Genomic DNA, 57,671 nt, shown 5'->3' with positions numbered 1-57,671 from the left:
AGCTGCCATTTTTTCCGATTGAATCAGTTGACTTTGAGCCGCTTGTAACTGTTGCAGTGTTTGGGATAATTCCTTGGTTCGTTCTTTGACTTGACGTTCTAAGGTTTGGTTATATTTAGCTAAAATTTGTTCGGCTTCTTTGCTGGAGGTAATATCAGTAATTGTGCCCACATATCCGGTAATTTCTCCTTGATTATTGCGTTCAGCTAGGGCTTTTCCATAGACCCAAATACTACTTCCATTCGGTCTAATAAAACGATATTCGCACTGAAAAGTCACCCCTTCTTGGAGAAATGCTAACCAACTCGAAAGGGTATGATCTCGATCTTCGGGATGAATTGTTTTTGTCCAGCCCATCCCCGTCGCTTCCTCTGGACTAAGACCGATCATTTCAAAGCTTTGGTCATTGCCATAAATACAATTTCCTTTAATATCTGTGCGAAAAATTCCTACAGGTGCCGCTTTTGCTAAACTGGCATAGCGTTGTTCACTAATTTGTAAGGATTGATTCAGTTGTTGCATTTGAGTTAAAGTGGTTTGCAATTGCTTGATCATATTATTAAAAGAGCGAGTCAGTTCTCCTAATTCATCTTGGCGATTGGTTTCTAAGGGTTGATCCCATTGTCCGGCGGCAATATTTTTTGAGGACTGATTCAGTCGAATAATGGGTAATGTCACCCATCTCGCGGTTAAAATACCAATAATAATTGCCATCATTAAAGTTAATAAACATAATAATAAAGTAGTACGATTATTGGCTTTAATTTGGTCTAAAAAATCATTTTCAGGAACAACTAAAATGATTAACCAGCCCAATTTTTTGTTGTTAGCGAAAGGAATAACATTGAGAAAATGTTTTTCTTGATTAATAGAAAAATCAAATTTTGTGGGAATAGAAATATCATTAATATTTTTAAATTTTGTTAATAAATGTTCTGTTGCGGCTTTAGTGACTTGATTGTGGCTGGCTGTTGCTAAAAACAGTTGATTTTGATCTCCAACTTTTCTAAATGATTGCTCTCCCGTGGAACTTGCTAACAAATGACCTTGAGGATCAATAATAAAAACCTGTCCGGTTTTTCCGATATTTAAGCCTTTAAGAAAAGCAATAATTTGATCTAGTCGGAGGGTTGCTAATAAGATACCTTCGATTTCTTTGTTCTGATTATAGATCGGTTCTAATGCACTAATTAATAAGCTGGGTTCTAACATAGAAATAAATACATCACTCCAACTAGATCGACCTTCTCGTAAAACCTTTAAGTAAGTGGGATGCTGACGTAAATTATAATCTTTTTTAATTAATTTACCTTGATTTCGATTTCCCTGAGCATCGAGCTTGAAAGTATAGAAATTATTGCCCACCTCATCTCCGACAACATTAACTTGAAGATCCCCATTTATGAGTTTTTGCCCCGACCGTTGTTTATTTTGATTGGTCGCAATGCCAATAAAGGTAATATCGGGATAAAGTTGAACCTGTCGCCAAAGATATTTTTCCCAAGGATATAAATTATTTGTGTTTAAAAAACCTAATTTAATTTGATTAGAATTAGTTTGGTTAATCTGTTCGGGAGTTTCTAAGAAAAACTGTAAATTTTCCTGAACCCGTGTACTGACTTGATTGATTAATTGTTGGGCTAAATTTTCAACGTCTTTTTGTCCATTTTTAAAGGAAAAATAACCGACTAATCCTACTGTAGCGGTAATTTGTATGACAAACGGTAAGATTAAAACCGTTCTTAAGGGGAGTTTACCGATGGTTTTGGTTAGTAATTGATTCGGGGGTGGAAGTAACATTATTTTTATAATAACTATTAATAATAGTCAGGGGATACCCATTGGTGTCAACTTAAGCCGAAAATCTGTGATTATAGTCAAGATTAGATCCCCCTAAATCCCCCCTTCGGCAAGCTCAGGGTACGGCATTAAAAAGGGGGAATTGGATCTCCTCCTAGAATATAGGGTTTAAATACACAACAGCTTACTTTTAGTTCAGTTTTGACGAGAAGATGGAGCCAGTTCGGGTTCGGGAGATGGCATCATTGTAGGAGAGTTTTGATAGGATTTATTAAAGCTCATGGCAACTAATGAAAATCCCAAATAAGCGGGTAAAATAATCGCAGTAATAAAAGCCAAAACCGTTAACCAAGACCCTAAATTATTCGATTTTCCATAGGTAGAACGATAGGGATCTTGCTTAATTTGATAGGGGTTTTCTTGAGTTTCTAATCCTCTTAAACGTTTAAATCTAACCCGTCGGTCATCTAATTTTTCCACTAAAATCCAACCTGTTACCGCTTCTTCCTGACATAACCGTTTAAAAACAGTGGGATTGCGAAATACATCTTGACTGGCGCGGACAATCTTGTATTCCCATTCCCTGACTAAAGGTTCAGGAGATTCGGCATTAGAATAGCCGTTAGATTGTACGGATTTTGCGCGCATTTTTTTGATATCTTCTGAGTCGTAGCGAGTCAATGTTTCTTCCTCCTCCTGTTCTAATTCTAAATTGATTTGGATGGAACAGAGCCAGTTAGCGAGTAAAACCGCATCAATCCCTAGACTACTGACCATCAGACTTAATAGGGCAATTTCGCTCATAATTAAGCTGGAGATAAATAACCTTCAATCCACAAATCACAACCCACAGAACCCCAAGTCATTCTTTCTAATAAAAGTGCCTCTGTCATTTGAGTAAAACCCAAATCTCCCACCGGAGAAGGTGCCCCACTGCCCCCGATAATTTTAGGGGCAATAAAGGCTAAAATTTTATGAATGCTGCCATCTTTGAGTGCATTGGTGGCTAGAGTTCCCCCACATTCCCACAACACTGATAAAAATTGACGTTCATAGAAATAAGTCATGACTTGGGCGGGTGTCAAGGGCGACAATTCCGCGACCTCTACCCCCTTATTCCGTAGAAAATGTTGGAAATCTGGATTAACACCCTCCTCTGTTATAACTAAAGTTTTCGCCTCTTGAGTGTCCCATAAATGGGCTTGTTTGGGTAAATCTAAGGTACGACTCATCACCACCCGCAAGGGGTTGGGTTCCCCGGCATCGTGGGTTGTAAGCAAGGGATTATCTCGTCGGACGGTATTTCCGCCAACAATTACCGCATCACAGGTGACTCGTAACTGATGAACTTTTTGTCGGGCTTCTGTTCCCGTCACCCAATAACTATGACCCGTTGTGGTGGCAATTTTTCCATCTAAGGTCATCGCATATTTCCAAATTCCTAGGGGTTGATGATGCAAAATTTGATGAGTAAATGCTTCATTTAACTGTTGACAATCGGCTGTTTCTATGCCAACAATTACCTCAATTCCCGCATCTTTTAAGCGTTGAATTCCCGTGCCTGAAACTAAGGGATTGGGGTCAACCATTCCCACTACCACTTTAGCTACTTTTGCTGCAATTAGAGCTTCTGTGCAGGGGGGAGTCCGACCAAAATGATTACAGGGTTCTAAATTAATATATACCGTTGCTCCCCTTGCTTGTTCTCCGGCATTTTTCAAGGCAAAAACTTCGGCGTGGGGTTGACCCGCCCCCGGATGAAACCCTTCTCCAATAATTTTTCCGTCCTGAACAATCACACAACCGACTAGGGGATTAGGTGCAGTTTTTCCTAATGCTTGACGGGCTAATTTCAAGCAATGCTGCATCATTTGTTGATCAAAATTTAAGGTCATAAAATAGGGAAAATAGGGAAGGGGTAATGGGTAATAGGTAATGGGTAATAGGTAATGGGTAATAAACTGAGAACTGGTACGGGCGGGTTCTTTTAGATCTAGGTTAATCACCGCGCATCTCGATGAACCCGCCCCTACAACTGGTGACTGTTTTAACTGTCCTCCATGGCTGGAAGTTGAGGTAGGGGTTGGGATTCAGGCAGTTGGGGAGTGGTGGAGGAATACCCTGGGGTGAGGGTTGTGAAAATTGACGTTCCCGACGGGGGTTGATTTTGGGCTTTGGTGAGTAAATCGACCGTATCCCCTAAAGCCATGGTTAAACTATTGCGAGTTTCCAGATGGGCTGCTTTTTCGGCTTCGAGGGCTTCAACCAGTTGATGAATGTGTTCCCGGGAGCGATCGCGTTCTAACATCACTTCAATTAATTTTGCCTTAACTTCATCCAAAGTTTTCAACGGGTCAATCTCTTGACGAACGGCGACCCGTACCTGTAACTCATTGGGTAGGGGAGACAGGCGTTGCCATCGTTCCAACTCCCCCCGCAATTCTCCCACTTGTTCTAAATACCGCCCGGCTTCTTGGCGTCGTTGTTGGGCTTCAGTATTGTAGCGTTGTCGCCATTGGTCGGAACTTTCGACCGCCGCGTTAAGATCCCGTTGGGTTTGTGCCAACTGTTGTTTTAAGCGTTTAATTTCATCAAGCCACTGCCGAACATCCTGGGTCATAGAACTGGGAAAAATAAAAAATCGGGCAATTATTGATTTTAGTATTTTATCTAAATCTTGGTAAAATCTGTTAGATCTGATGGAAATACTGTTCAATATAAACTTTTAGAGTTCCTAAATTGTGTTGAATTTTTGCCACCTGTTCTGAACAGAGTGTAATATTTTCCTGTTGTATGGCATTTTCGAGTTGTTCAGCCAATTGAGAAATAATCGTTGCCCCCACATTAGCACTAGAACCCTTGAAGCGATGGGCATATTGTTGTAGGATTGTGAAGTTTTTGGCTGTGAGCGCAGCTTGAATTTCAATAAAATCCTGTTCACTGCGTTCTATATAAACCTTTAATAGCTTTTGTTGAAACTCTTTTTTCCCTCCCGAAATTTTTTGTATTCGTTCTATATTTAAGGGAGAATTATTAGGGTTATCCCCTAATGTTTTTGGGGGGGCTAATTCGGAATCGACTGAAAGGTTGGTATTCTGATTTTTTTGATCAATAATATAAGTCCATTTCATTAAAACGGCTTCTAATTCTTCCGCTTCGACGGGTTTACTCAGATAATCGTCCATGCCAACGGCGAGACATTTTTCTCGATCAGTCGTTAAGGCATGGGCCGTGAGAGCGATAATAATAATATGGTGATCGGTTTCTTTTTGTCTGATTTGTTGAGTTGTGGCATAGCCGTCTAATTGTGGCATCTGACAATCCATAAACACGATATCATATTTTTTTTGGTTCAAAAGTTCTAGGGCCTCCAGACCATTATTCGCTAGATCGGCTTCATATCCTAAGAGGTTGAGTTGATTTAAAATCACCTCTTGATTAATCAGATGATCTTCTGCCAAAAGAATCCTTAATGGTGGATGAGATGGGGTTAAAATATTTTGATCATTGGAGATTTTGACTGAAGATTGTTGTTGGATATTTGATGCGTTCTGGATTGTCATAGCTTTTAAGATCGCATCAAATAAACGAGAAGCTCTTATGGGTTTAGTTAAATAACTATCTATTCCCTGATCTAACATTTTTTCAATCAGATCTCGTTGATTTGTCCGGGTCATTAAGACTAACTTTGTTTGGGATAAATGGCGATCGGAGTTGATGATATCAGCTAGATTAGCTGAGTTAATAGTTAATAACGGTTGATCAAAAATTGCGATCGGGTAGGGTTCTCCTCGGGTTGCAGCTTGGCGCAATAAAGTTAAGGCTGATTCTCCATCTATGGCTTCATCTAACTGTATTCCCCAGGATTGAGTTAAATAACGAATTGATTGGCGAATGGTAATATTGTTATCAGCTACTAATAGCTTTAAATTTCTTAAACTGGCAGGAGCTACTCGATTTTGTTTGGCTTCTCCCAGTAAAAATTGAGCCGTAAACCAAAATGTTGATCCTTTACCTACTGTACTTTCAACCCCAATATCACCGCTCATTAAATGAACTAATTGTTTGGAAATGACTAACCCTAATCCCGTGCCGCCATATTGACGGGTTGTAGAAGCATCAAGTTGGGAAAAACACTGGAAAAGTTTATCCTTGTCTTCTGAAGAAATCCCAATCCCCGTATCGGAAATTTCAAATCGTAATCGGGTTGTATGGGAGGTACTAGATAGTTGATTCACCCGGACTACCACTTCTCCAGCAGAGGTAAATTTAATTCCATTTCCTAATAAGTTTAATAGAATTTGACGTAAACGACCCGGATCTCCGCGTAACTGACGGGGTACATTTGTATCAACAATAATAGCCAGTTCTAATCTTTTTTCTTCCGCCTGAGTTGCCACTAAATCGACAACGGTTTCTAAACAATGTTCTAAATCAAAATCCAAGGTTTCTAGTTTAACTTCTATGGCTTCTAATTTAGAGAAGTCGAGAATATCATTAATAATAGCTAATAAATGTTCGGCACTCACGCGAATCCCGCGCACAAAATCCTGTTGTTTAGGGGTTAGTTCGGTTTTTAATAATAATCCTGCCATGCCCAAAATGCCATTCATCGGTGTGCGGATTTCATGACTCATATTTGCCAGAAATTGGGACTTAATTCGGGCATTTTCTAAAGCGGCTTCCCGAGCTTCTACTAATTCATCAATTCGATCCGCCGCAATCACCACACCCCCAATTTGTTGATTGGGTTCATACCAAGGATGAATCGCCCAGCGAATAATACTTTTTTTGCCATTGATGTCATAAAATACATCTTCAGAATTAGAAATAATTTTCCCCTTTAATCCTTGTTTAAAGGCTTTTTTCCAACTATAGGGCATTTGAGGAAAAACTTTTCTATCAGATTGCTGAAGGGAAAGCAGTTGTTGTTTTAATCGGACTAAACCAAAATCGGAAAACCATTTATCACTATAGGCAATATAACACATTTCTCGGTTAAACATTGCCATGGCAACGGGGGCATGGGTAATAATTTGTCTGAGTTGTTGACTTTCTCTTTCAATAGCATCTTCTACTTGTTTACGTTCCGTAATATTTCGACCCGTGCCATACATTAATCCAGTCTGGGCAATTCTCACGCAATTCCAAGCAATCCACTTATAGGAATTATCTTGACAACGCAGTCGAGCTTCAAAGGAAAAAATGAGAGCTTCTTGGGTATTTTCTTCACTAATGGATTGTTCAACGGAACTTAAATTATCAGGATGAACCAGGGAGATAAAGGAGGTTTTTTGCAGTTGTTCAGGAGTAAAGCCAAGAATTTTTTCTACGGAGGGACTCACCCGTTTAAATCGGAGATCTCGATCTACAATAATTAGTATATCAACGGATAATTCAAAAAAGCGATCGCGTTCTAATTCTAATTGTTTACGAGTAGTAATATCTTCAATCACAGCAATTCCATAGCGTTTTTCTTCCCTGGGACAATAGGGAAATTCATCTAACCATGATCCTAAAGAAAGCGTCAAGTTAATCCAAACAATTGCTCCATTTTTATGAATATAGCGTTTCTCAATAGAATAGCTAGGAATTTCTTGATTAATTAATTTTTGAAATAAAAATAAATCTTTGTTTTTATCATCGGGGTGGGTAAAATCCGACAACTTATATCTTAATAGTTGTTCGCGGGAATAACCGACAATCTCACAAAATTTTTGATTCACTTTTAACCATTGTTTGGAGAGAGAAACATGACCAATTCCAACAGCAGCTTGTTCAAAGGTATCTCTGAATAGACGTTCTTGGGCATGGGTTTGGGCAATTTGTAAAGCCAACTTTTGGTCTAATTTTTTCATTAAATACAGGGCTAAAATCGATCCTAAAATCCCCATCCCTGTCACCGCAAACATGGACAACCATGTCAGTTTAATTTGTTCATTTTGAATTTTTCGGCGTTGTTCGATAAGTTGTTCTTCTTCTTGAATAAATTGACTAATTTCTTGACGGTTTATCTGCATTTGTTTGCTATTTTGTAGCAGAACTTCGGATAAATTTGTAGACGGTTTAGGGGATTGAATTGTATTTAAGTAAGTTTTTAAAAGTTGGTCAGATTGATTTAGGGTGGTTTCGAGGGTTGTCAGTTTCTGAATCCGGTTAGGATGATTAATGGCTAAATGTTTAACTTGATTGAGGGAAATATATAAATTTTTAGTGGCTTTTTCGTAGGTATTTAAATGATTGGTTTGACGGGTTAACGCATAATCTTTCACCGCAATTTCTGCGGTCAAAATCTGTGTCATTAATTCCTGAGCCTGATTGCGAATCAGATAGCTATCGCGGGCTTGGTTTCTAGCTTCTTCGGCTTGGTATTGAAAAATCGCTGCGATCGCCAGACCAATGATTAAACTAGATATGGGAATTCCAGTAATCAGACTGGCTCGATGACGTTGAATAAACCTTAGCCACTCTGGTAAGGAATTTGTGAAATCCGTATTCATATCTCCACCTTAGAGCAACCCGTGAACCCAAAACACCGATATCTGAAGGTTTTAAGCCATCAATCCACCCCCAACAACCTCTACAAAAACACCGATCTGAAGCGAGATCGGTGCATTGGGGGTGTTATGGGTGTTATCTACTCCGCACCATAACAGATCGGGATTCCGCTTTGAGTGTACCCTTGTGCTAGTTCTCAAATTGTCACAAGAATCAAACTCTCTAACATTTTGATTAATCCGGTTAATATGCAATAAAAATTCTAACCAATAATTAAAAAATTTGCCGAATGTTGCCATAATAATAGATAAAATTGGCTCGGTATTGCCAGCATTTGATGAGAACATAAATTCATCTAGCGGTTAACTCCTGAATGGGTTGTCAAGCTGAATTAAAGTAGTATAATTATAGTATATTTTGAAAAAAATTGATCCGCAATAGTCCAAGTCCTGCTTTTCAGGTAATTGGGTTATCTATTGTTTAATTCTGGTTTAACCCCATGAATATTGTAATCATCTCCTCTACGTTTCCCTATCCACCCAGTCGAGGCGGAACGGAGATTAGAACCTTTAACTTGCTCAAATATCTTCATTCTCGCCATCATGTTACTCTAATCACCCAAAGACATTCGGGGGTTAGTGATCAGGATGTAGAGGAATTGCGTCAATGGGTGAGTCAACTGGTGGTTTTTCCCCTCCCTCCCGAACCTCCGACTGGGGCCGTTGCTAAGGTGGGTCGCTTTATTAATTCCCTCGTCCAAAGTACCCCTCCCAATGTCCTTTATCGATATTCCCAAGAAATGCAAACTTGGATCGATCAAGCCGTTGAACAGGGCAAAGTTGATGTAATTACTTGCGAACATAGTGTTAATGAAATTTATATTCGACCGTCCTATTTAAAGCAGGTTCATACCGTTGTTAATATTCATAGTTCTGTAGTAGGTTGGACTCGTAATCATTTAGAAATGGGGGCTTCTCCCCATCCTCAACGCGATCGGATTTATTTACAATTACTCTTAGAACGCTATGAAAAACGTTATGCGGCTAAATTTCATGATTTAGTCGTTACCACCGCAGATGATGAAAAACAATTCCGTCAATTTCAACCCCAGGGAGAAATTCATGTAGTTGCGAATGGGGTGGATTTAGAATTATTTCCCATGCGATCTTTTGATCCGAATAATCATAACTTAGTATTTGTGGGGGCAATGGACGCCTCCCATAATATCGACGCCGCCCGATTTTTCACCCTAGAGGTCTTACCCATCCTGCAAAATTCCTATCCCGATACCACCTTTACCATCATCGGAGCGCGACCCGTACCGGAGGTTCTACAATTAGCGAACTATCCAGGTGTGATCGTCACCGGAGGAGTTCCCCAGGTCGTCGATTATTTACATCAGGGGACGGTCTGTGTCACCCCCCTGCGCAGTGGCTACGGAATCAAAAATAAAACCCTCGAAGCCATGGCCGCCGGGGTGCCGGTGGTGGCCAGCGATCGCGGTTTAGAAGGATTAGCCGTTGATGGGCCGAATGACCCCCATCGGGCTCTGCGGGCAAATACCGTGGCAGAATATGTAGAAACCATTAGCCGACTGTTTGAACATCCCCATCTGAGGGAACAATTGTCGCAAAATGGGAGATTATTAATTGAAACTGAATATACTTGGGAACGAGCCGGTGAGCTTTATGAACAAGTTTTGCTGCGTCGTTAGCCTAATCCCATCCTAATCTGAATCCATGATGAATCCTTTAGGGACAGGTCATCAACCCTCTCCTCGAAAAAAGAGTCAGCCCCGAAAACCTCAGCCTCAAACGGCTAAAACCCCCGCCAAATCAGGCCAACAGCGTCGTCAAGCTCGACGTTCCCAAACGGCTGTTTTACCTGCGGGCAAAAAAACCGCCCCCCAACCTGCGAAATCTAAACCGTCCCAGCCCATTAGCCGATTTTGGAAAAAATGGATCGCCGATGGGGTTGCCTTTACTTTACTATTCGGAGGAACCACCTTAATTGGTGGCTGTGCCTGGTTTAGTTATCAATTAATTGTGAATCCTGATATTGGAGTTTGGTTAAATCAATTGTTACCCAGTTGGACACAAATTCCTCTACAACGCCGAGACTCGATTGTTACCTTAGATGAAATTAATCAGGCTCTCAAAACTGAAGGATTTATGGTGGGAAAATCCCTAACTTTACCGACGGTTGATGCAATTGCAAAAACAGCGAATGAGCAAAAATCCACAGTCCCATTTAACTCTTTATTAGTCAATTCAAATGCTGCGGTTCAACAGTCAAATGATTTATTAATTCCTATTTTAAAAACCCGTGACTCTAGTGTTGCCCATCGCTGCGAAGGGACTTGTCAAGAAATTGTGCAGGTGCGGGTTTATGAAGCCGTTCAAACCCCCTATCAACGCCAGGGTAGCACTCAGTATTATCGGTTAATGCAGCAACTCGATACCCAGGGGCCAGCCGAATCCTTTGTGATTGCTTCCCTAATTGGAACCGAATCTAATCAACAGGGTTCTAATAAGCCCTCACCCCTAACTCGACTCACACAATTTAAAGGAAAAGTTCCTCACGGGGGGGTCTGGTTTAATCTGAATAGTGAGCGAGTCGTGGGAGATAAAACCGTTCCCTATGGACAGATTCTTCATTATAATCCGAGTCGCCATTATTTAAGTATGATGTTGGAATGGAAAAGTGCCGCCGGACAACAACCCATCTGGCAGGAAGTGACCGGAGGCAAAGATCCAGAATTATTAATTGAACAAACAATTGGTTTAGAACCTCAGTTTAGTATTTATCAAGTCCAACCTTTGCAATTTATTCCTAACCCGATTCAATTGACCGCTATTTCTTTAGATGAAACCTTTTTAGATGATTATAATTATCGACAGGCTTTAAGATTAGCTCGTAGTGGGTTATGGTCGCCAGCATTGAATTTAATTAAACCGTTGAAAAAAAATATAGTCTCGGGAAATAGTCCTAATTTGAAATGGTCAACGGCTGTTCAAGCTCAGTTAGATTTAATTGAATTTCATGCTAAAATTACTAAGGCTCAAGCGGTTGCAGCCTGGGCAAGTCCGAGTCAACAAGTATTAGCCAGTTTGATTGATGGACGCTGGACTGAAGCCTTAGAAACCTTAAAAAATAGTCCAGGAAATCAACAGGAAATTGCTAATTTATTAAGATCAAATAGCGGACGGATTAAAAATCGTCTGAACGCAGCGTTATTAGAAAATCCTGAACAATTGGAATTAAAAACCTGGGGAACTTTAATGATTGCGGCGGAAAATGGGAGAAATCGAGCGATTAATTGGTTAGATGAACAACCCAAAACAGAGCAGAAAGACCGCCAAGAAATCCTAGAGTTATTATTAAAATCTATAGAATAAATTCTCTCTCCTCGGGTCATGTCTTTTAACTTATTTTATAACCTATCTAAATTTATGGGAGAGCCAATTTCATCCCCATCTCAAGTCGGTTTTTGGGAAACCCAACGAAAGAAAATAGCGTTTTATTTAGAAGATATTAACACCCCCATCGGGAAAATGGTTAATTTAAGTTTAACCGGATTAATTTTAATTTCCTTAACAAGTTTTATCGCCCAAACCTATCCTCTTTCTGATTTAGTTCATTCTCGGTTAGAATTGCTAGATTTTGTAATTTTAATTTGTTTTACAATTGAGTATTTAATTCGATTTTGGGCGGCTGATAATAAAAAAGAATTTATATTCAATCCTTTATCAATTATTGATTTATTTATTATTCTACAAGGTTATTTAAGATTTTTAAATATTAGTTATTTGAGGATTTTTCGTTGGTTTAGAATCCTACGATTAATTAGATTTATTGATGTTAAAATCTCAATTTTCAGGATTAAAAGCGAAGATGGAGTCATTTTAGCTCGAATTATTTTTACCCTATTAACTATTATTTTTATCTTTTCTGGCTTAATTTATCAAGTCGAACATCCCGTTAACCCAGAGGTTTTTAAAACCTTTTTAGACGCGGTTTATTTTTCCGTCGTTACCATGACCACCGTAGGGTTTGGGGATGTCACCCCGATATCAGATATGGGACGATTTTTAACCATTTTAATGATATTAACTGGAATTGCTTTAATTCCTTGGCAATTAGGAGATTTAATTAAACAATTACTCAAAACAACTAATCAAATAGAAACTATTTGTTCCGGGTGTGGGTGGTCAATTCATGACCAAGATGCCCGCTTTTGTAAACGCTGTGGAACCCCATTAAACCCTTAATTAATATTACCCCCGTTGTTGCGCTTCAGCGCATCTTCTAAAGCCTAAAGCCCAACAACAGATTGATAACCAAACCTGAATATTTTCCCCTGACCATCATCTTGAAAACGCTGTTCTCCCACTCCCACCACATCAATAATTATCTCACGGTCAGGGGGAGTCCAGTCTCCCTGACGGGGTTCAATTTCAATAATTAACTCCTGATTTTCTGGATATACTCGATATTTTGTGATTGAATAAACTCCCTGAAGATACTCGAAAGAATTACCATCATCTTCATATAAAATACCCTCTCCCGTCCCCGGAAAAACCTTAAACGTTAAACTATCAATCGGTTTTTCATCCACATATTGCATCACCGCTTGTAAAGGAATAATTGAACCCGCTTTCACATACAATGGCATCCGTTCTAAAGGAGCATCTGCTAAAATATATTGTGATCCAGCATAGGGTTTTCCCGTCCACCAATCATACCAAATTCCAGTCGGTAAATACACCGCCCGACATTCTATCCCTGGACGATAAATAGGAGCAGCTAAAATCGCCGAACCCAATAAAACTTGATCGGATAAAGTATAGGTTTTGGTATCATTAGGATAGTGATAAAATAGGGGACGAAGAATCGGATTTCCCGTTTGTGTCGCTTCCCAAAATGATGTATAAAGATAGGGTAAAAGACGATAGCGTAATTCTAAATACTCTCGACAAATTCGCTCAACTCGCTCTCCAAATACCCAGGGTTCATGTTGGGAAGTCGATAAAGCCGAATGACCTCGCATCAATGGATATAATATTCCCAATTGCATCCAACGGGCGAATAATTCTGGTGTAGCATTGCCCCCAAAACCCCCAATATCAGAACCTACAAATCCTACCCCAGATAACCCCATATTACATAACATCGGTAGAGACATTTCTAAATGTTCCCAAATCGAATGGTTATCCCCCATCCACACCGATGACCAGCGTTGAATCCCCGCATATCCTGACCGAGTTAAGACAAAAGATCGCTGTTTCGGTCGCAATTTTAACAACCCTTGGGCACTAGATTTTGCCATCATTAACCCATATAAATTATGGGCTTCCGCGTGGGTTGTTTGTTCTTCTATTGGCCCCTGTAAACTCTCTAAAGGAAAGGTAATTTTAGTTCCCTTATCCCCCAAGGGACGGTCATCAATAGCGGGTTCATTCATATCATTCCAAATGCCCGCAATACCAATATTTGTTAAGGTTTGATGGCATTCTCCCCACCATTGTTGCACCTGGGGATTTAAAAAATCGGGAAACACCGCTTTATCCGGCCAAACATAACCATGAAACAGTTCTCCGTTAGGTTTTCTAATAAAATAATTCTGTTTTAATCCTTGATCAAAAATAGTATAATTGGCTTCGGGTTCATATTTAACTCCTGGGTCAATAATTGTCACGGTTTTAAAGCCATTTTTAGATAGATTTTGAATCAAATTCTCTGGATTTGGAAACCGTTTTTCACTCCAGGTAAAAACTCTATATCCCTGCATATAATCAATATCTAAATGAATTACATCACAGGGAAGTTTGCGGGTTCTAAATTGTTTTGTTAGTTCTTGAACAACGGTTTCTGATTCATAACTCCAGCGACATTGATGATAGCCTAATGCCCAACGGGGAGGTAAGGGCATTCGTCCGGTTAGTTGGGTATAGGTATTTAGAATTTGCTCCGGTTTAGGGCCATAAATAATATAATAATCTAATTCTGGGGCGTGGGTTTCCATCTGCAAAATCCCAGGTTTTTTCACTCCAATATCGAAGCGACTCCAGTGGGTACTATTTAAAAAAATGCCATAACTTAATTCCGGTCGTAAGGATATAAAGACAGGAATGGCTTGATACATGGCATCAGTTAAGGCATCATACTTGCGACAATTCTCCGTCCAATTGGTTTTGATTTCTCCCGTTTTATCTAAAAATCCCGTGCGTTCTCCAAAGCCATAAAAATGTTCTTCCGGTTCAATTTTTTTCTCAACTGCTGTTAACCCTGGTTGCCATCTAAACCCTAATTCTGCATCGGTGGCAAAGGGTTGATTTTGTAGATCATAACATTGAATTCGGCAAGGGTGATGTTGCACGGATATTCTGATTTTTTCAGTAATAATTTCTGTGGTTTCTTCGGTTTGTTGGGTTTTAAAGCGAGTGGGTTGCCATTCACTATCATCTAAGTTAACCGCCCAAGATCGACGGGGAAGAAAATTACCAGAAGTAGAATAGCGAATTCTAATTAAATTATCAGCTAATATACTAATTTTAACATGGACATTGCCGCAGTTAAAGAGAAGATGGCGATCGCCTATTTCTACACTTTGCACCGCTTCAATTGTTGACCAATTAGGGTGTAAAGATTGTAATTGTCCGAAATATTGGGGCATATAAATAGGATTTTTATTTTAACTCTATATTATCATATCCAATCCAACTATTTATCCTTGTAATAAAGATTGTCCGCCATCGATCCAAACTTCTGTTCCAGTAATATGACTCGAAGCATCAGAAACTAAAAATAACACCAGTTGTGCAACTTGTTCAGAGGTTCCGGGTTGACCCTGGGTTAAGGGAATATTCCCTTGAGGAAATTCCACAAGTTCTTGAGTTTTTTCTAAGTATTGTCGTTCAGTATTCTGATTAATTTCGGTGGTAATTGCCCCCGGACAAATGACATTCACTCTAATTTTATATATTGCTAATTCTAGGGCGGTCATTTTAGCAAAAGTCACCTGGGCAGCTTTGGTACAAGCGTAGGCTGTGGCTCCAGTATTACTAAACATTCGAGTTCCATTTACAGAAGAATTAATTACCACACTTCCCCCTTGTTTCTTCAGATAGGGTAAGGCATATTTTAAGGTGTAAAAAGTTCCATCTAAATTAATAGAAATGGTCGCTTTCCATTCCTCGGGGGAAAGTTCCTCTAAAGGAGCCCACACTCCATTAATACCCGCATTAGCAAAAACAATATCAATTTTTCCCCAAGTTTCTGCTATTTTATCCATGGACTGTTGCACCTGTTCGGGGTAGGAAATATCCGCCGTGGTCATCATCGCTTCCCCACCGGTTTGTTTAATCTGATCAATCGTTTTTTGACCTTTTTCGGGTGTTCGATCAAGGGTGGCTATTTTTGCCCCTTCTTTTGCTAATAAAAACGCAGTTTCTTTCCCAATTCCCGAACCCGCTCCCGTAATTACGGCAACTTTATCTTTGAGTAACATTAACCGACTCCTATTTAATTTTATGACTATCTTAATGTTTGTAATCTTTTTGATTTTTTACGTCTATCCCAAGAAAGATTTTTGTTTTTTTATGACAGTTTTTAGTTTAGTGAAGGATGGGGGATTTTTGCATAAACCACAAAGGCACAAAGACACGAAAAAAGATGGGTAAGTTCAGCTTTAAGGTAGAATGAATGGAGTTTAAAAGAATGGGTTTATTATTTTTTATGATTTTCCTGAAATTGAAAATAATGTGCTATAATTAACAGCAACGTTGTTCTTGTTTCTCCCGTCATCTTGATCTTAATTTCTGAATTTTTTACATTTTTCTTTCTATGATGAGTTTATCTTCGGTTACAGTATTGCTCAATTCTACAAGCTCAAAATGGCAGACTGCAACCTGGGATGATTATTTAGCCTATCGAGATCATCCCAGGTTAGAGCGAGTTAAGTTATTTTATCAAGAAGGTTATTTATTAATTGAAATGGGTGCAGAAGGAATTAATCACGCTAGTATTAGCGATTTATTTACCATGGTTTTTGCATTTTGGTTTACTCGTTTTCCCGTTGTTAGTTTTAGTTCATTAGGTCGCTGTCAACTGGAAAAAGCAAACCATTGTGCTTTAGCACCGGATCAGGTTTTATATATTGGTGAAAATTCACCCCGTTGGCAACCGGGAGAACCCCGTCGGGTTGACTTAAATCGTTGGCGGGTTCCTGATTTAGTAGGGGAAGTTTCTGATACCACTTTAGCCACTGATTTAGATGAAAAAAAACAACTTTATGCAGCATTAGGGATTCCTGAATATTGGGTAACAGATGTTAAAGGAAAACAGGTGATTGCCTTTCGTTTACAAGAAAATGGCAAATATGAACAGATAGAATATTCTATAGCTCTTTCGGGTTTACCGATTATACTTTTAGAGCAAACTTTAGAACAATTAACCCAAGTAGAGAATGGTTTGGCGGCTCTCTGGTTTAATCAACAAATTGCTAATATTAATATTAAGGAATAGATATTTTGAACACTTTTCGCAGCTTTGATCCCAAACGTCAACGCAGTTTACTGGCTTTATTTATCGCAGGTTTATGTTTCTGGACAGGGATAACCACACTATTACCAACCCTACCATTATATATTGAATCTCTGGGCGGAACCACACAACAAATTGGTTGGGTCATGGGGGCTTTTGCCTTGGGTTTATTGCCGTCTCGATTTTGGTTTGGCCCCCTAGCCGATCGTAAAAGCCGCAAATTAGTCTTATTAATCGGAACCCTAGTGGGGACTATCGCACCTTTAGGATATCTGTTTGCGGAGTCTATCCCCGTACTACTGAGTTTACGGGCCTTTCATGGGGTGAGTGTCGCCGCATTTACCATCGGTTACAGTGCCTTAGTTGCCGATATTGCCCCCGTTGAACGCAGGGGAGAAGTAATTGGATATATGAGTTTAGTGGCTCCGATTGGGATGGCGATTGGCCCGGCGGTGGGGGGATCAATGCAAGCGATGGTGGGGTATGACCCGATCTTTTTATCGAGTAGCGGATTTGCGTTTTTAGCATTTTTAGGGATTTGTCAAGTTTGGGAACCCCAACACAATAAATCAACAAAAAAAGTGGTTTCTACTTCTTTATTAGAAAAGGGTTTATGGTTGTTCAAAATGTTATGGAGTCCCCCTTTAAGGGTTCCCGCTTTTGTGATGTTAATGGTAGGTTTAATCTTTGGAACTTTAGTCACATTTTTGCCTTTAGCGGTGAAGGAATCGGGGTTGAATTTTAATGCGGGATTATTTTATAGTACCGCCGCGATCGCTAGTTTTTTAATTAGAATTCCTACGGGTCGAGCTTCTGATCGTTATGGTCGAGGTTTGTTTATTACTGGGGGATTAATTTGTTATTTTTTAGCGATGTTACTCCTATCAAAAACTATGCACAGTAATATTATTTTATTGGCGGCATTACTCGAAGGAATGGGGGCGGGGGTTGTGCTTCCGATGATGATCACCTTAATTACTGATCGATGTTTACCGGAACAACGGGGTCAATTTTTCTCCTTATGTTTAACCGGATTTGACGTGGGAATTGCCGTTGCTGGCCCTATTTTTGGCATCTTTGCCGAACAATTAGGATATTCAGTTATGTTTGCCTTAGATGCGGGTTTAGCTTTAATTGCTTTAATTGCTTTCGCTACTTTTTCTAGTAAAACAATTCCCCTTTCTTTCAAATTTGCTTTGGGTCAAGCCAAGGATATTTATAGTTTAAATTAATTCTAGATCGGGTCATCATTTATGAAAAAACAAGAACTGATTGCGCCTTTATTATTAACAGCAATGGCTGGGGTTTTAATGGGTATTGCTGCGGAACCCTGGGGACTGTGGGGGTTAGCTTGGGTAGCATTAGTTCCTTTATGGGTTAATGTTTTATCAAATTTTACCCCCCCTAAACCCCTCCTGTTCATGGTGGGAAGTTTGGCGGTATTTAAAACTCCCTTAATATTAGCTTTAGTTTGGGGAATCGGCTATTACGGAACCGCCTTATTTTGGATTACCGGAATTCATCCGATGACCTGGTTAGGAGTTCCCTGGTTAGCCAGTTTAGCCATTACTATATTTTGTTGGAGTTTTCTCACCCTTTGGGGCGGTGCTTTGGTGATAATTTGGACGGGATTATTTGTGATTTTATCGGATCAATTAGCTCAAAAATTCTCTAAGATTTCCCTAGCCTTAGCCCGAGTTTTAATTGCAACGGTTTTATGGTGTGGGTTAGAATTTTTGTGGAGTTCTACGGCGTTATGGTGGTCTTCTTTATCCTATACTCAAAGTTTTGGGAATTTAATTATTTTGCACCTAGGTCAAATTTCTGGCCCCACAACTATTACCGCCACCTTATTAATTGTGAATGGGTTAATAGCAGAAAGTTTTATTTTAAATCGGGATAAATATTATTCTCAGACTCAAGATCAAAAATCCTATTTATTATTGATTTTAGCGGTATTGTTTTTGATTGCTGCTCATGGATTGGGGTTGATTCTATATAGCATTCCTTCACAAAAAAATCCAGAACAGGCGTTAAAAGTAGGAATTATTCAAGGAAATATTGCTAATGAAGTTAAATTAAATTATTCGGGATTTCTACAAGCCTTAAATGGCTATACAACCGGATATATTACCTTAGCTAATCAAGGAGTAGACTTGGTAATCACCCCAGAAACCGCCCTACCTTTTTTCTGGACTGACTCGAATCAACGACAAAATAGTTCTTTTTATCAAGCCGTTTTACAGCAAAAAGTTCCGGCTATTGTGGGAAGTTTTGCCTTGAAAAAAAATGGATATACGAATAGTTTATTTTCCATGGATGGGGAAGGAAATATTATTGGTCAATATGATAAAGTTAATTTAGTTCCTTTGGGAGAATTTATCCCCTTTAGTGAAGTTTTAGGCAGATTTATCAGAAAATTATCTCCCTTAGAAGCTACATTAATTCATGGAAAACCCACTCAACAATTCCAGACCCTTTTCGGTCAAACCACCGTCGGAATTTGTTATGATTCAGCCTTTGCAGATCATTTCCGCCGCCAAACCCTCCAGGGGGGAGAATTTTTGATTACGGCTTCTAATGATGCTTACTATTCCGTCGCAATTTTAGCTCAACATCATGCCCTCGATGTGATGCGAGCGATTGAAAATCATCGTTGGACAATTCGGGCTACAAATACAGGATATTCAGCCTTTATTGACCCCCATGGAAGGACTCAGTGGATTTCCAATCAGAATACCTATCAAGTCTATGCTGATACAATTTATCGCGATCGGACTCAAACCCTTTATGTCCGTTGGGGGGATTGGCTAATGCCTGTATTATTAATGGTAGGGACAATCCTATTTTTAGTTAAGATTGACCATTTTTGATGAATTTAATTCATACCAATAACTATAGCAACCCGCGCCGAGGTTGTAATATTTTAATACTAATATGAAACAATCAGAAATATTACTCGGTGTTCCCTGTTACCTTTTCAGCCTAACAACTCAAATAAGATTGCTATATGATTAAGTCTGATTCAATTCTAATTGTGGATGATGAACCGGATGTCTTCGATGTTTTCGAGGGAATTTTATTCCGAGAAGGATATCAACTCCATTATGCTTCCAATGGATTTGAGGTATTTAAATTTTTAGAATCCAGTTTACCGGATCTGATTTTATTAGATGTGATGATGCCCGATATTGATGGTGTGGATATCTGTCGCAAAATCAAACAAATTCCGGCATGGCAACCAATTCCTATTATTATGATCACGGCACTGAATTCTAAAGAAACCTTAGCTCAATGTTTAGAAGCTGGGGCAGAAGATTTTATTGGAAAACCGGTTAGTGCCTTAGAAGTTAGAGCTAGAGTGCGTTCCATGCTCCGACTTAAAAAACAGCATGATCAGTTAGAAAAATCCCAGCAAAAACTAGAACAATTGCTGCAATTACGCGAAGATATGACCTATACTATTATTCACGATCTGAGAAATCCCATATTTGTAATTTCATTAACTTGTGAACTCCTAAACTTAACTAATTTAACAGAAAAACAATCCCAAAAAATCAATCAAATTGCCACTTCAGGACAGCAGTTAAACAAACTAATTGATTCCTTACTACTGATGGCAAAACTCGAATCAGGGAAGGAATTACTGAATCCTAAACCGGTAAATTTATCTCTGATGGTTGAAGCCGTTGTTGATGAGTTTGAAGCTCAAGTTATTAAAAAGAAAATTAAAATTAATACTATAATTCCCCAGGTACAAAGGTTTGTGATTGCTGATTATGATTTAATTAAGCGAGTATTAGAAAATTTACTGGATAATGGGATTAAATTTTCCCCTTCCAATAGTGAAATTTTAATAGAAGTTGAATATCCAATTGATCAAAATACTGTTAAGGTTCACTTTCAAGATTCAGGAAATGGTGTAAAAGATGAACTCAAACAAAGCATTTTTAAAAAATATGAAACGGGTCAACGCTTTGAAGGTGTGGCTCAAACTGGGTTAGGACTAGCATTTTGCAAAATGGTGATTGATGCCCATCATGGCTGTCTTTCAATTACCGATAATCAACCAAAAGGATCGATTTTTACCATTGAACTAAAAGCGAAATAATCAGTTAAAAGTAATCAGTTAAAAGTAATCAGTTAACAGTTATCGGTTTACTACCTATTACCTAAAATCTTAATTTTATGTCTAATAATTCTGATAATTATTTTGTTTCTCCTTTACAGAAGGCTATCACGACCGATCCTTTGACTGTGACCCCAGAAACCATATTAATTGATGCGATCGCAATTTTTAACCAATCTCAAACCACCTGTTTATTAACTCCTAATTCCTTGGCAATCAGTCAGGGTAAAACCTGTATAATTATTACTGTAGATCATCGACCTGTGGGAATATTAACCCATCGAGATATTGTGCGTTTAATTGCTCGACGAGTTGATCTACAAAATTTGACCGTAGGCGCAGTCATGACCCAACCGGTGATTACCCTTCAAGAGACAGAATTTACCCATTTAAGTACAACTTTAAACCTATTACAACAGCATAATATTCGTCATTTACCCCTGGTAAATACCCAGGGTAAATTAGTCGGTTTACTCAGCCATCGAGATTTAAAAAATTCCCTAGAACCGACGGATTTATTGAAACTAAGAACCATTGAGGAGGTGATGAATTCAACCGTTGTACAAGCACCCGCTACAATTTCTTTATTAAAATTAGCGGAATTAATGAATTCTGCTCTGGTTAGTTGTGTCGTTTTAGTTGAGGAAAGAATTGACAATCAAGAACGATTTAAAATTCCGGTGGGTCTGATGACGGAAGGAGATATTCTCAAGTTTCAAGCCTTAGATTTAGATTGGAATTTAGAGGCTCAAACCGTCATGACTACCCCCCTATTTTGCCTCAAACCCAATGATACATTATTAGCGGCTCATCTGTTAATGCAGCAATACAATATTCATCGAATCCCGATTGTGGGCGATCGCGGGGAACTGCTTGGTATTATTACTCCAACGAGTATTTTACAAGCCATTAACCCGATTGATTTATTAGAATTAGTAGATTTATTACGACAAAAAATTAATCATTTAGAAGCAGAAAAAGTGCAATTACTTCAAATTCAAAATACCAAACTTGAAGAAAAAATTCAGGGACGCACAGAGGCTTTAAAACGCGCAAATCAACGACTACAAGCGGAGATCCAAGAACGAAGTTTGATTGAATCAAAAATAGCGTTACAGGCTTCCCTTTTAGAGCAGGTCAAAAATGCTATTATTGCGACAGATTTAGAGGGAACTATCATTTACTGGAATCACTATGCTCAAACTTTGTATCAGTGGACAGCCGAAGATGCCCTAGGTAATAATATTATTGATTTTTTTGTTCCTCTGGATCAACAAAATTTAGCCGAGGAAATTGTTTATGAAGTTATCAACACAGGATATTGGGAAGGAGAATTTACCACCTCGCGTAAAGATAGTAGCACTTTACCAATTCATGTTTTTGATACCTTAATTCGAGATCGGGAGGGAAATCCCATGGGTTTAGTGGGAATTAGTTTTGATATTAGCGAACGGAAAAAAGCCGAACAACAATTACACCAACAAGTTCAACGGGAGCGGCTATTTTACCAAACCGCCCTCCATATTCGTCAATCTTTGAATTTAACGGATATTCTGAATAATGCCGTGGTGGATATTCGAGAAATTCTCCATTGTGATCGGGTTTTAGTCTATGAATTTGATTCGACATTTAATGGAACAATTGTGGCAGAATCCGTGGGAGAGGGCTGGACTTCATGCTTAGGGATGTATTTAGAAGATACTTGTTTTAAAACCCGAGGTGCTTTTCATTGTTTAAAGGGTAAAAAAACCGCTATTAATAATATTGAAGAAGCAAATTTATCAGAATGTTATCAACAATTCTTAACTCAATTTCAGGTTAAAGCCAATTTAGTCGTTCCAATTTCAATTCAAGATCATAATCAAGAAAATGGGAATTTTATTTGGGGATTATTAATCGCCCATCAATGTTTTTCTCCTCGCAATTGGCATTCGAGTGAATTAGAATTATTAGATGAAATTGCGGTGCAACTTTCTATTGGTATTCAACAATCCCAGCTTTATCAAAAGGCTGAAACAGAAATTCAGGAACGACAAAAAATTGAGCAAGAATTAAGACTTTTGAATCAAGAATTAGAAACTAGAATTTTGGATCGAACGGCTAAATTAGAGCGTCAAGAACGCAAATCCCGTCTCTTTGCAGAAATCGCTTTAAAGATTCGTCAATCTTTAGATATTGACCAAATTTTACAAACTACTGTTACAGAAGTTCAAAATATTTTAGGGTGCGATCGCCTGTTAATTTATCGAGTTTTTGACAATGGGACAGGAAAAACGATCGCAGAAAGTGTATTACCTGGATGGGATTCGATTCTCAATTTTGACTTTCCTGAAGAAGTTTTTCCCCTAGAATATCAACAACTTTATTCTAATAGAACCGTAAAAGCCATTGCAAACATTCACCAACAATATCAAGATATTACCCCCTGTTTAGTTGAATTTTTACAAGCATGGAAGATTAAAGCAAAATTGATTGTTCCGATTATTCAAAATCATAGTTTTTGGGGATTTATGATTGCTCATCAATGTGTTTCCCCGCGAAAATGGACGGATTTTGAGATTGAACTGATGCGAGAAATTGCCGATCAAGTGGGTGTGGCTTTAGAACAAGCTCAATTAGTAGAAACCCTGCGAGAACGAGAACAATTTATTGAAAGTATTGCCGATAGTAGTCCTAATATTTTATATCTCTACGATGTAGAGCAGAATCGCAGTATTTATAATAGCCGATCCTTAACGACCATTTTAGGATATACCTCGCTAGAATTATCGATAATAGGGGATAACTTTTCAATCCTTTTTCATCCTGATGATCAAGAAACAGTCATTAAACACCTAGAAGAAACGGCTCAAATGAGTGATCGAGAGATTAGTTATGTTGAATATCGCATCCAGCATAAAAATGGAGAATGGTTATGGTTTTCGAGTCATGCTACTGTATTTAAACGAGATTCATCGGGGAACACCCAACAAATTTTAGGCGTGGCTCAAAATATTAGCGATCGCAAACAGGCTGAAGATAATCTTAAACGTCAATTGGCGGCGGTAGAGGCTTCTATTGATGGAATTTCTATTTTAAAAAATGAAGAATATATTTATGTTAATAATGCCCACTTAAAACTATTTGGTTATAGTAATCCCGAAGAATTATTAACTAAAAATTGGCGAGTTCTTTATACATTGGATGTGGTAAAATGGTTTGAAAAAGATATATTTCCCCTGTTACAACAACAAAAATTCTGGCGGGGAGAAACCATCGGTTTAAGAAAAGATGGCACAACTTTTAATCAAGAAGTTTCCTTTACCGTTACAGAAGATGGGGATTATATTTGTATTTCTCAAGATATTAGTGAACGTCAAGCTGCCTTATATGAACGCCAACAAGCTGAAATTCAACTGCGTCAAACCAATGAACAATTAGCGATCGCCAACGCCGAACTCGCCATGGCTTCCCGTCTCAAGGATGAATTTCTAGCCAATATGAGTCACGAACTTAGGACTCCCCTCAACTCAATTTTAGGAATGTCAGAAGTCCTACAGGAACAAACCTTTGGAGAACTCAATGAACAACAAAATCAAGCACTAAGGCTAATTTATAGAAATGGAAAACACCTACTCGAACTAATTAACGATATTCTCGATCTCTCCAAAATTGAAGCCGGAAAATTAAACCTAGAATGCTCTCCCGTTTCTGCTAATGAACTTTGTCAACACAGTTTAAGTTTTGTCAAACAACAGGCCTACCAAAAAAATATTCGACTCAGTTATCAAATTGAAGATGTCACCGAAGCCCTGAATGTAGATGAACGTCGAATGCGTCAGGTTTTAATTAATTTGCTCAATAATGCGGTAAAATTTACCCCCGAGGGTGGACAGGTGCGCCTGGAAGTCAGGGGAGATCCTGATGAAAAAAAAGTTCGTTTTTCTGTAATTGATAATGGCATTGGCATTGCTCTCGAAGATCAAGCGCAATTATTTCAAGTCTTTGTTCAAATTGATAGCCGTTTATCCCGACGTTATGAAGGCACAGGTTTAGGATTAGTGTTGGTAAAAAAATTGGTGGAAATGCACGGGGGGACAGTTACCCTCGATAGCCAACCCGGAAAAGGCAGTTGCTTTACCGTTGCCCTACCTTGGACTCAGGCCCCGTGGGGAGAATCTCTGAGGTTAACTCCAGCCGAACTTTTGGATAGATCAGCCCTGTCTTGGATCGCTCCGAGTGGGTCAAAACGTCCTCTAATTCTGCTGGCTGAAGATAATCCCGATAATATTCAGACCTTGCTTAACTACTTACAAGCTAAGGGGTTTGATTTGGAAGTGGCTAGAAATGGGATCGAAGCAGTTCAAAAAGCGAATAGTTTACATCCAGATTTGATTTTAATGGATATTTCCATGCCAGAAATAGATGGTTTGGAAGCCATGCGCCAGATTCGGGCTGATCCACAAATGGCCAACCTACCGATAATTGCCTTAACAGCCTTCGCGATGGCCGGGGACAGGGAACAATGTTTGGCTGCCGGGGCAAATGAATATCTGCCTAAACCCGTACAAATCCGGCAGTTAGTTCAGTTGATTCAGAATTTTCTATTTGAAAGTCAGAGGAATTTCCATGAATAATCGTACAATTTCAGCCAAAAAATCCCTGATCCATTTCTTTTCCCTGGGCATTTTAATCTGTATCAGTTTGGGAATATTAATCAGTTGTTTTGAACAACCGATAACTCCCCTGCTTGTAGGCGTTAATAATTGGCCGGGTTTCGCCCCTTTATATTTAGCCGAGCAGTTGGGTTACTATCAAAATAGTTCGATTCATATTGTTGACTATCCCTCTACAACCGAAGTTAGTAGCGGGCTGCGTAGTGGGAATTTACAAGCAGGAGGGATGAGCATTGATGAAACCTTAATCCTGGCGGAAACCTTTCCAGAGGTTCGGGCAATTATGTTGATAGATGTATCCAATGGTGCAGATGTAATCCTGGGGAAACCGGAGTTAAAAACCCTAGCAGATATTAAAGGAAAAAAAGTCGGGGTGGAAAACACCGCATTAGGGGCTTATATATTGAGTCGGGGACTCGATAAAGCGGGACTTTCTCTACAGGATATTACTGTTGTTTCCCTGGGTTACTCGGAACATGAAGCCGCGTTTAAACAGGGTGAAGTTGATGCTGTTGTTACCTTTGAACCGGTTCGGTCTAACTTACTGGCAACGGGTGCTAAAGTCTTATTTGATAGCAGCAAAATACCGGGGGAAGTAGTGGATATGTTGGTGGTACGTCAGGATATCTTAGAAACTCAATCTAAGAATTTAGAGCAGTTGGTGCGGGGCTGGTTTATGGCATTAGATTATTTCAAAAAAGAACCGGAAAATGCGGCTGAAATTATGGCAAAACGGGGAGGAATCACAGCGAAGGAATTTTTGTCTTCTCTGAAACTATTGAGTTTTTTTACACCCATAGAAAATAAAAAACTTCTCTCCCAAACCGATCCGAGTCTGGTTAATTCTGCTAAAAAATTATCTAAATTAATGCAAAACAAGGAACTACTACAGTCAAATATAGATTTTTCATCTTTGTTAGATGCTCGTTTTTTCACTCAATTGAATCAATCTAATCCATGAAACGTTTTGCTTTTAGTCTACCTCTGCGCATTACTATTCCCAGTTTACTTCTATTTTTAAGTAGTGGACTAGGTTTCTGTAGTTTTATAACAGAAGTAAACGCAACCTACAAACGTCAGGAAAATAGAGTTTTAGAACAGGCAGATTTTTATAGTGAAAAAACTGTTACCCTCTTAGAATTTGTTTTACGACGGGCTAACATGGATAGTAAAAGTTTAGATGGGGCAAAGCTGGTGATTGGTGAAATGGGAGAAGAACCTAACTTAAAATTATCAGCTTTCTTAGATGAAAATAATGTTGTTGTTTTTTCCAATTATTATCAATTACAACAAAAACCCATAATTAATACAAGTTTTTCCTATCTTTACCCCCAGATTCAAAAGGCTAAACAAACCAAAGTTAGAGAAAAAGTTTGGTCAGATAATCAGCTAATTTTAAAGGTGATTACCCCGGTCATACTTCCCCCCAAACCCAATCAATTGCGTCCTCAAGTGGGAACTCTACTCTCAATTTATGATCTGACTCAAATCAAAAAACAAGCCTATCGAGATGCTTTAAACCGTTCTTTACAAATGAATGCAGTGGTACTGATTATTTGTTTATTAGTGTGGTTATTTTTTGAATTAACTTTAACCAAAAGAGTCTCGCGGTTAGTATTAGTTAGTCAGAATTTAGCTCAGGGAAATTTAAGCGATCGCAGCCGTCTTGAAGGGTCAGATGAATTAGCTCAAATTTCTGCGGCTTTTGATCAAATGGCGGAGAAAATTGAACAGGATACCTATATTTTACAGGAATCTCAAATCGAATTACAACAAAAAGCCACCGAATTAGAAAAAGCTCTCACCCAACTCAAACAAACTCAAGCTCAATTATTACAAAGTGAAAAAATGTCTAGTTTGGGACAATTAGTAGCTGGAATTGCCCATGAAATTAATAATCCAGTGAGTTTTATCTTTGGCAATATCACCTATGCTAAAGAATACACAGATAGCTTACTGAATTTAATTTCATTGTATCAAACCTATTATTCCCACCCTGTCACAGAAATTCAAACCGAAATTGATGATTTGGATTTAGAATTTTTGGAATCTGATTTACAGAAAATTTTCCAGTCCATGCGAGTTGGAAGTCAAAGAATCGCTGATATTGTCCTATCCTTGCGTTCATTTTCCCGTTTAGATGAAGCCGATATTAAAACCGTTGATTTACATGAAAATCTGGATAATACCCTGATGATTTTAAAGCATCGTCTCAAAGCCCAAGCGTCTCGACCGGAAATTAAAGTGATCAAAAATTATGGAAAGATTCCCTTAATTCACTGCTATGTTGGTCAACTGAATCAAGTCTTTATGAATATTTTTATGAATGCTATTGATGCCCTAGAAACAGCCCAAAAAAACAGCCCGCCACAAATTTCTATTCATACAGATATCCTGACTGATTCAGACCAAAAACAATGGGTAAAAATTGAAATTTCTGACAATGGTTTGGGAATGATTGAAACCGTTCGCAGTAGAATTTTTGAACCCTTTTTCACCACTAAACCCGTCGGTCAAGGCACCGGAATGGGTTTAGCCATTAGTTATCAAATTATTGTGGAAAAACATCAAGGTCAACTCCTATGCACCTCTACACCCGGAGAGGGGAGTACCTTTGTGATCAGCTTACCCGTAATCAGTCATCAGTAATCAGTTATAGCAGGGAGCAGGGGGAGCAGGGGGAGCAGGGGAGCAGGGGGAGCAGGGGGGGCAGGGGGAGCAGGGGAGGCAGGGGGAGCAGGGGAGGCAGGGGAGGCAGGGGGAGCAGGGGGAGCAGGGGGAGCAGGGGGAGCAGGGGGAGCAGGGGGAGGCGGGGGATGTAAACTCCTTCTATTACCAATTCGTAATTCGTAATTCGTAATTCGTAATTACCTCTTAACATTGAGGAGGTAAAACACCCGCAGGCTGTGGTTTACCGTTGGGGGGATTAGTAACTAATTCGATTACCCCATCAGCCCGAACTATCCATCCTTGGGCTTCCTGAATTTTGGGTTGTAGAGACGCGCCATGGTGGGTCTCCACAGGAGATGTGGGGGTGACAGGGGATGTTGTCGAGGGTTCAACCAAATTAATCCAATTGATGACCGTCGGTTCAGAACCCAAAGCATCATTGGGACTCGCAGGTAAACCCCCGCGTCCGGTAATTACAAATTGATTTTGTTGATTTCCCGAACAGCGGGTCGCAATTAAGGTGGTGGGGTCAACTAAATTACTCGGTAACGACCCTATCCCGGCACTAGGGTCAACTTCTGGACTGCTAATTTCCACCGCCCCACTGAATGCTGCCCCTAACTCACTGGTGGCGGTAATATCACTTTGGGGAGTCTGAAATTCCCGAAACTGGGTTCCAAACACCCCTTGAGCATTAATTCTCACCTGTCCTCCTTTCCCCGCTTGAGCATTAGCTGTGATATCACTGTTTTCTAAGGCAACTAAATTAGAAGTACCCAGGGTAATATTTCCCCCATCGGCGTTGCTGGCATTGGTGGTAATTTGGCTATCCCGTCGCAGTTCCACTGTTCGCGCCTGTAACCGAATATTTCCTCCGGTTCCAGCGACGGTGGCGGCACTAATGGTTCCTTCGTTATCTAATAAAACCTTATCCGCTTGAATTTCTAAGTTCCCGGCGGCTCCTTTATTGGTTCCCCGCACCCCAATTTCCGCCCCATTTCGCACCGTTAACCTTCTGGTATTAATCCGCAAATCCCCGGCACTGCCCGCCCCACTGGTATTCGACTCAATGGAACTGGGAACAATACCATCGCCAATAGTTCCAAAGGAAACGGATTCTACGGATTTGTCAATATTGGTGGCAAACCCTATAACATCAATGGATTCCGAGGCATTTAGGGTTAAATTTCCCGCCGCTCCTTCCCCGCCAGTCGCCGCCGAAATTTGGGCGCCATCACGCACCACCAACCGTTGAGTATTGACGGTTAAATCCCCGGCGGGTGCAGTACCTTTTTGTCCCTCAACGGTCAACAGGGAAGATGAGGTGAGTAACCCACTCAAAAACCGGCCATCCTCCGATACTCCCCGCAGTTGCACCGATTCCGCATTCACGGTTAAATTGCCCCCTTTCCCTGCTCCCGCCGCTGAAGCAGATACCTGCGCCCCTTCAGCAACGGTCAGTTCCCGGCTGTTAATCGTGATATCTCCCGCGCCTCCAGTACCCAAGGTGGCGGTAAATAATCCCCCCGGGGAAGCGACGCCCGATTTCACCCCCCGCAGTTCGACGGTATCGGCATTCACCGTAATATTTCCCCCCTGACCTTCCCCGGAACGTCCGGGACTGGTGATGATATATCCATCTTGGAGGACGCGCAATTGGGGGGTAATAATATTGATATCTCCAGAATCGCCAGGGCTAATGGTTCCGGTGACCACAATCGAACCATTAGTAATATCAACGGATTTCGAGGCTAACAGGGTAATATTTCCCCCTGACCCAACCCCCACGGTGGGGGTTAAAATGGTCGCCCCATTCATCACCCGGAGTTGGGGGGTTTCCAGGGTGACGTTTCCCGATGCTCCTTCACCCGCACTCACACTAAAAATACCGTCATATAGATTAGTGGGACTAAACTTTTCCGATAATAATTGTTCGATGAAGGATAGGGGTTGAGTGCCCACTAAATCAATCGAATTTTTGGCTTTAATATTAATATCTCCGGCGTTTCCTGTACCAATGGTGGAGGAGGAGATAAAGGCACGATTATCTAATTGAAATTGTTCGGCTTGAATTTGGATTCCGCCACCATTAAGGGCATCTAAAGTATTAGCAAGAATTCGAGAACTATCGGTTAGGGAAACCGTTCCTCCTTGGATGGTAATTAATCCTCCTCCGGCTCCACTGGTATCAATTTGACTTTGACGTAATAATTGAATCGAGCCGAATTGGAGGTTAGGAGAGTCAAATTGTTCCGGCTGGGGTTGTAAAGACCAAGTGCCATTTTTTAGGGCTGCTAATTCGATTCTACCATTAAAAGCGGTAAGATTGCCTTGATTTAAAACCACATCTCCCCCGATTAAACTAATATTTTGACCGGGTTGAACTTGTAATCCTGTTGTTGCACTTTTGCCATCCACTCCTATGCCTAAAGCTTGGGATTGATTGGTGATGGCCCCGGGCTGTTTTCCCAGTTGTAACCCGATAGGAATATTAACGGTTAATAGGGGCGGTGCTTGGGGATTAGTGGCACTAAATTCACCGCCATTATTAAAAATAATACTATTAGCGGTACTAGCAGTAAAAGACCCTCCAATATTTAATTGAGCATTGGGGCCAAATAAGATGCCATGGGGATTAATTAAGAATAAATTGGCTGTGCCATTGGCTTGAATTAAACCCTGGAGGTTAGAGATATTATTGCCAGTAACGCGACTAATAATATTTTTAATATCCACGGAGTTATTGAAAAAGGCGGCAACACCTTCGGGAACTGAAAAGTCTTTAAAACTATGGAATAAGTTAATCCCATTTTGGGTTCCACCTTCGATTTTAATGATACTACCATTGGGGGTAATAATAGTATTTTGAGGTAAGGTTTGATCGGGTATAATTTGAGCGATCGCTTTTGATAAATTCCAACCATTAATCAAAGGAAACACCAACAAAACTAATGTTGTTTTCACAAGAAATTTATGGTTTTTAAGTAAATATTCTGAAGTTGAAATTTTCATATCTAATTCCTTTAATGTAATGAAGGTTTGAAAACTACAGTCGATGCAAAATGGATGATCAATTAATTTCCCTGAGTTAAAATAGAAACTTGTTTTTTATACTCATGTTTTTGAGTCGGCATTTCCTGAGTAATGGGAATTTCAATAATAAATTCTGTTCCTTTCCCTGGGGTAGAAATACATTGTAAACTACCTTTATGTTTTTCAACCACAATATTTTTACTGATAGATAAACCAATCCCCGTCCCCTTACCTACAGGTTTTGTGGTAAAAAATGGTTCAAATAGATGGGCTAAAATTTCCTCGGTCATTCCCCCGGCATTATCACTAATTTTAATCACGACATTATGATCATTAATAATATCGGTTTTAATCAAAATGTGACCAGGATTAACCTGCAATTCTTCAATATTTTTTTGTTGATTGTTTTCTTCAATCGCATCAATAGCGTTGGCTAAAATATTCATAAAAACTTGATTCATTTCGCCTCCATAACATTCAACTAAAGGTAAAGAGGAACTATATTCTTTGATTACATGAATCGCCGGATGATCCTGTTTTCGTTTTAACCGATTTTGTAAAATCATTAAGGTGCTATCAATCCCTTCATGAAGATTAGTTGCTCTCATTTGAGAACCATCCTGACGGGCAAAATTGCGTAAACTCAGCACAATTTCTCGAATCCGTTCTGCACCCACCTGCATCGATTCTAACATCTTAGGCAAATCTTCTAAAATAAAGTTTAATTCTACCGCTTCCACCTCCTGTTGAATCACCGGATGGGGATTAGAATAATACTGTTGATAGAGTTCAAAAATCTTTAAAAGATTGTCAGTGTATTCTTGAACATAGGCTAGATTTCCATAAATAAAATTAACCGGATTATTAATTTCATGGGCAATTCCAGCTAACATTTGCCCGAGAATTGACATTTTTTCGTTATTCACTAATTGAGTTTGAATAATCTTAATTTTCTTGAAACACTGTTCTAAAGCAATTTGATTATTTTCTGATTCTATAATAGATTTTTGTAATTCTTCTTGCTGGGATTCAACCTTTATTTCTAATTGATAATTAATATTTTTAAGCTGTAAATTTTCTCGTCTCTCTGTTTCTAATTCTTGTTTTAATTGATTAAAACTTTGCCGGACTTCTTTTCGATTTTCAGCCAACTTCCAATAGTTGTTTAATTTCAGTAAAAACTCCTCAGTCTCTAAACAAGTAAATAGATAATCTATCACTCCTAAACTCAACCCAGTTTTGATAGTCTCTTGATTTTGAGAAGTTGTAATCAAAACAATTGGAATATTTAGACCCGAACTCTGCAAATGTTGACACAACAGATATTCATTCTCCCCCAGCACAGAAACCGCAATAAAAATCAAATCAGCTAGAGATAATTTTTCCATAGAAACAGCAGCTTTATCTGGATTTATCCAGAATAAATTAACCTGTTTTTGACTAAATAAATCTAATAGAATCCGTAGGTCAATTGAATGGTTATCAATTATTAAAATAGTGGTTAATTCGGACTCACTCATCATTTATTCTTCCTCAATAAATAGGTAAAATCCACTGTTGATTACCTTTAACAAATTGTTTCAACATGGGATTTGACAACTGACCTCTATAACACTGATTATTTCTTTCCCCTGGCTTACCCCAGACTCCCTTAAGAGAACCCCGATATTCAAATCATACAATATTGTTAGGAAATGACAGGAAATTGGCGGATCAGGTTTTGAGGATGGGGGAATGTTAACATACAACAAACCCCCTAATCCCGACTTTCGATGAGCTTTCCATGCCCAGTCTGTGACTCTAACTATCAAAAACCGATTCCAGAAACTTGTGTAGTCTGTGGATGGGATTTACAACTCCATGTATCTATACCAGAAGGTTTAAAACAGGATGAAAAATGTTTAGATTGGGCAAGACAAACTTGGAAACGTCTCCAAACTGTCGATATTTCTCAACAAAAAACCCCTTCTAAAGCAAAAAAAAGATTAACCGTTGCTGACCTTTTACCTCGGTTAGAATCCTTGGAAAATCAACTGCAACAAGCTACTTTAGAAAGACAAAACCTACAAAATTTGTTAGAATGGATATTACATTACTTAGAAACCCTTGACCCTGAATTATTAGTTAATATAACTCCTTCATCTTACCCAAATTTCCCCCAATCAGAACTTAGTATAGACTACAGTTCACTCATCGAATTATTAGCCAATGGAGATTGGAAAACCGCCGATGAATATACCTGGGAATTGATTTTATATATTGCCGAAAGAGAAGCTGAAAAATGGTTAAGACCAGAAGATATTGAACAGTTTTCCTGTACGGATTTAAACACCCTAAACTGGCTCTGGGAATATTATAGTCAGGGATTATTTAGTTTAACAAGTCAATGGCAAATTTTCTATGATTTAGAAGGAGATTATCCAAAGTTTTGTGATCAAGTTGGTTGGCGACGAGGAGAAAGTTGGCTTTATTATGAAGAACTAAATTTCACCCTAAATGCACCAATAGGACATTTACCTATTGTTGGTTGGCGAAAAAGAGCCTGTTATGGTGTAGGTAACACAACACCAAATGAAAATTTATCCTTAATCTTTTCTCGCCTTTCCACCTGTAGTAAGCCCTTCAGGGCTTAATCCTCTCAAATAAAAATATAAGAGAAAGCCCTAAATGGCTCACTACTTTATGATCTCATGTGTTAAAACAATGGTAGTAAGCCCTTCAGGGCTTAATCCTCTCCAACCTAAAAATACAGGAGAAAGCCCTAAAGGGCTTACTACTTTTATGATGTATGAATATCGTAAACTTACACCTGAGCAACGCAAAGAACTGGTTAAACAACGGTTAGCCAAAGGATTTCCTCCCCACTCACCTCCCCATCCTATTCAGATTGAAGCTTTTTATTTATTAACTGTTGCTTGTTATGAACACCAACCCTATATTTCAACACCCCATCGTCGTCAAGAATTATTAAATTTAATTTTTGAACAATTTATTAATGCAGGTTTTGATATTCGGGCTTGGGTTATCCTTCCTAATCATTATCATTTATTGGTTTATGTTGATAAATTTCCAGAATTAAGCCGTTTATTTAATATTATTCATGGGCGAACTTCTCGTTACTGGAATTTAGAAGACCAAGTGACAAAACGCAAGATTTGGTACAGTTTTTCAGACCGGATGATTCGCAATGATAACCATTATTATCAAACTTTAAATTATCTCCATTTTAATCCGGTTAAACATGATTATGTTCCATCTCCCTATGATTGGGAGGAAAGCAGTGTTCATTGGTATATTGAAGATTATGGTCGCCAATGGTTACGCGATGCTTGGGTGCAATATCCGGTTAAGGATTATGGGAAGGATTGGGATGATTGAGAGAATAATAAATAAATAAATAAGAAAGCCCTTCAGGGCTTACTACGAAGTTATTTAGGTTTTTTTAAGATTAAGATATCCTGGTAGTTAGTGGCGGGAGTTCGTCCGCACCATAACCCATAATATTTGGCGGAAACTGTAAAACCTAATGCTTCAATCCACTGCATTACTAATATTTCTCGATGACCCATGTCACTTTCGGGAATTTCTAAATTTGAGAAAAATGAGTCTTCAAATTCATGGATTAAATTTTGAGAACTTTTTCCAGCCTTAATTAGAACTTCCGATTCTTCATTTAACAAAAAGAATGTACATAAACACCGTCCTCCCGGCTTGAGAACTCGATAAACTTCTTTGAGATAATTTTGAACCGCATTCGCATATAAATGGGTAAATACGGAAGTTAAGAAAACAAAATCAAATTGTTCATCGGCATAGGGAAAATCATAGTTTTCTACTTTAATTGTTCCTTCTGTATTATAGCGTTTATTATAAATATTCGCCCATTGAAAGTTAAAGTTAGGTCGATGTTCATGAATCACAGATTGATTCCATTTAATCCATTTTTCAACAATATCAAACCCTTCATAACGGGCAGTATCATCTAAATAATAGGCGAGGGAATAGGCCATGCGACCCACGCCACATCCCGCGTCTAAAATAGATTCGTGGGGTTTTAATTGAGCTTTATTAACAAAATGACCGAGAAAATCACAGGCGACAAATTTAAAACTTCCTCCCACTCCAACCCGATCTTCTTTCTCGGGAACCGGAAGAATAGATTCTAATAAATTAAATAAAATTTCTCCTGCCTGTCCCTTGACTAAAGGAATTAATTGTACTAAAGTATTAAATTTATCCGGTGCAATCCCCTCTATAGGAATATAAATTAAAAATCGAGCTTGGTCAGCGTTAGGTAGGGTAGGAAATAGTTTATAAACATCGGGACTAGGCAGGTTTTTTTCAATTTTGAATTGGGTGATTTCTTGACCCCCAATCATTAACTTAAATCCTTCTATGGGTTCACCTTGAATTGAAGTTACCCATCCTTTTAAACGGACTTGATCCGCTTCTAGGGTAACATCTCCTAAACAGCCGAGGGTTTTGAGGGGGGGATGAGAATTCATAAGATGATTTTTGGTAACTTTAATTGAATGAAGAATTATTACCTTAATTTTATTAGTTTGTCAAGATTTATAGAATTAAAAAATATCAAACATGAATTTTATGTTAAAAACATAGATAGTTAATTCAAATCCAGTATATTGTTGAATTAGGAATTTTTTTGTCTCCAAAATTTAGTTCTAGTGGATATTTAGGAGTAAAAATTATTCTCCCCTCTCCGACTTCAAAGAGAGGTGGAGTTTAATCACTATTACCTATTTTTTGATTTAGACTGACTACAATAAACGTTCTAAACTCTTGACTATAGCCGCCAGTTGTTCTGAATCATATTCCCAACGTTCTAAGAAATCTTGATAGATTCCTGCTCCGGTTTGAACACTGTTTAATAGTTGTTGAAGCCGCGATCGCAAAGGAGAAAAATTCAACTGTTGAATTAAATTAGAAGAACGTTGAACAACCTGTTGTGAACTTTCCTGCATTTCTAGGTTATTGTGTCGATGATGATAGACGACCATTGCCGCGGACATCGCCACATTTTTAACCAGTAAATCCGACACAATTTCCGGCGAAGTTTCTAAGGCTTGAATGATAGAAACAATGGGCTGATCAAAACAAGAACGAGCATCGGTTAAGTAGGTCACAAAAAATCCCCTGGCTCCATTCTGAGTTTTGACTAACTCCGTGATCACCTTTTCAATTTCAGCCTCTGGTAATGAGTTCTCTTCTAATTTATTTAACAACAGTTGGGTAATTTCTATACCTTGCTCAAAGGTAATATTTTCTGGAACTGATATAGATGAATCGGTCATATATCTTTTTTAAATTAAGACTTTGAACACACCTAAAACCCAAAATCCTCTGTTAAACGCCTTGAACTAAGTCTTGATATTGTTCTGCGGATAAGGCATCATCTAAATCACTCAGGTTATCAACCTGAACTTTGATTAACCATCCTTCTCCATAGGGATCATCAGATATAATTTCAGGGGAATTTTCAAGGTTCGTATTGCATTCAATCACTTTCCCACTGATCGGTGCATAGAACTCTGCAACGGCTTTCACAGATTCAAGCGTTCCATACTCTGCCCCTTTCTCAAACCAAGTATCCTGGTTCGGTAGTTCTACAAAAACGATCTCTCCGAGTTGCTGCACGGCAAAGATTGTAATGCCAATGGTGGCAATTTCGCCATCAAGTCTGATATATTCGTGGCTATCTGAATATCTGAGGTCATTAGGATAGTTCATGGTAATTCCTCACAATCGATTAACTCTATTAATTGTTCACCAAATCTATTAAACTACAAAATCAGAATAAAAACAGCTTTGCCTCATAAAGATTATTATGAATCCTCAGACTTTGTTCAAACGCTTTGTTATGGGCGAGTTTTCCCTGAAACGAATGATCCGTTTTCTGATAATTCTCTATGTCGATGTTGGGGTTTGGGCATATTTATATTCTGAACGTTTAATTTTTGTTCCTCAACCTTCTAGTTATCAACTAACTCCAGAATTCCTAACCCTAAAAATAGAGCCAGGTGTAAATATCACAGCCTTATATTTACCGAATCCTAAAGCTAAATATACTATTCTTTATAGTCATGGCAATGCGGAAGATTTAGGAGATATTCGCGTTGTCTTAGAATTACTTCGTCAGATGGGATTTGCGGTTTTTTCCTATGATTATCCGGGCTATGGCATGAGTGCGGGAGAACCCTCGGAACTGGGTGCTTATCAAGCCATTGATGCTGCTTATAATTATCTCACACAACAGTTAAAAATTCCTCCGAATCAGATTATTGTTTATGGCCGTTCTCTGGGTGGGGGGCCATCGGTGGATTTAGCCTCCCGTCAACCTGTGGCGGGTTTGGTTCTGGAAAGTACCTTTGTTAGCACCTTTCGAGTTAAAATAGACTTGCCTTTATATCCTTTTGATAAGTTTCCCAATCTGAGCAAAATTCCTTTGATTAAAGCTCCAGTTTTAGTGATTCATGGAACTGCTGATCAAGTGATTCCTTTTAGTCACGGACAACGATTATTTGCAGCCGTAAATACTCCTAAATTGTCTTTTTGGGTGGAAGGAGCTGATCATAATGATGTCAGTGAAGTGGCGGGCGATCGCTATGAACAGATATTAAAAGAATTTGTCCAAACTATTATAAATTAAATCTTTCTCTATTGTAGATTTGTTGGCCTGTTGTTGCATGAATTTATGTTACAATCGCAGTGCTTTTTTAAAATTTAGCCACGATCTAAATTATATTTTTATTTAGTCAGAAAATGTCAATTGTTAAAAAAAAGGGGAGGAAAGGCTTAAATATAAGCAAAATCTATAGCATTTATCAGATATACCTGTCATATTGATATGCTTTTGGATATACTCATATACTAATGTCTATGGTATGGTTATATTCAACAGCAAAAAGTCTATGTAGCTTTTTGAATTCCTCGCGACTTCAAAAAGCTACATAGCCCTTGGGATAAGGTCTTTCCCCCAAGGTAATTCTTCATATTTCTGCAAACTGATCAATAGGTCGCACCAATGACTGATTTTTTCGTAAAAACCATTTGGTGGATACCCTGCTACCCATTAATCGGAGCTTTGTTATCTACCCTCTGGTTTCCGTCTATTATTCGGCGCACTGGCCCCCGTCCAGCCGGATATGTCAATATTATCACCACCCTATTCGCCTTTGTACATGGGTTATTCGCCCTAACTGAAATTTGGGGTCAACCTCCCCAACAGTTAATCATTCCCTGGTTTAGCATCGTTAACCTCAACTTGGATATCCCATTAGAAGTCTCTGTTGTCACCGTTGCTGCCACCTTAGTTATTACTGGGTTAAATGTTTTAGCCCAAATTTACGCCGTCGGTTATATGGAAATGGACTGGGGCTGGTCGCGATTCTATTCCCTATTAGCCTTATTTGAAGCCGGGTTATGTGGGTTAGTCCTGTGTAATTCCCTATTCCACAGTTACATAATTCTGGAAGTCCTCACATTAGGAACTTATTTATTAGTGGGATTATGGTTTAATCAACCCTTAGTTGTCACCGGGGCTAGAGATGCCTTTTTAACCAAACGGGTCGGAGACTTATTTCTATTAATGGGAGTAGTTGCCCTATTTCCCCTCGCCGGAACTTGGAATTTTACGGAATTAGCCCAATGGTCACAAACGGCCCAACTTGACCCGAAAGTTGCCACTCTATTAGGGTTAGCATTACTGGCAGGGCCACTAGGAAAATGTGCTCAATTTCCCCTACATTTATGGTTAGATGAAGCCATGGAAGGCCCCCTTCCTAGTACAATTTTACGCAATTCTGTTGTCGTTGCCTCTGGAGCTTGGGTATTAGTCAAAGTGCAGCCCGTTTTAGCCTTGTCTCCTTTGGTAACGTCAACTATGGTATTTATTGGGTTAGCAACTTCCGTGGGAGCCAGTTGTATTGCTATTGCTCAAATTGATATAAAACGCGCCCTTTCCTATTCCGTTAGTGCCTATATGGGCATCACCTTTATTGCCGTTGGAACTGGACAAACCCAAGCGGCTCTTTCTCTGCTATTTACCTATGCCTTACCGATGGCATTATTAGTTATGACCACCGGGGGAATTATTAGTAATAATGTTACCCAAGATTTAACCCAATATGGCGGTTTATGGTCACGGCGTCCGATATCGGGATTGTGTTTTTTAGTCGGAATGACCTCCTTAGTTGCTGTTCCTCCCTTTGGCGGTTTTTGGACGATATTAGAGTTAGCAGAAACCCTCTGGAACACTCAACCTGCTATTGCGCTTTGCCTGTTTTTAGTTAATGGTTTAACCGTCTTTAGTTTAACCCGTGAATTTGGGTTGATTTTTACGGGAAAACCCAAACAAATGACCACCCGTTCTCAGGAAGTTTTATGGGCAATGGTATTACCTATGACCATTTTAGCGGGATTTTGTCTGCATATTCCCTTGTTATTAAAACAATGGAATTTGTTACCCCAATGGGAAACAATTAATCTAACAGTTGCGGGTTTATTAATCACCTCGACGGTTTTAGGATGGGGACTTAGTGCTGGAATTTATTGGAATAGTAATTGGCCAAAACCTGTTAAACTGCCCTCTCAAGCTGTACAAGACTTCTTTGCTTACGATTTTTACACAGCAAAACTGTATCGAGTCACGATTATTTTTATAGTCGGCTTCATCTCTAATATTATGTATTGGATTGACCGCTATATCGTGGATGGATTTGTTAACCTAGTGGGAATAGCAACGATTTTTAGTGGGCAAAGTTTGAAATACAATGTTTCTGGCCAAACCCAATTTTATGCCTTGACGATCATTTTTGGAGTAACTTTACTTTTAGGATTTTTTACACTTAATTTGTTTTAAAAGAGTTCCCAATTTTCATCTATAATCCATCCAAAGGATTAATTTTCTGAATGTTCCAATCCACTTAATGTAAAAAAATCATGAACACAACTCAACAAAACTTAAGCATTTCCCGTCGGAATTTATTAAAGTTTGGTGCAGGAGTAGCAGGAACTGCGGCTTTAACTGCGGGATTAGGAACAAAAGTAAATTTGTTCAAAGCTCAACCTGCCGTTGCCCAAAACAATATTACTCCCGATGAAGCGTTAAACCAACTGTTAGAAGGAAACCGACGGTTTATCGACAATAAACGAAAAAGTCCTAATCAAACCATGACCAGAGTTCAAGAAGTTGCCCAAGGACAAGCCCCCTTTGCCGCTATTCTCAGTTGTGCAGATTCTCGGGTGCCTGCGGAAATTATTTTTGACCAGGGTTTTGGAGATTTATTCGTAGTTAGAAATGCCGGAAATGTTGCTACTTCTGAAGAAATTGGTAGTCTTGAATTTGGAACATTAGTGTTAGGAGCAAAAGTCCTGATGGTGATTGGACATCAAAATTGTGGCGCAGTCAAAGCTACTATTGCTGGCAATGCAGTTCCGGGTCAAATTTCCAGCATTTTGGATGCCATTAAACCGGCGATAAAGCCTAATCAAACTTTAGAAGAAAGCATCATTTCTAATGTTAAATTTGTCATCAGTCGTTTACAGGCTTCTCCAGTTATTTCCCAACTAGTTAAAGAAGGGAAATTAAAAATAGTAGGAAGCTACTATAACTTAGAAACCGGAATGATAAAAGTTGTGGCTTAAAGCTAACTGAAGCAAGTTTATCAAACAAACCATCTAAAACTTTGATAAACTTGCTAATTTCTGAATAATTTAGTCATTGGTTAACTTAAATATCCCTGTTCCTCCCACCCTAAACTTATGTTGAGTGCTTTAATTATTATTCCAGTTTTGGCAGTTCTATTAATTGGACTCTTGCCCAAACAATTCTCGGCTTCTCAAGTTCGTTCCATTGCTTTAGCAATAACAGGTGTGATTTTAATTTGGACAATAAAACTCAGCTTTGATTTTGATTTAACCAATCCTAATTTCCAATTGCAAGAATATTTAGCTTGGATTCCCCAATTAGGACTATCCTATAGTTTAGGAATAGATGGTTTATCCTTTCCTCTAATCGCTTTAAGCGGGGTTTTAACCTTTATTGTCATTGCCAGCAGTCACGGAAATCTGGAGCGTCCTCGCCTCTACTACTCAATGATTTTATTAGTGAATGCGGCAATTGCTGGAGCCTTTTTATCTCAAAACTTACTCCTGTTTGTTTTATTCTATGAATTAGAATTAATCCCCATTTATCTTTTAATTAGCATTTGGGGTGGTGAAAAACGTGCCTATGCAGGGATGAAATTTCTGATTTATACTGCCCTTTCTGGGATTCTAATTTTAGCCGGATTTTTAGGCATGGCGTGGCTAAGTGATGCCGGAAGTTTTGATTATTCTGCCATTCAAACCCAGAACTTTGAATTAACAACTCAGTTAATTTTGCTCACCATTTTACTATTAGGATTTGGGATCAAAATTCCCCTAGTTCCCCTGCACACTTGGTTACCCGATGCCTATGTCGAATCTTCTCCCCCCGTGACAATTTTATTAGGAGGAATTTTAGCTAAATTAGGAGCTTATGGTTTAATTCGTTTTGGTTTACAACTGTTTCCTGATGCTTGGCAAGTTATTAGCCCTACCCTGGCAACAATCGGGGTAATTAGTGTGTTATATGGAGCCCTAACCGCTATTGCTCAACAGGATATTAAACGCATGGTAGCCTATAGTTCTATTGGTCACATGGGTTATATTTTAGTAGCGGCGGCGGCGGCGAATGAATTAAGCTTAATTGGGGCAATTGCTCAAATGGTAGCCCACGGTTTAATCTTGGCAATTCTGTTTCAATTAGTTGGAATTGTAGAAGAAAAAGTCGGAACCAGGGACTTAAATATTCTAAATGGTTTAATGAATCCCATTCGCGGTTTACCCCTAACTAGTGCTTTATTAATTATGGCAGGAATGGCGAGTGCTGGTATCCCTGGTTTAGTGGGATTTGTCGCCGAGTTTCCCGTCTTTCAAGGGACATTTTCTGTCTTCCCAATTCACAGTTTACTGTGTATTATTGCCTCCGGTTTAACGGCTGTTTATTTTGTGATTCTCCTCAACCGAACTTGTTTTGGTAAACTGGATAATAAATTAGCTTATTACCCGAAAGTTACCTTCTCAGAACAAGCTCCCGCATTAATTTTAGCCGCGTTCATTTTCATTCTCGGGATACAACCTACTTGGTTATTTCGATGGATGGAAACCCACCGCCCAAGCCATGGTTATTGCCTTAAATCAATCTGTTCCTACCCAAATTGCCATTAAACAATAAACCCCTAGGTCGGGTTCAAATCAATCTTTCTGAACCCACCATTAACCTAACTAGACCCGCCCTATTTATCCCAATTTTTAACAACAATTAAAACCAGGAAAAATCATGAAAACTGCAACTTTATCTCAAACAAAATTACCCCCCTCAACCCATGAATTTTCCGAGATTATTCACCGCTTAGAGGCTGGGGGTGCAATGTTACCCGATACCCCAGAAAACCTAATGCAAATTATCGGGATTTATAAAGCCTATGCAGTGCCAATGGATTTCTATTGGCGGGATTTACTTTATATTGCAGAACAAGTGTTTTTAAATCCCTTACCCTTTTTAAAATACTTCATTCCTCAAGAATATTTAGACTTGCATAATCATTATGCAGGCGATGATGCCGATTTAAGAATTTGGCGAGGAGAAGCAACAGCACACCCGGAATTATTAGCCTTTATAGAAAAGGGTGAAACTGTAAAAATGCCAAAATTATTACATCATTTATGGCATGATCGAGTTAATATGGAATTTGCCGAAGCTTGTATGCAAGCAATGTTTTGGCATCGAGATATGGGAGGACAATTTGATCCCTATTTAGATACCGATGAATATAAAGCTAATGCCGATAAAGCCATTAAAGCCTATTTTAAGAAAAATCCGATGATGATGGGATTATATAACCTATTCCCGGATTTATTCTTAGAACAGGTCAAAATGATGTCCTATTATAGTAATTTAGGATTATTCTGGGAAGTGATGGCGCCAGTATTTTTTGAAATGAGTGATCTTTATGATGAAGGCAAAATTACTAGTGTTCCTGAAGCGATGAATTTTCTGGTTAATGGGATTTTTGCCATTGCTGGACGACCTATTTATCATCATGTTTATATTGATGGGAAATGCTATGAAATTATCCCTAAATCTAAAGGGTTTATGTGGTTATATGAGGCGGCATTACCCTACGTTGAAGCGGTGTTTTATCGCACGTCTCCCTTCCGAGGAACCAAGTCTTATAATGCTCAAGCGAAACAAGTTCCTGATGATCAAAATGACTTCCATTATGGGATTCTTTATGCTGATATTTTTCCCGTTGGGACAGCGGGAATTCCTCCTACATTATTAATGCAAGATATGTTACATTTCTTGCCGCCTTATTTAGTCGAATATTATCAAAAACATTGCCGAGGTGAGGATGATATGTTGATTCAGTTGGCGAATACTTTCCAACGGTCAATGTATTGTGTAACTTCTGCGGTAATTCAAGCGTTACGCACGGCTTTACTGTATCCTTTAGATGATCAAAATCCTAAACATTTGATCGCAAATCGGCAATTTTTTGAAGCTCAATTAGATCGGTTTAAACGCCCTGAAGCACGATTAAGAGATATTCAAAACTCTGATTATCGTTAAATTGGATGTAGGGTGTAGGATTAGTTGTTTAATGTTTATCCGATTAAATTTTCTACACCCTCGATTCCTAAAGTGGCTTGGTCGATGATTCTTGTGTATTGTAATCGCCATTGTAAGGCATTAGAAATCGTTAAATAGTAGAAGCAACTCCATTAATACCAAAAATAGTATACCCTAACCTTGCACCTCCCTCTTGATTATCTTCTAAACTGATAGGGTTAAAATCAGATTTACAACGAGTTCCAAAAATAAAAATCCGCTCACGGTTTTGAGGAATACCAAAATTAATCGGACTAATAATTCGCCATTCAATCAAATAATTAAGAGACGCTAAAGCATTTAAAATAACTTTAAAATGGTGTCCCTGTTCCATGGTTAAAATACGTTTGACATTCTCTAATAAAAAATACTCTGGTTTTTTCGTATCTATAATTTATACAATTCTTTCAAATAGGGTTCCGCTTTTATTCTCCTTAATTAATAATTATTAATCTTGATAGAGATTTTTAGATTAATTTAATACCCATGTTTTGGGCGAGGAGACCTCGCCCCTACGGGTTATTTTTCCTAATCAATTAACCCATTAAAATCACGGTATCAATGACATGAATAATGCCATTATCCGCTTCAATATCGGGAGCAAGTACCGTGGCATTTTTGACTTCAAAACCATCGGAACAGTTAATGGGAATGGGTGAACCTTCCAAGGAAGTAACAGAACCTAATTTTTCTAAATCGGCTTTTGTTAGTTTACCCGAAACGACATGAAATTTTAGAATTCTAGCCAACTGCGGTGGATTTTGAACTAAGGTTTGTACTGTTCCAGGGGGAAGTTTTGCAAACGCTTCGTCATTAGGTGCAAACACAGTAAAAGGGCCAGGACTTTTCAAGGCTTCTACTAAACCTGCGGCTTGAACAGCGGCTACCAGGGTTGTAAATGAACCCGCACCTACAGCAATATCAACAATATCAGCCATGGAGAGAATTTAACCTAATTAAAAAAGAGTGCCTCTAAAAATAGTAAACGAATTTTGAACAGAATTAGAAACCATTGCTAGAATTGGAAAAAGTTGGCAATTGGTAAGTGCTGATTACTTCAGACATTAACTTGAGATTACTCATAGCTAAACTCTTAACATCACTTCCTAATTCGGTCGGGGTTAATTTCCATAATTCATTGCCATGTATGCCATCATCAGCGAGTAGATAAAGTGTATTATTCACATCAACGGGAATGGAAGGATCAGAACTTCCTTTTCCTCGGTTAATATCTGCCACCATCATTGTACCTGTTTCTGTACCATTACTCATCCATAATTCTGTACCATAAGTTGGATCAGTTAATTGAAAATAAAGGATGTTATTGATGGATTCTAATTTTTTTTTGCTAAAAGGGAAACTGGCATTGGGAAAATTTTTGACTAATGTTGTCCCGACATCTGTACCGTCAGTCTTCCATAATTGAGCCGTTGATATCTTGGTATTATCGTCGTATTTTGATATTTGAAAATACAAGTTATTGTCAATAGTTTCCCAGTCCTCAATTGATAAATCTCCTACATCTTTGATTAAACTAATATTGCCATTATTTCCATCTATTTTCCATAACTGATTGTTGGATATCTTGGTAAGAGAGTCATAATTATTCCGAAAAAAATACAAGATATTGTTGACTGTTGTTAAGTGATCTGGAGAATAATTTCCTAAGTCTTGAACTAAGGTTGTCCCGGTATCTGTGCCATCACTTTTCCATAATTCATAGGTTTTTTTATTGTTATTTTCTGGGTAAGAGACGGATACGGAAAAGTAAAAAGTATTGTTGAGTTCTCCCCAAAATTTATTAATATCTCTGATGCTGCCAAAATCTTTAACGACAGTTGTTCCTGTATTAGTTCCATCACTTTGCCAGAGTTGATAATTTACGGGAACCTCTGGCGAATATTGACTATTAACTTCAAAGTATAAGGTATTATTGATAATGGCTGTGTTATCTTCAAAAGTATCACAAAATATTGAATCACCAAAGTCTTTAACCAAGGTTATTCCTGCTTCTGTACCATCGGTTTTCCACAACTGAACCGCAGAGGGAAGGTTAATGGTAGCAAGATCTATATGCAAAACGTTCTTGTCGTTATTAACATCTAAATACAAAACGTTGTTAATTTCTCTGAAATTAGATATAGTATGGCTGAAATCTTTTACTAAAATTGTTCCTGTTTCAGTTCCATCTGTTTTCCATAACTGCTCATCATAGGAGGAGCCTGCTGTAGTAAAATAAAGGTTATTCTCAGTAGGGATAAAAGTATTGATATTCAAAGAACTTCCCAAGTCTTTAACTAACTGAACTCCTGTATCTGTGCCATCAGTTTTCCACAACTGCAAGCTTGAGGTCATTGTGCTAGGATCTGGATTGATGACTTGAAAATATAGGGTGTTGTTATCTACTTTCAAGGCTGAGGAACCGTGAGAGGATAAACCTTGATCTTTAACTAAATTAGTACCCGCTTCTGTGCCATCACTTTTCCACAACTGTTCCTTGGCTGAATAGGAATAATAACAAGATCCAGTTTGATCAGCTTGAAAATATAGGGTGTTATTGAAATTTGTTAACTGATCTGCGGAAAGGTCAAACTGTCCGGGAAAAATATCTTTAACGAGTTCGGCTTTCCAAGGAGAAATAATGGTTAAATCTTGAACCGTTGACATACAATTATGCTCCTTTTTACAGTTTTAAGTTATTTTGTGAAAGGGCTGGGTAAAAATATAACTTCCTAGGAGGCTTTCCAAGCAGATGAACCTGTTTATATTACTTTTAAGTATATATACTTAACAATTTTAATTTTCTAAAAATGGTATTGTTCTTTTCTTAATCATTTCTTCAATAAATTATTTAGATGTATATTTATTTATTAACTATTATTAATATACGGATTCAATCCGTATATTAATCTTTCCAGCCTAGTTTTATAATCAAATATTAATAATTGTAAATTTTAATTGCTACGGAAGTTTTGACAGCAAGCATAGGTATCGAATAACCCGCCCACTAAACTAAAGGTTAGAGCAATAACCAAACAACCTTGTAAGGGATGTCCATTGCCAAAGGTGGCAAGAAATTTAAGCATTTGGTGACAGCCCAACGTCCCTAAATTTTGTATAATAGGCAGGTGACTCATCAGGACAAAGGTGATTAATCCCACGGCAATCAATAAGAGCGGGGCGATAAAACTAAAGGTAATTGCTAGTAGCAAAGAACGAAGGAAATGGGGCAAAATACTCATAAATTTGTCCAAAGGAGATCAGCTATCTTCAACTTGTTGGCGAGTGCCGTTGACTTCAGTTAGATTGGAGATCAGGGAAAATCTAGCCTATCAATTTCTAAGATAGGAGCGATCGCCCATTTTAATCGAATCTGTGAGAAATCTTAAATATAAAGTTAAAAAAATTAAGATTTATGCTTTATAAATCTTGTTGAAGATTTGTATATTTCTAAGTATCGGTTGAACTTTATCCCGTTGTGATTCCCTTGAGTAATTCTAAAACTCGTTCCAGCTTTGGACTTTGGCTACAGCGATTTATGGCCGCCCTGTTATTGGCGGGTCAGGTGGTGGTGCATTTACTCCAGGGTAAAATTCACCGTCGTAACACTTTGGAACAAATGGTAATAGTTGGCCCAGAATCCTTGATGATTGCTCTGCTCACGGCGAGTTTTGTGGGAATGGTATTCACGATTCAAGTAGCACGGGAATTTGTCGCTTTGGGGGCTGTGAATATTGTCGGGGGAGTTCTGGCCCTGTCCCTGGCCCGGGAACTCAGTCCGGTATTAACGGCCGTCATTGTCGCCGGGCGAGTCTGTTCGGCTTTTGCGGCGGAAATCGGCACAATGCGGGTCACGGAACAAATTGATGCTCTTTATATGTTAAAAACTGACCCGGTGGATTATTTAGTAATTCCCAGGGTAATCGCCTGTTGTTCGATGTTACCAATTTTAACCGTAATTTGTTTAGTGACAGGATTAGCAGGCGGCCTATTAATTTCTACTACTATGTACAATATTTCTTCAACGGTCTTTTTAGATTCAGTACGGAATTTTCTACAAGTTTGGGATGTTTGTAGTGGGTTAGTTAAAGGCTTAGTTTTTGGGGCGACCATTGCCATTATTGGAACCAGTTGGGGATTAACTACCACCGGAGGAGCAAAAGGTGTCGGTCAGTCCACCACAACGGCCGTTGTCACCGCCCTATTATCTATTTTTATTATCGATTTTTTCCTATCTTGGATTATGTTTCAAGGGATGGGAAGCTCCGTCAAGGGTTGATAAATTTTTAAGATATTTGCCTGATAATACCCGCACTAGCTGCAAAAATGATGATAATTTTGGTAGAATTTATGGAACTGCTTTTGACTCAAAAAAAACAAATGACCACAACACCCACAACCCAAACATCTAATATCGTTGAGTTACCTCCGAATTATATAATTCCGATGGTGCTGCTGATTAGTGCTTTTCCCCTATTTTTAATTCAAAGATGGGTGAGTTTAGGGATTGCAATTTTTGCCCTATTTTTGTTAGTGCAAACCGCCCTCATTCGTCTGCAATTCACCCCCACGGATTTAGACGTTTATCGTTCGGGTAAACTACTGCGTCGATTTCCCTACCAAGACTGGATAAACTGGGAAATTTTTTGGACTCCTGTACCCATTTTATTCTATTTTAGGGAAGTCAAAAGCATTCACTTTTTGCCGATTATTTTTGATGCTAAATTGTTAGAAACCTGTTTAAAACAACATTGTGGCAGTTTAAAACAGAATTAACAATTAGTTCGGTGGCTAAGTCATCACTTTTTTTAACGGAATGTTAATTAATCCCATAAAAAAGAGGATGGGAAAAGACTACCGATGCAGCAAATCGCTGGCGGTGAAGTCTTTTCCTCCGTTATAGCAGTCGCCACATCTATTAGGACATTCTTGAAAGCTAAAAGCTGCTCACAGTAAGCTGTTCAGTATCTAAATTAGTTATGCAGAAATCTTGAATTTTATGCAGTGCGTTGGCGAAGCCCTGCGTCAGCAGCGCGTCCTCGCACGAAGCGAATATACAGTTTAAATGCACAACAGCTTAAGTATTTACCTATTGCCCATTGCCTATTCCCTATTGCCTCTTGCTATAACTATTACCTGGCATAAATAAAGAGAGTTGGATATAGTCAGGAGTAAATCGGAAAGGGTCAGGAGCAGGCGTATTTTTAGATAAAATCCTGTCTAATTGACCCGGATATTGACCCTCTAATTTTAACCAATGTTGCAGGATTTCTTCTCGGTTATCTTGGGGGTCAACCAGGTGATAAACTCGGACTCGTTTTTTCCCTTCACTTTGGGAGCGCACACAGGTTAAACGATAACCAATTTTATCTAAAAACCGCCGTAAAATAGTAATCGGACTTGAATTTTTAGCCAGTCCAATACCAATAATAGTCTTGATGGCATTGCGATCTTTTAGGGCTATTTCGGCAATGGTTTGTAAGTCAGCATCGGTATTTTTTAAATCTCGTTTTGGATTTTTCAGTAAAGCAGGAATCCCCAATAATTCCATAATCCCAATGATAGCTCCTAACTGAGAACGGTTAAAATCAGGAGCAAAAATATTTCCCTGTCCCTGTTCCATTAACCGTCTAGCAATCAGGGCATCTCGACCGATTAAATAGGGACGACCAACGGTTAAGAAATAGTGGATTCTGAGTTGTTCATACCATCCTTGATCATCTTTATTAATCACATCTGAATTAACAGCAATACCATAACGTAATTTCAACTCATGTTTACGGATAGCCCGGCGTTCTTCCGTGGTTTTGACTAATTGTTGTTGGAGATAGTAATATTGACTATCGCTCAGATCTGGAGCGTTAATCACCGCCACGGATTCCGCTTGATAATTCTGATCTTTGACTGCTAGAATTAGTTCGTTGAGACTAGGACGTTCTGAACATTCGGGTTTAAATTTTTGAGTGGATTTAATCGAATTTTTAGGTATTTTTTTGGCCTGTGGCATCTCAATAATTTGATGACCCTCTGCCATTAACGCAGTTAAAATTGTCTCTCGATAACGCGCCATGCCTGCATTAAATCGCACTGCCATTTTTGCCCAACCCATTAAGGATTCCGCTTGAAATCCTATTTCTAAATCATCTAATTCTTCAAAATCAGATTGTTGTAATAGACGAATATTTAGGCGGGTTAATTTTTGTCCGCTACTGAGTAAAGAACTCATGGAGGTTGCCCCATTTCCTACTTGATTAAATCCTCGGTTTGCCATCCAAATAAATCGCGGAATATTCTCTCGAATTCGTCCCAAGGCTTGACGAACAGAATTTTCCGCTTGAATCCCTTGAAATATTCCCCAAACCGAGGTAAAATGGTTATTAATCTCAATACTAACTCCCGTTTCAATTGAGGGCGATGCTAATACAATATCATACTGTTTTAGCACATGATTCAAATTAGAAATTGCGCCATAAGCTTGATGGCTGGGATCGGCTAAGGATTCGGAATCTATTCTTAAAATAGAGCGATCGGGAAATTGGGTTTGTAAATAGGTTTCTAGGGTACGAGTTCCCCATTGACTGGCTAATTTTTGAGCAGACAAACAGACAAAAGGTTTCCCCCCTTCGGCAATATGTTGTTCTAGGTCTTTCACTAGTTGGTCGGGGGTATTTCCTAAGTAATTATGAATTTTCCAGGCTTCATTCCTTGAGGGTTGCCATTCATTTTGAATAATAAAAGGTTGCAGATGTACCCCCGATAGGCTAGTTAAATAATCAATGGAAATATCACTTAAATCGGCATCGGAAATCACCACTTGACCCTTTCCCCCTAAAATATTTTGCATCAGGGTTTTAAAGGATTTAAGGATAGAAACCCGATGGTTTTGACAGGTTTCTGAGTTTAATCCATGCCATAATACTTGTTCAACTTCATCTAAAATAACTAACCCATTTGACCAATCTTTGGCTTGAAATTTTACCCCAGAATTAGGATGGAGAGAATCAATACATAATCCATATCCTAAAGCCGAATTATGGGTGTCAATAGGGGATTTCATATATTGTAATCCAAATCGTTGACAGAGGGCTTCAATTAATCGAACTCGATGACCAATGACTAATACCCACTTACCGTTTTTAATTGCTTCTTGAACTATGTTTTCTAAAATTTTAGTTTTTCCGGTTCCTTTAGGAGATTTAATCGCAATTAATTTAGCGGATTCAGGTATTTTTATTGAGGATAAATAACGACTATTTAGATCAATATTTGCTGGATAAGTTAACCGATTAAAGGAGAAAGCCTTCCAAGTTTCTAAAGGTGTGGCATCTTGATAAGCCTGATCAAATATAATTTGACTTTGTTCTTTAATTAAATCATCAACTCCCTTACCTAACTTGGGATTCCAGGTGACTATATACACAGAACATTCTGCTTTTGTCAATAAATATCCCGTTTGCTGAATAGCTGAATTGACGGCTTTAATAGTTCTAGGTTTGGTATCTTGATCAAATACCATATAAATTTTACGATTGGGATTGACAAATTGCTGTAACTGCTGAATCAAAGCAGGTTTAGCAATTCTATTTCCATATTTATCTCGGGGAACTCGATACCCGCTATGAATCCCCGGAAGTGCGATCGCAATATATCCGGCTGTGAGTAATGCTCCGGCTTTTTTTGCTCCTTCTGTAATACATAAAGGTAGTTCGGGATGAGCAATCACCCATCGCCAAAATCCTAAGTCGGGTTGATGGGTTTGTAGATCAGAAGGATTAATTTTAACCCCATATTTTTGAGCAATTTGTTCCCAAATTGTTCGAGAAATTCTAAGCGCAAAAATCCCCATAGGTGTGTTGGGAGGATGTTCATATTTAATTAATTTACACTCGTCTGAAGTCAAACGGGGTTTAATCGGCTTAAAACAGCCCCATAAATCAGGATTTCCCGTCAAAATATCAATCCCGGAACACCACCAACCCCCATGATAAAGATGTTGATAACGGTTAAGAATAGGCTGAGATATCCGACCTGTATTTAATCGCGGCAGGGTATCAGAATAGAGAAGATAATCCAACGGACGATACCCCTCTAAAGGAATCACATTCAGTTGAGTGAGTTCTTCATCTACACCACTTTCTGTCCATTCTGTTAAATAGTCCATTTCTCTCCCGTTTCAACTGTGGATTTTTAAGCGTAACCCTAGGATGAAAGCATAAGTATAAAATTTTGTAAACGTTTTGACGTCAAAGAGATATCTTGTAAAAAATAAGCACAATTTACCCTAGACAAAAACAAGTTGAGGTGTTATATTGATCAGAGTATATCTAATTGCCTATTATTCAGTTTGAGTATTTTTTATGCGTTTAAAAATCATATTCTACTTCTAAAATTTCCGTATATTCAAATTCATTGGGACTTTGATGGACTAAGGGATAACGATTTCCGGCTAATTCTATCCAGTCTTCCTCACAATCGGTTTTAGGAGAATTGTAGGATAAAATATATTCCCGTCCGATACGTTTTTCCATTTCTCGCGCCACTTCTCCTCGCCATTGGGTTTTAGTTACTAAAACAATTAATTGATTCGCTAATTGAGGAATAATACTCGCAATTTGTCGGCGATAAATTTCATCTAAACTGCCAAAAGGAGAGTCCATAACAATCGGAAAGGTACTACTATCGGGGCCCATTAAGGTATTTTTTTGACTCCATTCCCTCACCCCTTCAATAATTCCCCCAATAAATGATAAACTTAAAATTTGATTTTCTCCCGTGGAAGCGGCGACTTCGGCCTCCTCTCCGGCGGTAGTTTCTACTAATTTTAATTCATATTTTTCGGTTAATTTGGGTACATAAGGCGTAAAGGAAATTTGACTAAATAGCTTCTGAACTCGTTTTTCTAACTGATAGCGAAATTGTTGGTCTAAACGGTCTTTAACTTCATTTAAACGCAGAATCGTATCCTGAGTAACCGCAATTCTTCTTTGAACTAAGAGTTGTTTCATTTCATTCATTTGCTGCTTATCGATTTGTCGAGATAAACTCTCAATAGTCTGTTTAAAGGTTTGGATTTGTTGCTGATTTGAACCTGTTTCTCGATTCATTTCACTAATTTTAAGTTCAATTTCATCTACACGTTTTTGTAACTCCTGAATGTCCTCATCAGGAAACTTTCTAAGTTTATTAGTAATACTATCGAGTTCATTTTCAACCCTTTGTAATTCCTCTCTACAAGTTTGAATATTAAGTTGTTGACGATTAATTTCTTCCCAAAATTGAATCCCTTGTTTATCTAATTCATCGACTTGGGTACTCAAACGAATCGCCGTTTCATCAATATCCGCAGTCCCAGCCCGATTTAATAGGTGTTCAACCTGTGCACATTCAGTTTTTCCAGAAATTAATTCCGCCCCACAAATACACTTTTTTTGCTCTAATAAATTTTGCACAAACTGTTTTGTAATTCCAGTATTTAACTCTCCTCGTTCTCGCATACCTGAAAATAAACTTCTAAATTCCGCCGTTAATTCCGGGATTAAAACCGTATAGGCTTTAGTAGAAATAGCCCGATTAATGGCAACATGAGCTTGATGGAGTTGTTCTCGTAATGATTGTTTTTTGCGCTCTAATTCATCCCGCAACTTTTGTAATTCCGCCGCCCCACTCAACTCCATTAATCTCTCACTTAGGGTTAGTTTTAGCTGTTTTTGGTTATCTAATTCTTGATTAATTTCTGTATGTCTTTGCGACAATTTATCAATTTCCTGTTCGGCTTTTTTCTTGTCTTGTAAATATTTTTTAGTTTCGGGGTTGCCAATAATTGCTAAATCCGTTTCTAAGGATTTTTTAGCCTCTCCCAAATGTTTGATGGCTCGATTTAAAACTTCTACCCCTAATAATTCCTTAGTCGCATCAGAAATTTCTACTTTGCGTTCATCCCTAACAATTTGCTCAATTCTCTCTCCATCAAAAAAGAAATATTGATGTAAACTTAAGGGTAAAATTCGATTAATAATTTCCTCCGGTGGGTGAGGTGGTATTGCCCATCGGCCATCATCTCCAGCCACCTGCATTGATAATTCACTGCGACTCTGTTCTATCTCATTCCCATTTTTATACGCTCGACAAATGCGTTTAACTGAATATCGTTTATGATCATGATCAAAAACTAATTCAACCCAACATCCTATGGCTTTTGTAGGTTCGGCTTCATTTAAAGCTCGTTTATTAACAAGGTGTTCAGAAATAGAAAATGCTGCACTAAACTTTTCATATAAAACCCAAGTGAAAGCATTCATTAAGGTGGTTTTTCCGGCTCCATTATTACCATGAATAACCGTTGTATTCTTTTCTCCAAACCCTAAATGAATTTCTGGAGTTTTCCCATAGAATTGTCGAAAGTTACAGAGTTGAATTGAAATTAATCTCATTTCACCACATCCTTAATAATTTTGAGAATATCATCATTAATATTACGGGGATTTTTCATATACAATTTATCTCGTTCCGCTTGTAATACCCGTTCAATAATTTCTCGCACTTCTGGGGAAGCATTGATAATCGGGTCTTGAGCTTCTTTAGGATTAATGTTATCCCCATAGGTAGATTTTTTCTCCGAGAAAACATTAGCAATAGTGGTAATAATACTTTCAGAATATTTAAACATTTTAATAGGCGTAAAATTGCAATTGTGATCATTTTAATATAAAATCGACAAAAGAATGCGACAAAGCTGAGTTTTAAACCACAAGAGTTGATTAGTCTTAACAAAAATTTATCTTTGCTTGTTGTAATATAAAATACCGAGCTTGTCACCTAATTACCATTAGGCATCGGAAATCTGTTGACAATTGACAATGTGTATACAGATATGTTAACCTGGAATCAAGTAAGAAATAGGCAATTTAGCTTAGCTCTCACAGAGGTAGCAGTTATGTATGGGTCAGAATCTCAAGAGTCAGTCAGCCAAACCCGCGAGGTAACGATCAATATCCGAGCCAAGCAGAGTCAACGTGATTTTATCGATAAAGCGACTAAAATACAAGGAAAAAGCCGATCAGAGTTCATGCTTGAAACAGCTTACCAAGAAGCCCAAGATGTGATTTTAAGCCGCTGTTTTTTTGGGCTAGAGCAGGATGAATTTCAGAAATTCGTGGCGCTGTTAGATGCACCACCCATGAAAAATGAGAAATTACGGGCATTGTTAACCACTAAATCGCCGTGGGATTAGATCGAGATCGAGACAAACTCAGCCCCCCTGAAAAACTAAATTCGTTACATCAAGTTGAAAATTTTGATTCGGGTAACAGTCAGTTAGATGACTGGCTGAAGCATCGTGGTTGGAAAAATGAGTTAGAAGGGGCTTCCCGCACTTATGTTCTTTGTCTGGGTAAAGTCGTCGTTGCCTACTACTGTCTTGCCAACGGCGCAGTAGCTCAAACTATTGCCACAGGAAGAGTTCGGCGTAATATGCCCGATCCAATTCCGGTCATGGTGATCGGAAGATTAGCCGTTGATCGGCAGTGGCAAAACCAAGGTATCGGGCGTGCTATGCTACGAGACGCGATTCTTCGCACGCTACAAGCGGCTGAAATTGCGGGAATACGAGCAATTCTCGTCCATGCGATCTCGGAAGATGCAAAGCTCTTTTATCAGAAGTATGGTTTCACTGCCTCAGTGATCGATCCGATGATATTGATGGTAAAAGTTAGTGATGCTATTATTTCACTTAAGTTAGGGTGAAAGCCTTGGGTTGCTATAAATCTAATAACCCATATCGTTTTTGCAACTGAAGTAATTTTAATCTCGCTTCCCCGGCATTATCAGCTAAATTGGCAAATTCCAAAAACCTTTTTAACTCTTTTCTTAACAAATTTCGTTCAACTTCTAAGGTATTTCTATCCAAATCTGGCGGTAATACAATCATATCAAATAACGTTGCCCTTTCTTTCCCTGGATGGGGTCTTAATATTCTTCCCCGTCGCTGAATAAATTGCCGAGGATTACAACTACTAGCTAATATTACCGCATTTTTAATCGCTGGAATATCAACTCCTTCATCTAAACAACGAATAGCAACTAACCCTTGTAATTCTCCTTGTTCAAATTGTTGGCGTAATTTTTCCCGTTCAATTAAAGGAGTTTCGGCGGTATAAGTATTCACCCGATATCCTAATTCTGACCCTAACAATTCAACCGTGGCTTCTAATTGTCGGGGGGAATAATCCTCTAGGGTTTCTACACTGCCATCCCCACAATAAAATAAAGTATGAGTTGTATGTAACCGGGTTTTCATTAACTGACGTAGGGCATCTAACTTATTACTGGCGGAGGCAATTAACCGAGATCTTTGAATTAATAAAGCGGTGATAGTTTCGTTCTGTTCCCAGTCTTTATCCTTGATCAATGCCCAACCAATGCGAGTGGTTAATCGATGATAAGCTCGACTTTCGGCTTCGGTTAATTCGACTAAAATTGGATAATATAAATACCGCACTAACGCCCCTTGACGAATGGCTTCAGCTAGAGTTAATTCCGGTTGTAAAACTGGCCCAAAATACTCTAAAATAGCATCGCTGCCACTTTGGTCAAAATGTCGTTCAGGAGTCGCAGAAAGGGCTAATCTCAAGCCAATATTTCGGGGTAAACTTTCTTCTAACTTGGGACTTCCTAAATTATGGGCTTCATCCCCAATGATCAGAGTTTTTTCTGGAAAATAACGAATTTGAGATTGCAAACCTTCAGAAATTAAGGTAGAATTAGTGGTAATAACCGTTAAAAAAGACTGAGTTCCGGCTCTTAATTGATAGAGTTCCACCGATAATTGTTTTTGCCAATGACGGACACTTTCAAAAGCTAAAATCGGTTGTAATCCAAACTTTTTAGCCTCCTTTTCCCATTGAATTACTAAATGGCGATAGGGGCAAATAATGATAATTGCTTGTAATCTAATTTGATCATATAATTGAGTAGCGATCGCCAAAGCAGTAATGGTTTTACCGCTTCCCGTTGCCATTTTTAACGTTCCCCGCCCTCGATTAGCAAACCAGTTATTCACTGCTTGCTGTTGATACTCTCGTAGATGCAAAGATAAGGGAATTTGAGGAATACAGTTATCAGTCATCAGTTAATTCAGTTATCAGTCATCAGTTAACAGTTATCAGTTAATTCAGTTATCAGTCATCAGTTAATGGTGAATTTATTAACTGATTATCCCAAGTCAGAAACTCAATTATTAGAAAACCTAAAAAATCAATCCCCATTACTCACTCGTAATTCGCAATTCGCAATTTGTAATTACCCTTCCCAGTCTGGACAGGTTTCTGCTTGGGCACCCATTGGGTGCATTCCACAAACTAATAAATTTCCCCCATAAACTTGTCCGTGATAATGTTGGCATCCTCGACAAGCCGGATGTTCGGTTTCCGTGGGTTGAATATATGTGACAAAGGGATCAAAATGTTCATCCTCGTCCTCTAAATCCAAATCCAAATAAATATCAATAATCGGTTCAAAGATATCATTGATATATTCATCCAATTCGGGAAGAATTTTATTTTGTACCTCATCGGTAATTTCTTCCGAGATCTTGGTGAGTTCGTTTAGTATTTCGTTCAATTCTTCAGTCACG

Annotated in this window: 41 protein-coding genes and 1 pseudogene (2 of these 42 running past the window's edge); 21 read left to right on the top strand and 21 right to left on the bottom strand. The window is 38.6% G+C overall.

Features of this window, described 5'->3' with window-relative positions:
• The 5 genes from AC2D3N_RS06475 to AC2D3N_RS06455 all read right to left on the bottom strand — a co-directional run.
• On the bottom strand, positions 1-1,800 hold the 5' portion of the coding sequence (locus AC2D3N_RS06475) for an ATP-binding protein (protein WP_484693135.1). 951 nt of this gene lie to the left of the window's left edge; only the first 1,800 of its 2,751 coding nucleotides appear in the window; it begins with the start codon at positions 1,798-1,800; its stop codon lies off the left edge, out of view.
• Between the two features lie 195 nt (positions 1,801-1,995).
• Entirely contained in the window at positions 1,996-2,604 is a 609-nt protein-coding gene (locus tag AC2D3N_RS06470) for a hypothetical protein (protein WP_079679496.1), read from the bottom strand.
• 2 nt (positions 2,605-2,606) lie between these two features.
• Positions 2,607-3,695 (bottom strand): bifunctional diaminohydroxyphosphoribosylaminopyrimidine deaminase/5-amino-6-(5-phosphoribosylamino)uracil reductase RibD, encoded by a 1,089-nt coding sequence (gene ribD, locus AC2D3N_RS06465; RefSeq protein WP_079679613.1) that lies wholly within the window; start codon positions 3,693-3,695, stop codon positions 2,607-2,609.
• A gap of 152 nt (positions 3,696-3,847) precedes the next feature.
• The gene (locus tag AC2D3N_RS06460) at positions 3,848-4,420 is read right to left on the bottom strand and encodes a hypothetical protein (protein ID WP_484693134.1); all 573 of its coding nucleotides are present in this window, start codon (positions 4,418-4,420) and stop codon (positions 3,848-3,850) included.
• 70 nt (positions 4,421-4,490) lie between these two features.
• Entirely contained in the window at positions 4,491-8,300 is a 3,810-nt protein-coding gene (locus AC2D3N_RS06455) for a PAS domain S-box protein (protein ID WP_484693133.1), read from the bottom strand.
• A 497-nt stretch (positions 8,301-8,797) separates the two neighbouring features.
• Between AC2D3N_RS06455 and AC2D3N_RS06450 the strand changes: the two genes are divergently transcribed.
• The 3 genes from AC2D3N_RS06450 to AC2D3N_RS06440 are packed head-to-tail and all read left to right on the top strand — an operon-like array spanning position 8,798 to position 12,569.
• Positions 8,798-10,012 carry a glycosyltransferase family 4 protein gene (locus AC2D3N_RS06450; protein WP_484693132.1) on the top strand — a complete coding sequence of 405 codons (1,215 nt, stop codon included), beginning with the start codon at positions 8,798-8,800 and terminating at the stop codon, positions 10,010-10,012.
• A 25-nt stretch (positions 10,013-10,037) separates the two neighbouring features.
• Positions 10,038-11,696 (top strand): hypothetical protein, encoded by a 1,659-nt coding sequence (locus tag AC2D3N_RS06445; RefSeq protein WP_484693131.1) that lies wholly within the window; start codon positions 10,038-10,040, stop codon positions 11,694-11,696.
• An 18-nt stretch (positions 11,697-11,714) separates the two neighbouring features.
• On the top strand, positions 11,715-12,569 hold the full coding sequence (locus AC2D3N_RS06440) for an ion transporter (RefSeq protein WP_484693130.1): 855 nt from the start codon (positions 11,715-11,717) through the stop codon (positions 12,567-12,569).
• A gap of 44 nt (positions 12,570-12,613) precedes the next feature.
• On the opposite strand, the gene AC2D3N_RS06435 is transcribed toward AC2D3N_RS06440, so the two are convergent.
• Positions 12,614-14,974: a glycoside hydrolase family 31 protein gene (locus AC2D3N_RS06435; RefSeq protein ID WP_484693129.1), complete on the bottom strand. Its 2,361-nt coding sequence runs from the start codon at positions 14,972-14,974 to the stop codon at positions 12,614-12,616.
• 51 nt (positions 14,975-15,025) lie between these two features.
• Positions 15,026-15,808, bottom strand: coding sequence for an SDR family oxidoreductase (locus tag AC2D3N_RS06430; RefSeq protein WP_484693128.1), 783 nt, complete (start codon positions 15,806-15,808; stop codon positions 15,026-15,028).
• Positions 15,809-16,143: 335 nt separating this feature from the next.
• Between AC2D3N_RS06430 and AC2D3N_RS06425 the strand changes: the two genes are divergently transcribed.
• From AC2D3N_RS06425 to AC2D3N_RS06395, 7 genes are all read left to right on the top strand, one after another.
• Positions 16,144-16,824, top strand: coding sequence for a Uma2 family endonuclease (locus tag AC2D3N_RS06425; RefSeq protein WP_484693127.1), 681 nt, complete (start codon positions 16,144-16,146; stop codon positions 16,822-16,824).
• Positions 16,825-16,829: 5 nt separating this feature from the next.
• Positions 16,830-18,074, top strand: coding sequence for an MFS transporter (locus AC2D3N_RS06420; protein WP_079679525.1), 1,245 nt, complete (start codon positions 16,830-16,832; stop codon positions 18,072-18,074).
• Between the two features lie 21 nt (positions 18,075-18,095).
• Positions 18,096-19,715, top strand: coding sequence for an apolipoprotein N-acyltransferase (lnt, locus tag AC2D3N_RS06415; protein WP_484693126.1), 1,620 nt, complete (start codon positions 18,096-18,098; stop codon positions 19,713-19,715).
• A gap of 137 nt (positions 19,716-19,852) precedes the next feature.
• Positions 19,853-20,953, top strand: a complete 1,101-nt coding sequence (locus AC2D3N_RS06410; RefSeq protein ID WP_484693125.1) for a hybrid sensor histidine kinase/response regulator — start codon at positions 19,853-19,855, stop codon at positions 20,951-20,953.
• A gap of 77 nt (positions 20,954-21,030) precedes the next feature.
• Positions 21,031-25,587 (top strand): PAS domain S-box protein, encoded by a 4,557-nt coding sequence (locus AC2D3N_RS06405; RefSeq protein ID WP_484693124.1) that lies wholly within the window; start codon positions 21,031-21,033, stop codon positions 25,585-25,587.
• Positions 25,580-26,587, top strand: coding sequence for an ABC transporter substrate-binding protein (locus AC2D3N_RS06400; RefSeq protein ID WP_079679529.1), 1,008 nt, complete (start codon positions 25,580-25,582; stop codon positions 26,585-26,587). The genes AC2D3N_RS06405 and AC2D3N_RS06400 overlap by 8 nt, the downstream gene beginning before the upstream one ends.
• A complete protein-coding gene (locus tag AC2D3N_RS06395; protein ID WP_484693123.1) occupies positions 26,584-28,275 on the top strand; it encodes a sensor histidine kinase in 1,692 nt (563 codons plus the stop codon). The genes AC2D3N_RS06400 and AC2D3N_RS06395 overlap by 4 nt, the downstream gene beginning before the upstream one ends.
• A gap of 225 nt (positions 28,276-28,500) precedes the next feature.
• Here AC2D3N_RS06395 and AC2D3N_RS06390 read toward each other — a convergent pair whose 3' ends face one another.
• Complete coding sequence (locus AC2D3N_RS06390) at positions 28,501-31,308, bottom strand: two-partner secretion domain-containing protein (protein ID WP_484693122.1); 2,808 nt, start codon at positions 31,306-31,308, stop codon at positions 28,501-28,503.
• Positions 31,309-31,370: 62 nt separating this feature from the next.
• On the bottom strand, positions 31,371-32,852 hold the full coding sequence (locus AC2D3N_RS06385) for an ATP-binding protein (RefSeq protein ID WP_079677249.1): 1,482 nt from the start codon (positions 32,850-32,852) through the stop codon (positions 31,371-31,373).
• Between the two features lie 249 nt (positions 32,853-33,101).
• Here AC2D3N_RS06385 and AC2D3N_RS06380 point away from each other — a divergent pair, with 249 nt between their 5' ends.
• Positions 33,102-33,962, top strand: a complete 861-nt coding sequence (locus AC2D3N_RS06380) for a GUN4 domain-containing protein (RefSeq protein ID WP_484693121.1) — start codon at positions 33,102-33,104, stop codon at positions 33,960-33,962.
• 70 nt (positions 33,963-34,032) lie between these two features.
• Positions 34,033-34,707: an REP-associated tyrosine transposase gene (locus tag AC2D3N_RS06375; RefSeq protein WP_234996599.1), complete on the top strand. Its 675-nt coding sequence runs from the start codon at positions 34,033-34,035 to the stop codon at positions 34,705-34,707.
• A gap of 50 nt (positions 34,708-34,757) precedes the next feature.
• Here AC2D3N_RS06375 and AC2D3N_RS06370 read toward each other — a convergent pair whose 3' ends face one another.
• The 3 genes from AC2D3N_RS06370 to gcvH form a co-directional block, all read right to left on the bottom strand.
• On the bottom strand, positions 34,758-35,834 hold the full coding sequence (locus tag AC2D3N_RS06370) for a class I SAM-dependent methyltransferase (RefSeq protein WP_484693120.1): 1,077 nt from the start codon (positions 35,832-35,834) through the stop codon (positions 34,758-34,760).
• A 273-nt stretch (positions 35,835-36,107) separates the two neighbouring features.
• Positions 36,108-36,641 (bottom strand): hypothetical protein, encoded by a 534-nt coding sequence (locus AC2D3N_RS06365; protein ID WP_079677245.1) that lies wholly within the window; start codon positions 36,639-36,641, stop codon positions 36,108-36,110.
• A gap of 52 nt (positions 36,642-36,693) precedes the next feature.
• Positions 36,694-37,083, bottom strand: a complete 390-nt coding sequence (gene gcvH / locus AC2D3N_RS06360) for a glycine cleavage system protein GcvH (RefSeq protein WP_484693736.1) — start codon at positions 37,081-37,083, stop codon at positions 36,694-36,696.
• A 91-nt stretch (positions 37,084-37,174) separates the two neighbouring features.
• On the opposite strand from gcvH, the gene AC2D3N_RS06355 reads away from it, so the two are divergent.
• The 5 genes and pseudogenes from AC2D3N_RS06355 (at position 37,175) to AC2D3N_RS06335 (ending at position 44,002) form a co-directional block, all read left to right on the top strand.
• Entirely contained in the window at positions 37,175-37,996 is an 822-nt protein-coding gene (locus AC2D3N_RS06355; protein WP_484693119.1) for an alpha/beta hydrolase, read from the top strand.
• A gap of 375 nt (positions 37,997-38,371) precedes the next feature.
• Positions 38,372-40,207, top strand: coding sequence for an NAD(P)H-quinone oxidoreductase subunit F (locus tag AC2D3N_RS06350; protein WP_484693118.1), 1,836 nt, complete (start codon positions 38,372-38,374; stop codon positions 40,205-40,207).
• Positions 40,208-40,287: 80 nt separating this feature from the next.
• Positions 40,288-40,992 carry a carbonic anhydrase gene (locus AC2D3N_RS06345; RefSeq protein ID WP_484693117.1) on the top strand — a complete coding sequence of 235 codons (705 nt, stop codon included), beginning with the start codon at positions 40,288-40,290 and terminating at the stop codon, positions 40,990-40,992.
• A gap of 117 nt (positions 40,993-41,109) precedes the next feature.
• Positions 41,110-42,604, top strand: a pseudogene (locus tag AC2D3N_RS06340) (NADH-quinone oxidoreductase subunit M).
• A 105-nt stretch (positions 42,605-42,709) separates the two neighbouring features.
• Positions 42,710-44,002 (top strand): CO2 hydration protein, encoded by a 1,293-nt coding sequence (locus AC2D3N_RS06335; protein WP_484693116.1) that lies wholly within the window; start codon positions 42,710-42,712, stop codon positions 44,000-44,002.
• 130 nt (positions 44,003-44,132) lie between these two features.
• Here the strand turns inward: AC2D3N_RS06335 and AC2D3N_RS06330 are convergent, their stop codons facing one another.
• From AC2D3N_RS06330 to AC2D3N_RS06315, 4 genes are all read right to left on the bottom strand, one after another.
• On the bottom strand, positions 44,133-44,432 hold the full coding sequence (locus AC2D3N_RS06330) for a DNA cytosine methyltransferase (RefSeq protein ID WP_234996606.1): 300 nt from the start codon (positions 44,430-44,432) through the stop codon (positions 44,133-44,135).
• A 145-nt stretch (positions 44,433-44,577) separates the two neighbouring features.
• On the bottom strand, positions 44,578-44,979 hold the full coding sequence (locus AC2D3N_RS06325; RefSeq protein ID WP_484693115.1) for a fasciclin domain-containing protein: 402 nt from the start codon (positions 44,977-44,979) through the stop codon (positions 44,578-44,580).
• 64 nt (positions 44,980-45,043) lie between these two features.
• Positions 45,044-46,708 (bottom strand): hypothetical protein, encoded by a 1,665-nt coding sequence (locus AC2D3N_RS06320; protein ID WP_484693114.1) that lies wholly within the window; start codon positions 46,706-46,708, stop codon positions 45,044-45,046.
• 287 nt (positions 46,709-46,995) lie between these two features.
• Positions 46,996-47,283, bottom strand: coding sequence for a hypothetical protein (locus tag AC2D3N_RS06315; RefSeq protein WP_484693113.1), 288 nt, complete (start codon positions 47,281-47,283; stop codon positions 46,996-46,998).
• Between the two features lie 245 nt (positions 47,284-47,528).
• Between AC2D3N_RS06315 and AC2D3N_RS06310 the strand changes: the two genes are divergently transcribed.
• Positions 47,529-48,320, top strand: coding sequence for an MlaE family lipid ABC transporter permease subunit (locus tag AC2D3N_RS06310; protein WP_026794222.1), 792 nt, complete (start codon positions 47,529-47,531; stop codon positions 48,318-48,320).
• 71 nt (positions 48,321-48,391) lie between these two features.
• Positions 48,392-48,817, top strand: a complete 426-nt coding sequence (locus tag AC2D3N_RS06305) for a DUF3119 family protein (protein ID WP_484693112.1) — start codon at positions 48,392-48,394, stop codon at positions 48,815-48,817.
• Between the two features lie 334 nt (positions 48,818-49,151).
• On the opposite strand, the gene AC2D3N_RS06300 is transcribed toward AC2D3N_RS06305, so the two are convergent.
• From AC2D3N_RS06300 to AC2D3N_RS06290, 3 genes are all read right to left on the bottom strand, one after another.
• The gene (locus tag AC2D3N_RS06300) at positions 49,152-52,202 is read right to left on the bottom strand and encodes a plasmid replication protein, CyRepA1 family (protein WP_484693111.1); all 3,051 of its coding nucleotides are present in this window, start codon (positions 52,200-52,202) and stop codon (positions 49,152-49,154) included.
• 202 nt (positions 52,203-52,404) lie between these two features.
• A complete protein-coding gene (locus AC2D3N_RS06295; RefSeq protein ID WP_079677234.1) occupies positions 52,405-54,471 on the bottom strand; it encodes an AAA family ATPase in 2,067 nt (688 codons plus the stop codon).
• Positions 54,468-54,707 (bottom strand): hypothetical protein, encoded by a 240-nt coding sequence (locus tag AC2D3N_RS06290; RefSeq protein WP_042156089.1) that lies wholly within the window; start codon positions 54,705-54,707, stop codon positions 54,468-54,470. Before AC2D3N_RS06290 ends, AC2D3N_RS06295 begins: the two co-directional genes overlap by 4 nt.
• Before the next feature lie 267 nt (positions 54,708-54,974).
• Between AC2D3N_RS06290 and AC2D3N_RS06285 the strand changes: the two genes are divergently transcribed.
• Positions 54,975-55,271 (top strand): type II toxin-antitoxin system TacA family antitoxin, encoded by a 297-nt coding sequence (locus tag AC2D3N_RS06285; protein ID WP_484693110.1) that lies wholly within the window; start codon positions 54,975-54,977, stop codon positions 55,269-55,271.
• Positions 55,262-55,783 (top strand): GNAT family N-acetyltransferase, encoded by a 522-nt coding sequence (locus tag AC2D3N_RS06280; RefSeq protein ID WP_484693109.1) that lies wholly within the window; start codon positions 55,262-55,264, stop codon positions 55,781-55,783. Before AC2D3N_RS06285 ends, AC2D3N_RS06280 begins: the two co-directional genes overlap by 10 nt.
• A 13-nt stretch (positions 55,784-55,796) precedes the next feature.
• Here the strand turns inward: AC2D3N_RS06280 and AC2D3N_RS06275 are convergent, their stop codons facing one another.
• Both AC2D3N_RS06275 and AC2D3N_RS06270 read right to left on the bottom strand, forming a co-directional pair.
• On the bottom strand, positions 55,797-57,164 hold the full coding sequence (locus AC2D3N_RS06275; protein ID WP_484693108.1) for a DNA phosphorothioation system restriction enzyme: 1,368 nt from the start codon (positions 57,162-57,164) through the stop codon (positions 55,797-55,799).
• Between the two features lie 173 nt (positions 57,165-57,337).
• Positions 57,338-57,671, bottom strand: partial view of a hypothetical protein gene (locus AC2D3N_RS06270; protein WP_079677232.1) — the 3' portion only. 74 nt of this gene lie beyond the right edge of the window; the window shows 334 of its 408 coding nt (coding positions 75-408); its start codon lies off the right edge, out of view; its stop codon occupies positions 57,338-57,340.

It is taken from the genome of Planktothrix sp. PLAVEN19ND, from assembly GCF_057220675.1.
Note: the sequence above shows the minus strand (reverse complement) of the source record. Positions and strands in the feature narration are given on the sequence as shown.

Bases quoted from the DNA above. Each gene is read 5' to 3' on its own strand.
- AC2D3N_RS06390 (WP_484693122.1), bottom strand. From the start codon at position 31,308: ATGAAAATTTCAACTTCAGAATATTTACTTAAAAACCATAAATTTCTT.
- AC2D3N_RS06355 (WP_484693119.1), top strand. From the start codon at position 37,175: ATGAATCCTCAGACTTTGTTCAAACGCTTTGTTATGGGCGAGTTTTCC.
- AC2D3N_RS06325 (WP_484693115.1), bottom strand. From the start codon at position 44,979: ATGGCTGATATTGTTGATATTGCTGTAGGTGCGGGTTCATTTACAACC.
- AC2D3N_RS06380 (WP_484693121.1), top strand. From the start codon at position 33,102: ATGAGCTTTCCATGCCCAGTCTGTGACTCTAACTATCAAAAACCGATT.
- AC2D3N_RS06365 (WP_079677245.1), bottom strand. From the start codon at position 36,641: ATGACCGATTCATCTATATCAGTTCCAGAAAATATTACCTTTGAGCAA.
- AC2D3N_RS06445 (WP_484693131.1), top strand. From the start codon at position 10,038: ATGATGAATCCTTTAGGGACAGGTCATCAACCCTCTCCTCGAAAAAAG.
- AC2D3N_RS06275 (WP_484693108.1), bottom strand. From the start codon at position 57,164: ATGACTGATAACTGTATTCCTCAAATTCCCTTATCTTTGCATCTACGA.
- AC2D3N_RS06400 (WP_079679529.1), top strand. From the start codon at position 25,580: ATGAATAATCGTACAATTTCAGCCAAAAAATCCCTGATCCATTTCTTT.
- AC2D3N_RS06285 (WP_484693110.1), top strand. From the start codon at position 54,975: ATGTATGGGTCAGAATCTCAAGAGTCAGTCAGCCAAACCCGCGAGGTA.
- AC2D3N_RS06440 (WP_484693130.1), top strand. From the start codon at position 11,715: ATGTCTTTTAACTTATTTTATAACCTATCTAAATTTATGGGAGAGCCA.
- AC2D3N_RS06370 (WP_484693120.1), bottom strand. From the start codon at position 35,834: ATGAATTCTCATCCCCCCCTCAAAACCCTCGGCTGTTTAGGAGATGTT.
- lnt (WP_484693126.1), top strand. From the start codon at position 18,096: ATGAAAAAACAAGAACTGATTGCGCCTTTATTATTAACAGCAATGGCT.
- AC2D3N_RS06425 (WP_484693127.1), top strand. From the start codon at position 16,144: ATGATGAGTTTATCTTCGGTTACAGTATTGCTCAATTCTACAAGCTCA.
- AC2D3N_RS06410 (WP_484693125.1), top strand. From the start codon at position 19,853: ATGATTAAGTCTGATTCAATTCTAATTGTGGATGATGAACCGGATGTC.
- AC2D3N_RS06320 (WP_484693114.1), bottom strand. From the start codon at position 46,708: ATGTCAACGGTTCAAGATTTAACCATTATTTCTCCTTGGAAAGCCGAA.
- AC2D3N_RS06290 (WP_042156089.1), bottom strand. From the start codon at position 54,707: ATGTTTAAATATTCTGAAAGTATTATTACCACTATTGCTAATGTTTTC.
- AC2D3N_RS06435 (WP_484693129.1), bottom strand. From the start codon at position 14,974: ATGCCCCAATATTTCGGACAATTACAATCTTTACACCCTAATTGGTCA.
- AC2D3N_RS06385 (WP_079677249.1), bottom strand. From the start codon at position 32,852: ATGATGAGTGAGTCCGAATTAACCACTATTTTAATAATTGATAACCAT.
- AC2D3N_RS06450 (WP_484693132.1), top strand. From the start codon at position 8,798: ATGAATATTGTAATCATCTCCTCTACGTTTCCCTATCCACCCAGTCGA.
- AC2D3N_RS06335 (WP_484693116.1), top strand. From the start codon at position 42,710: ATGAAAACTGCAACTTTATCTCAAACAAAATTACCCCCCTCAACCCAT.
- AC2D3N_RS06345 (WP_484693117.1), top strand. From the start codon at position 40,288: ATGAACACAACTCAACAAAACTTAAGCATTTCCCGTCGGAATTTATTA.
- AC2D3N_RS06470 (WP_079679496.1), bottom strand. From the start codon at position 2,604: ATGAGCGAAATTGCCCTATTAAGTCTGATGGTCAGTAGTCTAGGGATT.
- AC2D3N_RS06455 (WP_484693133.1), bottom strand. From the start codon at position 8,300: ATGAATACGGATTTCACAAATTCCTTACCAGAGTGGCTAAGGTTTATT.
- AC2D3N_RS06375 (WP_234996599.1), top strand. From the start codon at position 34,033: ATGGTAGTAAGCCCTTCAGGGCTTAATCCTCTCCAACCTAAAAATACA.
- AC2D3N_RS06460 (WP_484693134.1), bottom strand. From the start codon at position 4,420: ATGACCCAGGATGTTCGGCAGTGGCTTGATGAAATTAAACGCTTAAAA.
- AC2D3N_RS06430 (WP_484693128.1), bottom strand. From the start codon at position 15,808: ATGTTACTCAAAGATAAAGTTGCCGTAATTACGGGAGCGGGTTCGGGA.
- AC2D3N_RS06315 (WP_484693113.1), bottom strand. From the start codon at position 47,283: ATGAGTATTTTGCCCCATTTCCTTCGTTCTTTGCTACTAGCAATTACC.
- AC2D3N_RS06305 (WP_484693112.1), top strand. From the start codon at position 48,392: ATGGAACTGCTTTTGACTCAAAAAAAACAAATGACCACAACACCCACA.
- AC2D3N_RS06405 (WP_484693124.1), top strand. From the start codon at position 21,031: ATGTCTAATAATTCTGATAATTATTTTGTTTCTCCTTTACAGAAGGCT.
- AC2D3N_RS06295 (WP_079677234.1), bottom strand. From the start codon at position 54,471: ATGAGATTAATTTCAATTCAACTCTGTAACTTTCGACAATTCTATGGG.
- AC2D3N_RS06350 (WP_484693118.1), top strand. From the start codon at position 38,372: ATGACTGATTTTTTCGTAAAAACCATTTGGTGGATACCCTGCTACCCA.
- ribD (WP_079679613.1), bottom strand. From the start codon at position 3,695: ATGACCTTAAATTTTGATCAACAAATGATGCAGCATTGCTTGAAATTA.
- AC2D3N_RS06395 (WP_484693123.1), top strand. From the start codon at position 26,584: ATGAAACGTTTTGCTTTTAGTCTACCTCTGCGCATTACTATTCCCAGT.
- AC2D3N_RS06300 (WP_484693111.1), bottom strand. From the start codon at position 52,202: ATGGACTATTTAACAGAATGGACAGAAAGTGGTGTAGATGAAGAACTC.